The sequence below is a fragment of the Micromonospora sp. MH99 genome (assembly GCF_021442385.1).
Taxonomy (GTDB): Bacteria; Actinomycetota; Actinomycetes; order Mycobacteriales; family Micromonosporaceae; genus Micromonospora.
In genome coordinates, this window is sequence record NZ_MUZA01000003.1 from 115344 (window position 1) to 173014 (window position 57671).

General features: G+C 71.3%; 43 protein-coding genes (1 of these 43 only partly in view). 26 read left to right on the forward strand and 17 right to left on the reverse strand.

Going from position 1 to position 57671, the window contains the following annotated elements; genetic code table 11:
* Positions 1 to 163: 163 nt before the first annotated feature.
* Positions 164 to 1126 carry a sporulation protein gene (locus B0E54_RS02790; RefSeq protein ID WP_234581641.1) on the forward strand — a complete coding sequence of 321 codons (963 nt, stop codon included), beginning with the start codon at positions 164 to 166 and terminating at the stop codon, positions 1124 to 1126.
* Between the two features lie 70 nt (positions 1127 to 1196).
* Here B0E54_RS02790 and B0E54_RS02795 read toward each other — a convergent pair whose 3' ends face one another.
* Positions 1197 to 1481: a hypothetical protein gene (locus tag B0E54_RS02795; protein ID WP_374109237.1), complete on the reverse strand. Its 285-nt coding sequence runs from the start codon at positions 1479 to 1481 to the stop codon at positions 1197 to 1199.
* 406 nt (positions 1482 to 1887) lie between these two features.
* Between B0E54_RS02795 and B0E54_RS02800 the strand changes: the two genes are divergently transcribed.
* Complete coding sequence (locus B0E54_RS02800) at positions 1888 to 2307, forward strand: hypothetical protein (protein WP_234581643.1); 420 nt, start codon at positions 1888 to 1890, stop codon at positions 2305 to 2307.
* Between the two features lie 55 nt (positions 2308 to 2362).
* Here the strand turns inward: B0E54_RS02800 and B0E54_RS02805 are convergent, their stop codons facing one another.
* Together B0E54_RS02805 and B0E54_RS02810 are read right to left on the reverse strand one after the other, a co-directional pair.
* On the reverse strand, positions 2363 to 4582 hold the full coding sequence (locus B0E54_RS02805) for an ATP-binding domain-containing protein (protein ID WP_234581713.1): 2220 nt from the start codon (positions 4580 to 4582) through the stop codon (positions 2363 to 2365).
* Between the two features lie 254 nt (positions 4583 to 4836).
* On the reverse strand, positions 4837 to 5952 hold the full coding sequence (locus B0E54_RS02810) for a sigma-E factor regulatory protein RseB domain-containing protein (RefSeq protein ID WP_234581644.1): 1116 nt from the start codon (positions 5950 to 5952) through the stop codon (positions 4837 to 4839).
* A gap of 95 nt (positions 5953 to 6047) precedes the next feature.
* Between B0E54_RS02810 and B0E54_RS02815 the strand changes: the two genes are divergently transcribed.
* Together B0E54_RS02815 and B0E54_RS02820 are read left to right on the forward strand one after the other, a co-directional pair.
* Positions 6048 to 6704 carry a response regulator transcription factor gene (locus B0E54_RS02815; protein WP_234581645.1) on the forward strand — a complete coding sequence of 219 codons (657 nt, stop codon included), beginning with the start codon at positions 6048 to 6050 and terminating at the stop codon, positions 6702 to 6704.
* Positions 6705 to 6727: 23 nt separating this feature from the next.
* Entirely contained in the window at positions 6728 to 8134 is a 1407-nt protein-coding gene (locus B0E54_RS02820; protein ID WP_374109238.1) for an ATP-binding protein, read from the forward strand.
* 25 nt (positions 8135 to 8159) lie between these two features.
* On the opposite strand, the gene B0E54_RS02825 is transcribed toward B0E54_RS02820, so the two are convergent.
* Together B0E54_RS02825 and B0E54_RS02830 are read right to left on the reverse strand one after the other, a co-directional pair.
* On the reverse strand, positions 8160 to 9806 hold the full coding sequence (locus tag B0E54_RS02825) for a tetratricopeptide repeat protein (RefSeq protein ID WP_234581646.1): 1647 nt from the start codon (positions 9804 to 9806) through the stop codon (positions 8160 to 8162).
* Positions 9807 to 9863: 57 nt separating this feature from the next.
* Positions 9864 to 10325 carry a MarR family winged helix-turn-helix transcriptional regulator gene (locus B0E54_RS02830; protein WP_234581715.1) on the reverse strand — a complete coding sequence of 154 codons (462 nt, stop codon included), beginning with the start codon at positions 10323 to 10325 and terminating at the stop codon, positions 9864 to 9866.
* Between the two features lie 49 nt (positions 10326 to 10374).
* Here B0E54_RS02830 and B0E54_RS02835 point away from each other — a divergent pair, with 49 nt between their 5' ends.
* Both B0E54_RS02835 and B0E54_RS02840 read left to right on the forward strand, forming a co-directional pair.
* Positions 10375 to 10896, forward strand: a complete 522-nt coding sequence (locus B0E54_RS02835; RefSeq protein WP_234581647.1) for a VOC family protein — start codon at positions 10375 to 10377, stop codon at positions 10894 to 10896.
* A gap of 25 nt (positions 10897 to 10921) precedes the next feature.
* Entirely contained in the window at positions 10922 to 11872 is a 951-nt protein-coding gene (locus B0E54_RS02840; RefSeq protein WP_234581648.1) for a hypothetical protein, read from the forward strand.
* Between the two features lie 205 nt (positions 11873 to 12077).
* Here the strand turns inward: B0E54_RS02840 and B0E54_RS02845 are convergent, their stop codons facing one another.
* Positions 12078 to 12257: a DUF4236 domain-containing protein gene (locus B0E54_RS02845; protein WP_030333600.1), complete on the reverse strand. Its 180-nt coding sequence runs from the start codon at positions 12255 to 12257 to the stop codon at positions 12078 to 12080.
* A gap of 461 nt (positions 12258 to 12718) precedes the next feature.
* Between B0E54_RS02845 and B0E54_RS02850 the strand changes: the two genes are divergently transcribed.
* Genes B0E54_RS02850 through B0E54_RS02875 form a run of 6 tightly spaced genes read left to right on the forward strand, consistent with a single transcriptional unit; the run spans position 12719 to position 18044 of the window.
* Complete coding sequence (locus tag B0E54_RS02850; RefSeq protein ID WP_234581649.1) at positions 12719 to 13744, forward strand: ABC transporter substrate-binding protein; 1026 nt, start codon at positions 12719 to 12721, stop codon at positions 13742 to 13744.
* Positions 13741 to 14670, forward strand: a complete 930-nt coding sequence (locus B0E54_RS02855; protein ID WP_234581650.1) for an ABC transporter ATP-binding protein — start codon at positions 13741 to 13743, stop codon at positions 14668 to 14670. Before B0E54_RS02850 ends, B0E54_RS02855 begins: the two co-directional genes overlap by 4 nt.
* Entirely contained in the window at positions 14663 to 15529 is an 867-nt protein-coding gene (locus B0E54_RS02860; RefSeq protein WP_234581651.1) for an ABC transporter permease, read from the forward strand. Before B0E54_RS02855 ends, B0E54_RS02860 begins: the two co-directional genes overlap by 8 nt.
* Before the next feature lie 9 nt (positions 15530 to 15538).
* The gene (locus tag B0E54_RS02865) at positions 15539 to 16873 is read left to right on the forward strand and encodes an LLM class flavin-dependent oxidoreductase (RefSeq protein WP_234581652.1); all 1335 of its coding nucleotides are present in this window, start codon (positions 15539 to 15541) and stop codon (positions 16871 to 16873) included.
* Entirely contained in the window at positions 16870 to 17430 is a 561-nt protein-coding gene (locus tag B0E54_RS02870) for a flavin reductase family protein (protein WP_234581653.1), read from the forward strand. The genes B0E54_RS02865 and B0E54_RS02870 overlap by 4 nt, the downstream gene beginning before the upstream one ends.
* The gene (locus B0E54_RS02875; RefSeq protein WP_234581654.1) at positions 17427 to 18044 is read left to right on the forward strand and encodes a malonic semialdehyde reductase; all 618 of its coding nucleotides are present in this window, start codon (positions 17427 to 17429) and stop codon (positions 18042 to 18044) included. The genes B0E54_RS02870 and B0E54_RS02875 overlap by 4 nt, the downstream gene beginning before the upstream one ends.
* 64 nt (positions 18045 to 18108) lie before the next feature.
* Here B0E54_RS02875 and B0E54_RS02880 read toward each other — a convergent pair whose 3' ends face one another.
* Positions 18109 to 19833 carry an exo-alpha-sialidase gene (locus tag B0E54_RS02880; protein WP_234581655.1) on the reverse strand — a complete coding sequence of 575 codons (1725 nt, stop codon included), beginning with the start codon at positions 19831 to 19833 and terminating at the stop codon, positions 18109 to 18111.
* Positions 19834 to 20170: 337 nt separating this feature from the next.
* Between B0E54_RS02880 and B0E54_RS02885 the strand changes: the two genes are divergently transcribed.
* From B0E54_RS02885 to B0E54_RS02895, 3 genes are all read left to right on the forward strand, one after another.
* Entirely contained in the window at positions 20171 to 22513 is a 2343-nt protein-coding gene (locus B0E54_RS02885) for a beta-galactosidase (RefSeq protein ID WP_234581656.1), read from the forward strand.
* A gap of 215 nt (positions 22514 to 22728) precedes the next feature.
* On the forward strand, positions 22729 to 23508 hold the full coding sequence (locus tag B0E54_RS02890; RefSeq protein ID WP_234581657.1) for a DeoR/GlpR family DNA-binding transcription regulator: 780 nt from the start codon (positions 22729 to 22731) through the stop codon (positions 23506 to 23508).
* A 172-nt stretch (positions 23509 to 23680) separates the two neighbouring features.
* Positions 23681 to 26461, forward strand: a complete 2781-nt coding sequence (locus B0E54_RS02895) for a discoidin domain-containing protein (RefSeq protein WP_234581658.1) — start codon at positions 23681 to 23683, stop codon at positions 26459 to 26461.
* A gap of 68 nt (positions 26462 to 26529) precedes the next feature.
* On the opposite strand, the gene B0E54_RS02900 is transcribed toward B0E54_RS02895, so the two are convergent.
* The 3 genes from B0E54_RS02900 to B0E54_RS02910 are packed head-to-tail and all read right to left on the reverse strand — an operon-like array spanning position 26530 to position 32166.
* A complete protein-coding gene (locus B0E54_RS02900) occupies positions 26530 to 28722 on the reverse strand; it encodes an RICIN domain-containing protein (RefSeq protein ID WP_234581659.1) in 2193 nt (730 codons plus the stop codon).
* On the reverse strand, positions 28719 to 31073 hold the full coding sequence (locus tag B0E54_RS02905; RefSeq protein WP_234581660.1) for a family 20 glycosylhydrolase: 2355 nt from the start codon (positions 31071 to 31073) through the stop codon (positions 28719 to 28721). The genes B0E54_RS02900 and B0E54_RS02905 overlap by 4 nt, the downstream gene beginning before the upstream one ends.
* A gap of 19 nt (positions 31074 to 31092) precedes the next feature.
* Positions 31093 to 32166, reverse strand: coding sequence for a right-handed parallel beta-helix repeat-containing protein (locus B0E54_RS02910; RefSeq protein ID WP_234581661.1), 1074 nt, complete (start codon positions 32164 to 32166; stop codon positions 31093 to 31095).
* Between the two features lie 377 nt (positions 32167 to 32543).
* Between B0E54_RS02910 and B0E54_RS02915 the strand changes: the two genes are divergently transcribed.
* The 3 genes from B0E54_RS02915 to B0E54_RS02925 are packed head-to-tail and all read left to right on the forward strand — an operon-like array spanning position 32544 to position 35299.
* Positions 32544 to 33572 carry a 1-phosphofructokinase family hexose kinase gene (locus tag B0E54_RS02915; protein ID WP_234581662.1) on the forward strand — a complete coding sequence of 343 codons (1029 nt, stop codon included), beginning with the start codon at positions 32544 to 32546 and terminating at the stop codon, positions 33570 to 33572.
* The gene (locus B0E54_RS02920; protein ID WP_234581663.1) at positions 33548 to 34444 is read left to right on the forward strand and encodes an SIS domain-containing protein; all 897 of its coding nucleotides are present in this window, start codon (positions 33548 to 33550) and stop codon (positions 34442 to 34444) included. The genes B0E54_RS02915 and B0E54_RS02920 overlap by 25 nt, the downstream gene beginning before the upstream one ends.
* A gap of 9 nt (positions 34445 to 34453) precedes the next feature.
* Positions 34454 to 35299 carry a class II fructose-bisphosphate aldolase gene (locus tag B0E54_RS02925; RefSeq protein ID WP_234581664.1) on the forward strand — a complete coding sequence of 282 codons (846 nt, stop codon included), beginning with the start codon at positions 34454 to 34456 and terminating at the stop codon, positions 35297 to 35299.
* Here the strand turns inward: B0E54_RS02925 and B0E54_RS02930 are convergent.
* Positions 35296 to 36483 carry an ROK family transcriptional regulator gene (locus tag B0E54_RS02930; RefSeq protein ID WP_234581665.1) on the reverse strand — a complete coding sequence of 396 codons (1188 nt, stop codon included), beginning with the start codon at positions 36481 to 36483 and terminating at the stop codon, positions 35296 to 35298. The genes B0E54_RS02925 and B0E54_RS02930 overlap by 4 nt on opposite strands.
* A 101-nt stretch (positions 36484 to 36584) precedes the next feature.
* Entirely contained in the window at positions 36585 to 39011 is a 2427-nt protein-coding gene (locus tag B0E54_RS02935; RefSeq protein WP_234581666.1) for a family 20 glycosylhydrolase, read from the reverse strand.
* Between the two features lie 314 nt (positions 39012 to 39325).
* On the opposite strand from B0E54_RS02935, the gene B0E54_RS02940 reads away from it, so the two are divergent.
* Genes B0E54_RS02940 through B0E54_RS02965 form a run of 6 tightly spaced genes read left to right on the forward strand, consistent with a single transcriptional unit; the run spans position 39326 to position 44055 of the window.
* Complete coding sequence (locus tag B0E54_RS02940; RefSeq protein WP_234581667.1) at positions 39326 to 40138, forward strand: ABC transporter permease; 813 nt, start codon at positions 39326 to 39328, stop codon at positions 40136 to 40138.
* Complete coding sequence (locus B0E54_RS02945; RefSeq protein WP_234581668.1) at positions 40135 to 40917, forward strand: ABC transporter ATP-binding protein; 783 nt, start codon at positions 40135 to 40137, stop codon at positions 40915 to 40917. The genes B0E54_RS02940 and B0E54_RS02945 overlap by 4 nt, the downstream gene beginning before the upstream one ends.
* The gene (locus B0E54_RS02950) at positions 40914 to 41915 is read left to right on the forward strand and encodes an aliphatic sulfonate ABC transporter substrate-binding protein (protein WP_234581669.1); all 1002 of its coding nucleotides are present in this window, start codon (positions 40914 to 40916) and stop codon (positions 41913 to 41915) included. The genes B0E54_RS02945 and B0E54_RS02950 overlap by 4 nt, the downstream gene beginning before the upstream one ends.
* A 23-nt stretch (positions 41916 to 41938) precedes the next feature.
* The gene (locus tag B0E54_RS02955; RefSeq protein WP_234581670.1) at positions 41939 to 43351 is read left to right on the forward strand and encodes a sulfatase; all 1413 of its coding nucleotides are present in this window, start codon (positions 41939 to 41941) and stop codon (positions 43349 to 43351) included.
* Positions 43348 to 43716: a DUF202 domain-containing protein gene (locus B0E54_RS02960; protein WP_234581671.1), complete on the forward strand. Its 369-nt coding sequence runs from the start codon at positions 43348 to 43350 to the stop codon at positions 43714 to 43716. Before B0E54_RS02955 ends, B0E54_RS02960 begins: the two co-directional genes overlap by 4 nt.
* Before the next feature lie 15 nt (positions 43717 to 43731).
* A complete protein-coding gene (locus B0E54_RS02965) occupies positions 43732 to 44055 on the forward strand; it encodes a DUF202 domain-containing protein (RefSeq protein ID WP_234581672.1) in 324 nt (107 codons plus the stop codon).
* A 61-nt stretch (positions 44056 to 44116) separates the two neighbouring features.
* Here the strand turns inward: B0E54_RS02965 and B0E54_RS32680 are convergent, their stop codons facing one another.
* From B0E54_RS32680 to B0E54_RS02985, 4 genes are all read right to left on the reverse strand, one after another.
* Positions 44117 to 46750: a discoidin domain-containing protein gene (locus B0E54_RS32680; protein WP_234581673.1), complete on the reverse strand. Its 2634-nt coding sequence runs from the start codon at positions 46748 to 46750 to the stop codon at positions 44117 to 44119.
* A gap of 74 nt (positions 46751 to 46824) precedes the next feature.
* Positions 46825 to 49095, reverse strand: coding sequence for a family 20 glycosylhydrolase (locus B0E54_RS02975; protein ID WP_234581674.1), 2271 nt, complete (start codon positions 49093 to 49095; stop codon positions 46825 to 46827).
* 31 nt (positions 49096 to 49126) lie between these two features.
* Positions 49127 to 51913 carry an alpha-L-fucosidase gene (locus B0E54_RS02980; protein ID WP_234581675.1) on the reverse strand — a complete coding sequence of 929 codons (2787 nt, stop codon included), beginning with the start codon at positions 51911 to 51913 and terminating at the stop codon, positions 49127 to 49129.
* A gap of 55 nt (positions 51914 to 51968) precedes the next feature.
* Complete coding sequence (locus B0E54_RS02985; protein WP_234581676.1) at positions 51969 to 54758, reverse strand: glycoside hydrolase N-terminal domain-containing protein; 2790 nt, start codon at positions 54756 to 54758, stop codon at positions 51969 to 51971.
* Positions 54759 to 55184: 426 nt separating this feature from the next.
* Between B0E54_RS02985 and B0E54_RS02990 the strand changes: the two genes are divergently transcribed.
* Positions 55185 to 55856 carry a FadR/GntR family transcriptional regulator gene (locus B0E54_RS02990; protein ID WP_234581677.1) on the forward strand — a complete coding sequence of 224 codons (672 nt, stop codon included), beginning with the start codon at positions 55185 to 55187 and terminating at the stop codon, positions 55854 to 55856.
* A 123-nt stretch (positions 55857 to 55979) separates the two neighbouring features.
* Here B0E54_RS02990 and B0E54_RS02995 read toward each other — a convergent pair whose 3' ends face one another.
* Positions 55980 to 56711, reverse strand: a complete 732-nt coding sequence (locus B0E54_RS02995; RefSeq protein WP_234581678.1) for a FadR/GntR family transcriptional regulator — start codon at positions 56709 to 56711, stop codon at positions 55980 to 55982.
* A gap of 137 nt (positions 56712 to 56848) precedes the next feature.
* Between B0E54_RS02995 and B0E54_RS03000 the strand changes: the two genes are divergently transcribed.
* On the forward strand, positions 56849 to 57671 hold the 5' portion of the coding sequence (locus tag B0E54_RS03000; RefSeq protein WP_234581679.1) for an ABC transporter substrate-binding protein. The gene runs 806 nt beyond the window's last position; the window shows 823 of its 1629 coding nt (coding positions 1–823); it begins with the start codon at positions 56849 to 56851; its stop codon lies beyond the right edge, outside the window.

Below are 57671 nucleotides of genomic sequence, written 5' to 3' on the forward strand. Positions count from 1 at the left end.
GTGGCGGTGTCCTGGGCGGCGGTTACCGCCACATCGGCGATGTGGATCCGATCAAAGCCGGCCGGCGCACGCGCGGACGGGTCGCGCGCTCACAGCCACCTCACAGGGGTGCTGGATAGGGTGCCCTTCGAGTCAACGTCCGACTCCAACACAGGAGTTTTCGATGGTCTTCAAGAAGATGTTGAGCGCGTTCGGTGTGGGTGGTCCCAGTGTGGACACCGTGCTGACCAACCCCAACACCCGGCCCGGCCTGACCCTCGACGGTCAGGTCAACCTCGTCGGCGGTGACAGCCCGGCGGCCATCGAACAGGTGGTGATCGGCCTCGTCACCCGGGTCGAGGTCGAGGGCCACGACACGGAGTACGCCGGCACCATGGAGTTCCACCGGATGGCCGTGAGCGGCGCGTTCCAGCTCGCGCCCAAGCAGGAGCTGTCGATCCCGTTCCAGCTCCCGGTGCCGTGGGAAACCCCGATCACCGACGTGTACGGCCAGCGCCTGCACGGCATGACGATGGGCCTGCGCACGGAGCTGTCGGTGGCCCGCGCCGTCGACAAGACCGACCTGGACCACGTGGCGGTGCACCCGCTGCCGGTGCACGAGCGGATCCTGGAGGCGTTCCAGCGGCTCGGTTTCCGGTTCAAGCACGCCGACCTGGAGCGCGGTCACATTCGCGGCGTGCAGCAGACGCTGCCGTTCTACCAGGAGATCGAGTTCTTCGCGTCCCCGCAGTACGCGCGCACCATCAACGAGGTCGAGCTGACCTTCGTGACGAGCCAGCGCGGCGTCGAGGTGATCCTGGAGTGTGACAAGCGCGGCGGCTTCCTCAGCGCCGGGCACGACGCCTTCGGCCGCTACCAGGTGTCCCACGCCGACGTCGACCGCGTCGACTGGGCGCAGGTCGTCGACGGTTGGCTGCGCGAGACCACGTCCCGCTACGGCAGCCTGCGCTCGCAGTACGGCCACGGTCACGGCTACGGTCCGGGCCACGGTCACGGCCGTGGCGGCATGGGCGTGGGCGGCATGGTCGCCGGCGCGGCGCTCGGCGTCGCCGGCGGCATGATCGCCGGAGAGATGATCGAGGACGCCTTCGAGGGCGACTTCGGCGACTTCGGCGGCGACGAGTAACGACTCCACAGACGACGGTGGCCTCCGGGAGATTCTCCCGGAGGCCACCGTGCGCTGTGCTGTCACCCGGTCAGTGCCGGGTCTTACGCTCCTCACCGCTGCGCCAGGCGCTGCCGGCCTTGGCCAGGCCGCGGCTACCGAGGTAGCCCAGCGTCAGCAGGGTGATCAGGAACCAGGCGTTGTCGGCCCGGAAGATGTCCACCCCAGCCGAGTTCCGTCCGACGACCTGCGATGCGCCCAGTACGGCGGCCACCGCGATCAGGTAGATCCAGAACTCGGTGGTCTTGAATGCCTGCTTGGTCTCCGTACCGGGTGCCCGCATGTCGTTGCGACGCCCGTCGTGCATGACCGGCATCTGCTGCGTCTCCCGCATCGCGGCGGGGTTCTGCGGGTCGTTCATGGGCCGGTTCATCGGCCGGGTGGAAGCAGCCTGCGTGCTCATCTGGTCCTCCTCAGGATGCGATGAGTCGTACCTGCGTTCCCTCGCCCCGCTACCGCGTTTCGGTCACGGCACGGTTCGCTTTCACGGCGGGGACACCCCCCGACTACCCGAGGCCCGGGACCAGGTAACACTTCCCTCGGCCGAAAAAGAATCGACAGCGGCCGGGCCGATGACGGCGCCGGCGCGACCCGCACGGCGCGGGCGGTTCACGACCGGTCGGGGCGGATGTCCGTTTCCCCCTCGGCACGCGGCGCTGCGGGTTTGGCCGACCGACGACCGGGCACGCCGTCAGTTCCACCGCTTCTGCGAGGTGATGAACGTGCGTGAGGACGACATGCGGCAGGAGGCCGCCCGGCGGGCCGAGGACCGGATCACCGACAGTGTGTACGGCAAGGGTGCCGTCGACGAGGTGACACTGCCCCGTACCGACATCGAGAGCGAGATCCAGCGGGTGGACCCCATGGACCCGGCGCACGAGCGGATCGATCCGCAGGTGCTGCGCGACGGTGGCCCCGTCGGCGGACAGGGCGCGGTGACCACCACAGGTGGCACGGCCGGCCCGGCGAGCGTGCGACGGGTGGCCCGCCAGCCGGAGCGGCACCCCGGCAAGGTGGCCCCGACGACGACCGGGGACGCCACCACCGGCGGTCTGAGCACCCCGATGGGTGGCGGCACCAGCGACCAGTCCACGTCCGCCACCGGGCCGAGCAAGTCCATCCGGGACCGCTCAACCGATTGACCGACGGTGAGCCCGCCCCCGCCGACCAGCCGGTCGGCGGGGGCGCGACCGTCGGTCAGCGGCAGGGGCGCAGGACGCCCAGGCGCTGGGTGGCCCGGGTGAGCGCGACGTACAGGTCGCTGCGCCCGCGCGGCGACTCCGCCACCATCCGGTCCGGGTCGACCACCAACACCGAGTCGAACTCCAACCCCTTGGCCTGCGCGACCGTCAGCACGACCACCCGGCTCTCCAGCTCCGGGTGCTCGCCCACGGTGGCCTCCGGCAGCGCGGCGGTCAACGCCGCGCCGAGCGCGTCCACCCGGCTGGCCGGCACGATGACGCCGAGCCGCCCGTCGGTCAGCGCGGCAGCCTCGCGCGTCGCCGCCGACACCAGCTCCGCGGGCAGCTGCTCGTCGGGCACCGCCCGGTCCCACGGTGGTACGCCGCTCTCGCGCACCGAGCGCGGCGGCCGCAGCGCCGGGTCGATCTCGGCCAGCACGTCGGCGGCGACCGCCATGATCTCGGCCGGCGTGCGGTAGCTGACCGTCAGCTCGGTCAGCCGCCAGCGCCGTGCCACGTAGGGGGCGAGGGCATCGGCCCAGGAGGGCGTGCCGGCGAGCGCGCCGGTCTGCGCCACGTCCCCGACGATCGTCATCGACCGGCTCGGGCAGCGGCGCATCAGCAGCCGCCACGCCATCGGGGACAACTCCTGCGCCTCGTCCACGATCACGTGCCCGAACGCCCAGGTCCGGTCGGCGGCGGCGCGCTGGGCGGTGGTCAGCCGGTCGGCCTCCTCCTGCCGCTGCAGCAGGCGGTCGGCGTCGATGAGGTCGGTCACGCCGAGGATCTCACCGCCCTCGGCCTCGTCCTCGACGTCGATCGAGCGGGAACCCCGGGCGATCTCCAGAACGCCCTCGGCGTACTCCCGTTCCATCATGCGGATGCGGTCCCGGCGGGCGGCGGCGGCCCGCTCGTCCTCACCGAGCAGTTCGGCGGCCTCGTCCAGCAGCGGCACCTCGGCGGGCGTCCAACCGCCCGGTTCGCGATGCAGCCGGGCCCGCTCGTCGTCGGTGAGCATCGGCGCGGCGGCGGCGATCCGGTCCTGGTCCGCGTACAGGTCGGCGAGCAGGCGCTGGGGGGTGAGCACCGGCCAGAGCCGGTCGAGGGCGGCCTGAATCTCCGTCTCCTCGCGCAGCTCGCGGCGGATTTCGGCGCGGTCGGCCTCGTCGAGCAGGTTGTCCCCGCCCAGCGGGTCGGCGCCGATCCGCTCGGCCACCTGGTCGGCGAGCGCGTGCACGATCTCCACGTCGAACAGCGCCCGGGCCAGGTTGTGCGGCCGGTCGGTGCGGCGCACCCGGTCCCGGGCGGCGCGCACCGTCTCCGGGTCGAGGGTCAGCACCTCGCGCTCCACCTCGATCTCCAGCGGCTCGTCCGGCACCCACTGCCGGTCCCGGACGGCCAGCGCCAGCACCTCGGCGAGCACCTCCCGGCCCTTGAGCGCCGCGGTCTCGGCCGGCTCGACGCGCTGGGCGCTCACCCCGGGAAACAGATCACCCTGGGTACGCAGCAGCACGCCCGTCTCGGCCAGTGTGGGCAACACCTGGGAGATGTAGCGCAGGAACGTCGCGTTCGGGCCGACCAGCAGCACACCCCGGCTGGACAGCTCCCGCCGGTGTGTGTAGAGCAGGTACGCCGCCCGGTGCAGCGCGACAGCCGTCTTGCCGGTGCCGGGGCCGCCCTGGACCACCATGACGCCGGGCAGGTCGGCGCGGATGATCTGGTCCTGCTCGGCCTGGATGGTCTCCACGATGTCGCGCATCCGGCCGCTGCGACCGGCGTTGAGGGCGGCGAGCAGCGACGCCTCGCCGGTCAGTTCCTCGTGCCCGCCGGGCGAGGCGCTGTCGATGTCGAGCACCTCGTCGTTGAGCCCGGTCACCTTGCGCTGGCGGGTGCGCAGGTGCCGCCGCCGGCGTACGCCCTGCGGGTTGGCGGCGGTGGCGAGGTAGAAGGGACGTGCGGCGGGGGCCCGCCAGTCCATCAGCAGCGGGTCGTAGTCACCGCTGGTGTCGAAGATCCCGATTCGGCCGATGTATCGGCGGGAGTCGTCGTCGCCGTCGAGCCGGCCGAAGCAGAGACCATTCTCCACTGCGGAGAACTGCTCCACCTGGTCGGCGTACATCGCCACGGAGCTGTCGCGCTGGGAGCGGTCCTGCAGGGTGCCGCCGGTGTTGCGCAGCTCGGCGGTGAGCCGGTGGGCGGCCTGCTCACGCAGCCCGTCCAGCCGGTCGTAGAGCATCGAGACGTACTCCTGCTCGCGGCCGATCTCGTCGTCGAGCGGCAATTCACCGGTACCGCCGGAGTGCCTTGACAAGCCGTCTCCCTAAAGATTAGAATGCTCTGCAGGAACGGCTTTTATGCCGTTCTTTTTTGTGCCCTCGAATTGTTGAAGATAGCGCGGCCCGGCGGCTGTCACCAAGCCGACCGGGCCGATTCGAGTCACACAACGCCGGGCCGACCAACAGGTCGACCCGGCGTGAGAGCTTCGGGAAATCAGCCGCGGGCCACCTGGTAGAGGCGCTCGGGGGTGACCGCTCCGGCGAGCACCCGACCGTCGTCGGTGAGCAGCACGCTGAACAGCTTGCCGGTGAGCAGTCGGCCACTGCCCCAGTCCCCACTGACGGCCGGCAGCCCGCCGAGCAGCTTCGACACGTCCGCGTCCGGCGTCGCACCGGCCGGCTTGCCGGCGGCCGCCTTGCCCGGGGCCCCGTCCAGGCGCGCGACCAGGACTGTGGTCCAGCCGTCGCCCGCGGTACGCACCTGCGGGTCGCCGCCCCGTGCCGCCTGCGCGGGCCGGCCCGCCGACGGCCGCTCGGCGGTCTCCTCGGTGACGGACACCCCCGGTGGCGGGTTGAAGGCGAACTGGTCGGCGTCGGGACGCCGGTAGTCGACCTGGGTGAAGGCCATCTCGAATGCCGGCTGGTCGCTGCCCTTGGCGAGCACCTCGAAGCGCAGCGGCACGTGCTGCGTGGCGTCGATGGCGATCCGCAGCTGGTGCACCAGCGAGTCGCTGTCGCGCGGCTGGAGCACCAGCTCGTAGGCGTCCCGACCGGCGACGGTGGCCGAGCGGCCGACGCTGACCTCGGTGCTCGGATCGATCGCGCCCAACGCCAGGTCGGCGGCCTCCTGCGGGGTGGCGGGGAGGCTCGGCGTCGCCGCGGGACCCGGCTTTCCGGTCGTTCCCGCGCCGCCCAACGTGCGGTGGCGCGCGGTGTTGCCCCGGCTCTCCCAGGTCCACACGTCCCGGCCGTTGCGGATCACGTCCTGCTCGCCGAGGGTGTCCACCAGCGCGACGCGCTGCCGCTCCGGACCGGAATACCAGACCCGCAGGGTGTGCGTACCGGTCAGCAGGGCGCTCAGATCGTTGCCGGGGATCAGCCCGACCAGCGGCGGCAGACCGAGGTCGGCGCGCTGCACCACCGTCCCGGACAGCCCCTCCAGCCGGGACGTCTGAAGATCCACCAGGAGTTGGGCTGCGGTACGCGGCGGCAGGCTCGGCTCCGCCTCGGCGGCGAACGTGCCGATCGCGGCGCCTCCACCGATGACGACGACGCCAGCGGCCGCCGGGACCAGCCAGCGCAGGACGGGACGGCTTCTCAGGATCGACATGGTGCACCTCCTGCCAGACATCCTGCCCGGTCCGCGCTGTGAAGGCGCTGAGGACGCCGAACCTTCGACTTTGACCCAGGTGGCACCCTTGGACCGTGCGGTTGTTGGTGGTGGAGGACGAGGCCCGGCTGGCGGCTGCCCTGCAACGCGGCCTGCAGGCGGAGGGGTTCGCGGTCGACGTGGCGGCGACCGGCCCCGCCGGCCTGGACGCGGCCCGGCACGGTGGGTACGACGCGATGATCCTCGACGTGATGCTGCCCGGGCTGTCCGGCTACGAGCTGGTCCGCCGACTGCGCGCCGAGCAGCACTGGCTGCCGGTCCTGATGCTCTCGGCCAAGGACGGCGAGTACGACCAGGCCGACGGCCTGGACTGCGGCGCCGACGACTACCTGACCAAGCCCTTCTCGTACGTGGTGCTGCTGGCCCGCCTGCGGGCCCTGCTGCGTCGGGGAGCGCCGGAACGCCCCACCGTGCTGACGGTCGGCGACCTGCGGTTGGATCCGGCCCGCCGACGGGTGACCCGCGCCGACGCCGAGGTGACGTTGACCGCGCGGGAGTTCGCGTTGCTGGACTATCTGATGCGTCGTCCCGGCCAGGTGATTTCCAAGATCGAGCTGCTGGACCACGTGTGGGACGCCAGCCTGGAGACGGCGCCCAACGCCGTCGAGGTGTACGTCGGCTACCTGCGCCGCAAGCTCGGCCGCGACCGGCTGGAGACCGTCCGGGGCGCCGGCTACCGGCTGGCGACGTGACACCTGCCGGTCCGGCCCGCCGGCTGCCCGGGTGGGGCCTGCGCGGGTTGGGCCTGCGCGGGCGGCTCACGGCGCTCGGCGTGCTCGGTCTCACCGTCGGGCTGGCCCTCGGCGGGGCGGTGCTGCTGGGCGCGCTCGGCTTCGTGCTCCAGCGCACCGTGGACACCGAGGCGTTCCGGACCGCCGACGCGGTAGTCCTGCTCGCCGCCGAGGACGCGTTGCCCGACCCGCTGCCGGTGGCGGGCGGGCAGGTCCGGGTCCAGGTGATCGACGCGCAGGGTCGGATCCGGGCCGCCTCGATCGACGCGGACCGGCTGGTCCCGATGGTCCGCCCCGAGCGGCTGGACACCGGTCACCGTCAGCGCCTGGTGGTGCCGGCCGAGCGCGTCGGGCTCGCCGGCCCGGTGCGGGTGGTCGCCGTACCGGCCGGCACCGACGCGGATCCGCTCACCGTCCTGGTCGCCCGGTCGATGGCCGACGTCCGGCACAGCACGCACGTCGTACGCGTCATCCTGCTGGTGGCGTTCCCCCTGTTGGTGGCGATCCTGGCCGGGGTGGCGTGGCGGGTGATCGGTGCGACGTTGCGTCCCGTCGAGGCGCTGCGCCGGGGCGCCGAGGAGATCACCGGCCGCGCGGGCGGCGGTCGCCTGCCGGTGCCCGCCTCCGCCGACGAGATCCATCGGCTGGCGGTCACCCTCAACGGGATGCTGGACCGGATGGAGTCGGCCCGGATCCGGCAGCGGGCCTTCGTCTCCGACGCGGCCCACGAGCTGCGCAGCCCGCTCACCAACATCCGCACCGAGCTGGAGGTGGCCCAGCGCCTCGCCGACCGCACGGACTGGACGGCGGTGACCGTCAACCTGCTCACCGACACCGAGCGGTTGAGTCGTCTGGTCGACGACCTGCTGCTGCTGGCCCGCCTGGACGAGATGCCAGCGGCGCGCGGGACCGGCCCGGTCGACCTGACCGCCCTGCTGACCGAGGTCGCCGCCCGGTACCCGTCGCCACCGGTGCTCCTCGTGCCGCCGCCGGACCCGCTGTGGACGACCGGAAACGCGGCCGAGCTGCGGCGGGTGCTGTCGAACCTCGTCGACAACGCGGTCCGGCACGCGCGCGGCAGCGTGGTCCTCGCCGCCGAGCCGCACGACGACGCCGCGTACCACCTGGTGACGGTGACCGACGACGGCCCGGGGATTCCGGCGGCCGACCGGCGGCGGGTCTTCGACCGTTTCACCAGGTTGGACGACGGCCGGGGCCGCGACGACGGTGGCGCCGGCCTGGGCCTCGCCATCGTGTGGGAGCTGGTCCGCCGCGCGGGCGGCACCATCACCCTGACCGACGCCGACGGCCCGCAGGGGCTGCGGGTGCGTCTGCTGCTGCCGAGGACGCCGATCGGGGACGCGCAGGAAGCGGCGGTCGACACACCATGACGGCGGCGGTGCGTCGGGCGGGTCGTCAGCGGCGCTGGGTGCAGACCTGGTTGGCGCTCGCGACGGTGTCGGTGGACCAGACGACAGCCACGGTGAAGCAGTAGTCGTTGGCGCGGTTCAGCGCGTAGACGATGTAGCTGTCGGTGCCGGCGGGCAGCGTGGCGATCGCCGTCTTCTCCTGCCCGGCCCGGCCGGCCGACACGACCACCGGTCCCTCGCCGCCGGCCGGGTACGTCCAGCGCAGGGCGATGTTGTCCCGGTTGTCGCGCAGACTCACCGACCCGGGCGGGGTGCCGGGAGCGGCGACCGGCGCTGCCGTGCTGGCGGCAGCGGTGCCGGTGGCGGCCGGCGCACCCGTGCCGCTCGGGCCGGCGCTGGGGGAGCCCCTGTCCGGTCCGGGTTTCGGGTCGTCCCCGTCGCCTACCCGCGCCACCCCGGCGATCACCGCCGCCGTGCCCAGCAGCACCACGACGACGCCGGCCACCAGCACCGGCACCAGCCGGTTGCGCGGCGACGTCTTCGCCCGGTGCACGGGCACCGGCAACAGCCGGGACGGCGTGTACGGCTCCAGCGGGGCGTACGGCTGCGCCGGTTGGTCCGGCTGGGCCGACGCGCCGGGGCGGTGCAGCCGGTAGACGCCGGACGTCTCCTCGGTGCCGCCCGTGAACCCGGCCACCGACGGGGGCACCGGCGGAACTGTGGAGTGCGGGACGGGGTCGTCCGTCGGATCCGGTGGCCAGCGGAAACCCGGCGACCCGTCCGGCTCGTCGGCCGGCACCCGGGGGTTCGGCACCGGGCCGCCCCCGTGCACCGGCCGGCCCTCGTCGTCGTGCTCGACCGGACCGGTCACCCCCGGGTCCACCGGGCGGGGCGGGGGCGCGGGTGGGTGGTACGCGGACTCGACCGGCCGGTCGCTGTGCGGCGCGGTACGCGCGGCGGGCACCACCGGGGCGTCCCGGTCGGCGGGCGCGTCGTCGGCGCAGACATGGTCGGGGTTGGCCGCCGCCCGGGCGAGAGCCGCCACCTGCAGCGCCAGCGGGTCGTCGGCGGCCAGGTGCTGCCGGCACAGCTCGCGGGCCAGCGCCAGGTTGTCGTGCGCCTCGGCGAACTGCCCACAGTCGCGCTGCATGGCGCCGAGCCGGGCCAGCATCTTGATCCCGCTGGGGTGACCGTCGCCGTACACCTCGCGGTGCAGCTCCCAGGCGTCCTGGAGGCGGTCGCGGGCCACCGTGCACTGGCCCCGGGCGTACTCGACGGTGGCCAGGTCGGCGTGTGCGGCCAGCACCCGCAGCGACTCGGGCCCGTCCTGCGCGGTCAGCTCGATGATGACTTCCTGGTACAGCCGGGCGGCCCGGGAGTGGCTGCCGACCCGGTGCAGCACGGCGGCCAGGGTGGCCGCGGCGGCCACCGTGCGGGGGTCGGAGCGACCGTGCAACCGGGTGGTGGCCGCGTACGCGAAGGCGGCCCAGCCTCGGGCGGAGTGCGGCTCGCCCAGGGCGACGAGCACCCGCGCCTGGAGGCTGGGCGCCTCGGCCAGCTCGGGCGTGGCGTTGGCCGGGCGGGGGTCGGCGTCGGTGAGCGCGTCGGAGAGCAGCCGTTGCGCGCCAGCCACGTCGCCAGTGGACACGAGGTGGTGCGCCTGGTCAGTCAACTCGTCGAAGCCGGAGGACACGCCCCATCGTGCTCATCCGACGACGGTAAGTACAAGACGCGCGCCGGTGCCGATCGGTCAGGATCTGGTCAGGTGCTCGGCCAACGTCTCGCTGATCCGGCGCAACTGGTCGACCTGGGCCGGGCTCAACGGGTCGAACAGGTGTCGGCGTACCCCCTCGACGTGGCCGGGGGCGGCGGCGGCGAGGGTGGCGAAACCGTCGTCGGTGAGCACCGCGATCTGCCCGCGCCGGTCGGTGGGGCAGTCCTCGCGGCGTACCCAGCCGGCCGCCTCCAGACGGGCCACCGCGTGCGAGAGCCGGCTGCGGGACGACCCCGCCGCGTCGGCCAGGTCGCTCATCCGAAGTTGCCGGCCCGGGGCCTCGGAGAGCCGGACCAGGATCTCGTAGTAGGCGTGCGGCATGCCGGCATCGCGTTGCAGCTCGCGGTCGAGCGTGTCCATCAGCGCCCGGGAGGCGGCGAGGAACGCCCGCCAGGTGCGCTGCTCATCGGGGTCCAACCAGCGGGTCATGACGACCATCATACCCGCAGTGGTTGAACGCTCAACTAAATCGCGCTAATCTGGGGCCATGGGTATCCACCGGCTCAACCACGCGGTCCTCTACGTCAGTGACCTCGCCCGCAGCGTCGCCTTCTACCGCGACGTGCTGGGCTTCCGCCCGGTGGCGATGACCCCGGACGGCTTCCGGGGCGCCACCTTCCTCCAGGCCCCCGACTCCACCAACGACCACGACCTCGGCCTGTTCGAGATCGGCGCGGGCGCCGGCCGGTCCACCGCCGGCCGGGCCACCGTCGGGCTCTACCACCTGGCGTGGGAGGTCGACACCCTCGACGAGCTGGCCGCCACCGCCGAGCGGCTCGCCGCCGCCGGGGCGCTGGTCGGCACGTCCGACCACGGCACCACCAAGAGCCTCTACGGCCAGGACCCGGACGGTCTGGAGTTCGAGGTGGTCTGGCTGATCCCGGCCGACCTGCTCGACGACACCGCCCTGGCCGCCCGCAAGCAGATCGGTCGGCTCGACCTGGACGCCGAGCGCCAGCGCTACGGCGGGCAGACCCGCGGTGGCGTGGGGATCTCCGTGCCGGCCTGAGCCGGCCATAGGGTAGAACGGACCGATGCCAACCAACCGGACCACCGACTTCCTTCGTGAGCTGCTGGTCCGCCAGGTGACGACCTGGTTGCCCGCCGCCCTGCACCGCTCCCGGCGGGCAACCATCGCGCTGGCCTGGGCCGGCGCCGACGGCGGCGCGGCCGAGGCGGTGCTGCGGGTGGTCGCCGGCCACGCCGCCCAGGTGCGGGGTCGGCAGGTGACGGTGTTGGTGCTGGCCGACGGCGCTGCCGACCTGCCGGCCCGGCTCGGGCCGATCGAGGCGGAGTTGCCTGCCGAGGTGACCGTGCACCTGCTGCCCGGCGGTCCGGACCGGTTGCCGGTCGCGGTGAAGGCGGCCGGCGCCGCCGGGTCGCCGCTGTTCTGTTTCCTGGACCTGCCCGGCGAGGTGTCCCCGCAGCTGCTCGGCGCCGCCGCCAACGGCCGCACCGGCGAGGTGCTGCTGCACGCCGGCGACGTCGCCCGTGCGGCCCTCATCGCCGCCGGATTCCCGCTGGTCGCCGAGGTGGCGCCGGTGCTCCCGACCGACGCCGCGGCAGGCGCGACAGCTCCGGCAGGCGGGACAGCTCCGGCCGGCACGACGGATGACGCGGCGGTTGGCGTGGTCGCGTTCGGCAGCCGTTCGGACCGCAGTCTGGAGGCGGTGCGTGACGCGCTCTGGACGGTCGGCGCGGACCTTGGTGTGCGCTACCGCGACCCCGCCGACCCGACGGTCCCGCCGGTGGACGTGGCCGGGGATCCGGCCCTGGAACCGCTGGCCGGAAAGCTGCTGGCCGAGTTGCGCCGGGGCGGGCCACGGCCGGTCACCGAGCTGCGCCGGCACACCCTCACCGCAACTGTCTACCGTGCCGCGGACGCCAACCGCGCGCTGGCCAACCTGGTCGAGGCGGGCGACGTACGCCGCGAGCGCGACACGGGCCGCCTGGCCGGCGACGAGATCATCACGCCCACGCGCTGAGGCCCCCGCGATCTTGCACTTTCTGTCCCGACATATCGGGGGAATGCCGCCCAAATCTAAGACCGAAACTGCAAGATCGGCGGGGCGCGGCGCGGGTGCGGGTGGGTGCGGGTGCGGGCGGGGTGGGGTGGACGCCGGGCGGGGTGGGGTGGACGCCGAGCGGGGTGCCGGTGAATCACCGGCACCCCGCTCGACTCCCGGGACGCTACGACCGGGACTTGTCCTGCTTCCAGGACAGCGGACCCGGCAGGTCGACGCGGTGCGCCCGGGCCTTCGAGTTCCAGGACCAGCGCCCGATCTTGATGCTCCACGAGGAGAAGCCGTTCTCGGTGAAGTTCAGGATGATCGGACCGTACTTCTTGCGCTTGCGAAACATGAGGCCCATCGGAGGTCTCCCCTCGTCACCGTTCCCTGCCGTGTCGAGATCGAACATTCCCGGACGGGCGAAATCCGAAACCACCTCGCCGTCCCCGGTGGACGGTGCTGCGGCACGAGGCGGCAATCTCTATTCATCAGATAGGTGTTGCGCGGCGGTAAACGCTGCTAGGGGCGCTTCGTAACATCGCTGGCGATGAAAGTCTCACCTTCTGGAAGACCGTTGACCGGTCGCTGCGACCGGCGGCAGCATGGGCTCATGTCGCAGCGGGATGAGCTCCTCCTCATCGCTTGCGTGCACGTCGACCTGGTCCGGCACGCGAGCGCGCTCTGTTGAGCTGACCGGTTCTCCCCGGCCCGGCTCCGTCGCCGCACTCTCACCGCTCGCCCGCTCACCGCGGAGCGGCGTGCCTCCACGCGCCCCACCCGGGTGCCCTGCACTTCCATCGTGGACAGATCAGGAGACCTCCCATGTCCCCACCCCGTCGTGCCCTCCTGCGTGGCCTCGCGGCCGCCGCCGCGTTGACCCTGCTCACCGGCATGGCCGGCTGCGGCGGCGACGCCGAGGCCGGGCAGGCCACCGAGCTGCGCTACCAGGGCTCGGTCGGCCAGGTCACCCTCCCCGAACTCGCCGCCGACCTCGGCTACCTCGGCGACGTGAAGCTCAACTGGATCGGCAACGTCACCGGCGGCCCGCAGGACATCCAGGCCACCGCCACCGGCCAGAGCGACTTCGGCGGCGCGTTCAACGGCGCGATCGTCAAACTCGCCGCTGCCCACGCCCCGATCACGGCCGTCGTCAGCTACTACGGCTCCGACGCGCAGACCTTCCAGGGCTACTACGTGCTCGACGACAGCCCGATCCGCAACCCTCGCGACCTGATCGGCAGGAAGGTCGGCATGAACACTCTCGGCGCCCACGCCGAGGCGGTGCTCAAGACCTGGCTGGCTCGCGGCGGGCTCACCCCCGCCGAGATCAAGCAGGTCGAGCTGGTCGCCCTGCCGCCGGTCAACGCCGAGCAGTCGCTGCGGCAGAAGCAGATCGACGTGGCGGTGCTCGGCGGGGTCATCCGCGACAAGGCGATCGCGGGCGGTGGCATCCGCACCGTCGTCACCGACTACCAGCTGCTCGGCGCGTTCAGCGCCGGCACGTACGTCTTTCGCGACGACTTCATCACGCGCAACCCGGAGACCGTCAAGGCGTTCGTGACCGGAGTCGGCAAGGCCATCGAGTGGGCCCGCACGCAGCCCCGGGAGACAGTGGTCGCCCGGATGCGCGACATCATCGCCAAGCGCGGCCGCAACGAGGACCCGTCGCTCGTCGCGTACTGGAAGAGCAGCGGCGTCGCCGGGCGCGGCGGGGTGATCAGCGAGCAGGAGTTCGGCACCTGGATCGACTGGCTCGCCGCCGAGGGCGAGCTGAGGGGCGAGCGTCCCCAGCCGTCCGACATCTTCACCAACCGGTTCAACCCCTTCGTGGACGGAGGGAACGCGTGAGCACCGACAAGATCCTCTTTGACCGGGTGAGCAAATCCTTCGGAGTCCGCGCCACCCGGCGGGGGACCGCCGGCGCGGTGACCGCGCTGGACCAGGTGACCCTCGGGGTACGCCCCGGCGAGTTCCTCGTCGTCGTCGGCCCCAGCGGTTGCGGCAAGTCCACCCTGCTCGACCTGCTCGGCGGGCTCATCGCACCGACCGGCGGTCAGGTGCTCGTCGACGGCCGGCCCGTCACCGGCCCCGGCCTGGATCGGGGCATCGTCTTTCAGCAGTACGCGCTGCTGCCCTGGCGCACCGCCGCCGGCAACGTGGCGTTCGGGCTGGAGGCCAAGGGCGTGGCCCGCGCCGAACGAGCCGAGAAGATCGCGTACCACCTGGACCTGGTGGGCCTGAGCGGGTTCGCCGACCGCTACCCGCACGAGCTGTCCGGTGGCATGAAACAGCGGGTCGCCATCGCCCGCAGCCTCGCGTACGACCCGGACGTGCTGCTCATGGACGAGCCGTTCGCCGCGTTGGACGCGCAGACCCGCGAGAAGTTGCAGGACGAGCTGGTGCGCATCTGGGCGCGCACCGGCAAGACCATCGTGTTCATCACGCACGGCATCGACGAGGCGGTGCACCTCGGCCAGCGGGTGGCGGTGCTCACCTCCCGACCGGGGCGGGTCAAGCAGGTCATCGACATCGACCTCGGCGACCGGGACGCCGTCGAGGACGTGCGCTCCACCGACGCGTTCCGCCACCACCGGCACCAGATCTGGACGCTGCTGCGCGACGAGGTGCGCGCCGCACAGGCCGCCGAAGGCGCGGCGGGCAGCCGCACCGCCCACCCCGGAGCGGTCGGTGGTCGTACCCCCGTCGTCGCCGGAGCCGACGCGCGGCGCGGGGCGCCGACGGCGGCCGACCCCGAGGAGGCCCGCGTTGGTTGACATCGTCGAACGTCCCACCCGGCTGGCGGCCCCACCGGCCTTGCCGGACGCGGTGGCCGTGCCCGCAGCCGCAGGCCGGACCGGTCGGTTGCTCGGCCTCGGCGCGAGGGCGCTGCACCGCAGCGTCGCGATCGTCGCGCTGGCCGCCGTCTGGGAGGGCGCACCCCGGCTCGGCCTGGTCGACCGGGTGTTCCTGCCGCCGCTGTCGGAGGTGCTGGCGGCCTGGTGGGAGCTGCTGCGCAGCGGGCAGCTCGCCGAGCACGTCGGCGCGAGCCTGACCCGGTCGCTGGCCGGGCTGGGTCTGGCGGTGCTCACCGCGATCCCGCTCGGGCTGCTGATCGGCTGGTACCGGCCGCTCGCCGAGCTGCTCAGTCCGCTGCTGGAGGTGTTCCGCAACACCGCCGCGCTGGCCCTGCTGCCGGTTTTCGTGCTCATCCTCGGGCTGGGGGAGACCTCCAAGATCGCCCTGGTGCTGTACGCGTGCTCCTGGCCGATCCTGCTGAACACGATCGCCGGCGTGAAGGGCGTCGACCCGCTGCTGATCCGCTCGGCCCGCTCGATGGGCCTGAATCATCTGCGGCTGTTCCAGAAGGTGATCCTGCCGGCGGCGGTGCCGACCATCTTCACCGGCGTACGGCTGGCCGGGGCGTACTCGATCCTGGTGCTCGTCGCGGCCGAGATGGTCGGCGCGAAGGCCGGCCTCGGCTACCTCGTCAACTACGCGCAGTACAACTTCGCGATCCCCGACATGTACTCCGGGATCATCACGATCTCCGCCATCGGTCTGGTCGTCAACCAGCTCCTCGTCGCCCTCGAACGCCGCTTCTCCACATGGCGCGTCGACGTCTCCGCCGGATAGGACACTGTCATGCCTCGAACCCTGCACCTCAACGCGTTCCTGATGGGCGTCGGCCACCACGAGGCCGCCTGGCGGCACCCGCGCACCGACCCGCGTCGGGTCACCGACGTGCGGCACTTCCAGGAGCTGGCCCGGATCGCCGAACGCGGCACCCTCGACTCGCTGTTCCTCGCCGACGGGCTGTCGGTCGGGCCGAACCCCCGGCACAACATCCAGGCCGTCTTCGAGCCGCTGACCCTGCTCGCGTCGCTCGCCGCCGTGACCGAGCACATCGGTCTCATCGCGACCGTCTCCACCACCTACAACGAGCCGTTCCACGTCGCCCGCAAGTTCGCGTCCCTGGACCATCTCAGCGGTGGCCGCGCCGGCTGGAACATCGTCACCTCCGCCCAGGAGCGGGAGGCGGTCAACTTCAACCGCGACAGCCACCCCGCGCACGCCGACCGCTACCGGCGGGCCGCCGAGTTCGTCGACGTGGCGATCAAGCTCTGGGACAGCTGGGAGGACGACGCGCTGGTCTTCGACACCTCCGGCGGGATCTTCGCCGACACCGACCGGGTGCACGAGGTGGCCCACCGCGGGCCGGAGTTCCAGGTTCGCGGCCCGCTCAACATTCCCCGACCGCCGCAGGGCCGGCCGCTGCTCGTGCAGGCCGGCTCGTCGCCGGACGGGATCGCCTTCGCCGCCCGGTTCGCCGAGGCCGTCTTCACCGCCCAGCAGACCCTCGCCGACGGGCAGCGCTTCTACGCCGAGCTGCGCCGTCAGGTCACCGCCGCCGGCCGGAACCCCGACCTGGTGAAGGTGCTGCCCGGCATCGCGCCCGTGATCGGCGGCACCGAGGCCGAGGCGCGCACGCTCGCCGCCGAGCTGGAGGAGCTGATCGTCCCCGAGTACGCCCTCGCGCAGCTCTCCGGGATGCTCGGCATCGACCTCACCGGCCTGCCGCTGGACTCCCCGCTGCCCGAGCTGCCGGACTCCGGCACCGTGCAGGCCCACCAGAGCCGCTACCAGCTCGTCACCGACCTGGCCCGCCGGGAGAAGCTCACCGTCCGGCAGCTCATCGGCCGGCTCGGTGGCGGCCGGGGTCACCGCGTGGTCGCCGGCACCCCGGAGCAGGTCGCCGACCAGATCGAGCTGTGGTTCACCCAGGGCGCCGCCGACGGGTTCAACATCATGCCGCCGCACCTGCCCGGCGGGCTCGCCGACTTCGTCGACCACGTGGTGCCGGTGCTGCGAGCGCGAGGGTTGTTCCGCACCGGATACACGGGCGCGACCCTGCGCGAGCACTACGGCCTGCCCCGACCGGCCAGCTCGTACGCCGCGCCGACGCTGGTGCCGGCGTGACCACCGTGGAGCGTCCGACAACGGACGCGACCGAGCTGCGACCGGTGGACCGGGACCTGTTCCGCGCGCTGCTGCGCCGGCAGGCCACCAGCGTCACGGTGGTCACCGCCGTGGCCCGGTCCACCGACCCGGCCTGCCTTGGTGGGATCGGCGCACCCCTCCGGGCCGGGTTCACCGCCACCTCGTTCACCTCGGTCTCGTTGGATCCGCCGCTCGTCTCGTTCTGCCTCGGTACGGCGTCGTCGAGCTGGCCGGTGCTGGCCCGCGCCGAGCACGTCGCGGTGCATCTGCTGGCCGCGCGGCAGCGGGAAGCCGCGACGGTCTTCGCCACCAGCGGCATCGACCGGTTCGCCGCCTACCCGGACTGGACACCCGGCCCGTTCGGGGTGCCGCTGCTGAGCGGGGTGCTGGCCCGGCTGCTCTGCCGGGTGGTGCACCGCGTCCCGGCCGGCGACCACACGCTGGTGATCGCCGAACCGCTCGCCCTGAGCGACGGCGGCGACGGTGCCCCGCTGGTGCACCACAGGGGTGGGTACACCACGGCAGCGCCGGCATGACCGCACCGACCACGTCCGACCTGCTCGCGCTGGACCGGGCCGCCCAGGACCTGCTGTTCCGGGCGGCCCGAACGGCCGAGGCGTTCACCGACGAACCGGTCACCGACGCGCAGGTAGCGGCGATCCACGACCTGATCCGGTACGGGCCGACCGCGTACAACGGCCAGCCGCTGCGGGTGCTGCTGCTGCGCTCGCCGGAGTCCCGGGCCCGGCTGCTGCCGCACCTGTCCAGCGCCAACCGGGCCAGGACGGCCAGCGCCCCGCTGACCGCGATCCTCGCCGCCGACGTCGACTTTCACGAGCGGCTGCCCGAGCTGTATCCGCACCGACCACAGGCCCGGGAGTGGCTGACGGACCGGGCGGCGCGCGTCGAGCAGGCCCGGTTCAGCGCGACTCTGCAGATCGGCTACCTGATCGTCGGTGTCCGCGCCGCCGGTCTCGCCGCCGGCCCGATGGCCGGTTTCGACGTCGCGGGCGTCCAGCGGGAGTTCCTCCCCGACGGTCGGCACGAGGTGCTGCTCCTGCTGAACCTCGGGCACCCGGCCGCGCACACCGGGCCGGCACGTCTGCCCCGGCTGGACGCCGGGGACGTGATCCGCACCCTCGATTGCTGACCGGGAAGACGGGACCGTCCCCGGTGCCGGAGGGACGCCGGCACCGGGGACGGAAGGTCGCGGGTCAGGCCCCCTTGACCCAGTCCACAGTGAAGCGGGCGAAGAAGATCCCGCCGGTGTTGCCCACCTCGTACAGGTTGCCGACCGTCCCGTCGTTCAGCACGGCCATCGTCGAGTAGCCCGCGCCGCCCGGCTTGACCAGCGCACGGGCCGGCCAGCTGGCGCCGTCGTCGGTGGAGAGCCGGACCGTGAGGTCGTTGCGCGCGGCCGGGGCGGCGTTGTTGCTGAACAGGGCGGTGCGGGTGCGCACCGGAGCGCCGTTCGTGCCCACCTCGGACGGGCGCAGGTAGGAGATCTCGTCGGCGTTGCACAGCGGATCGGTCAGCACGGCGCTGGCCGTGGCCGGGCCGAACGTCACGCCACCGTCGGTGGACGTGGAGTAGAACCGGCTGCGGGTGCTGTTGTGCCGCATGTTCTGCACGATCGCCCCGGTGCCGCGCTCGATCGCCTTGCTCTCGTTGATGTTCCCGCCCGCCGGTCCGCCGCGCCGCCACGTCACGCCGTGGTCGTCGCTGTAGATGTTGCCGGTCTGGGTCAGGCCCGCCGCGTCCCGGTAGACGAACGGCTGGATCAGGCGTCCGGTGCTGCTCTGGATGCCGTGCCCGGAGGAGAAGAACGCCTGCTGCCAGGTCGCCACCTTGATGGTCGGGTTCAGCTCCACCGGGGCGCTCCAGGTGGCGCCGTTGTCCCGGCTGGTGATGTATTGCAGGTGCAGGCTGTTCGGGTCGTCGGCGGTGTTCAGACCCGAGGAGCCGGACCAGAAGCTGATGCCCGGCTTGGGGGAGCGGGTGTAGAAGCAGTAGACGACACCTGTGGTGCGGTCCACCAGCAGGCTCGGGTCGCCCGCTCCCTCACTGATGGTGGCCGGCGCGTGGATGACGCGCGGCTGGTCGAAGGTACGTCCACCGTCGGTGCTGCGGGTCATGGCGATCTGGATGTTGTTGGTGCCGCCACCCAGGTCGTACGAGCCGTTGACCCGGGCGTCTGCGACGGCGATGACGGTGCCGTTGTTGGTGACGGCCATGCCCGGGATCCGGACCGAGGCCGCCGTTCCGTCGTACCGGCCGTTGGCGCCGTTGAGGTTGCGGATGACGCTCTGGGTGGTCAGCACCGCCGTGCTGTTCATCTGCGGGGTGCCGGCGGCCAGGCCGCACCCGGCGGTGCCGCGCACCGTGGTGTCGAAACCGGAAGCGGTGACCCGCAGGGTGTACGCGGTGCCGGCGCCGACGGTCCAGTAGTGCAGGTAGTTGCCGCCGGCCGCGATGCTGCGGGTCCACGGGGAACCGGTGCGCCCGGGCCACGCGACGGTGAAGTCGCGGGCGGTGGTGGTGCGGTTCTCCAGGGCGAGCTGGAGCCGGCCGGCCGTGCAGTCGTAACTGGCGAGCGCGGACATGCCGGTGCCGCAGTGGAAGATGCCGGCGGAGGTGTCGTCCAGCCCGGTCGGGGTGGTCGTCCGCAGGGTGTACGCGGTGCCCGCAGGGAGGGTCCAGTACAGCTCGTTGCTGCTGCTGCCGGCTGCGACCGTCCGGGTCCAGGGCGAGTTGGTGCGGCCCGGCCAGGTGACGGTGAAGGTCTGCGCGGTGGTGCTGCCGTTGGTGAGCCGCAGGTTGAGCCGGCCGGTCGTGCAGTCGGCGCTGGCGGTGGCGCTCACGCCGGCGGGGGCGGCGTGAGCTGGCGTGGCGGGCAGGATCGCGGCCACGCCGAGGACGGCGACCACGACAGCTGTCACTCGGCGCGACAGTGCTCGGACAGGAGACACAGGATTCCTTCCGGGGGACGGGGGTGCGAACGGGGGAAGCAAGGCGTAAGACGTCGGATATCTGATGTCGGGACGCTAACCGGACGCCGGCCGGTCGTCAATAGATCGATGCGGGAGGGTGCGCGGGGGCGCGGGCATCCAGGGTGGACGGCCGCTCTGATCGAAGATGCCGGATAGGGCGCACATATTTACATCATGTTGCGTCGTCTGGCAGGCTCAATCGCATCGACCACCTTCGTCATTCCGGCGGTCGGGCCGGTCCCCGGCCCGCGACCGCCGCCGGCGACGCCTGTCCGAAGGAGACCCCATGGAACGGCGCCAACTCCTCACCCTCGGCGTGCTCAGTCCGTTCGCGGCGATGCTGACCTCGGGCGGCCCGGCCAACGCCGCGGCGGCGGCGCAGACCTTCGGGTTCTCCGCCGACGGCAGCGACTTCCTGCTCGACGGCCAGCCGTTCCAGATCCGCAGCGGCGAGATGCACCCGGCCCGCATCCCGGTGCAGTACTGGCGGCACCGGATCCAGATGGCCAAGGCGATGGGCATGAACACGATCGCCATCTACGTGATGTGGAACCACATCGAGGAACGACAGGGCGTCTTCGACTTCACCACCGATCGGCGGGACATCGCCGGCTTCATCCGCCTGTGCCAGGCCGAGGGCATGTACGTGCTGCTGCGTCCCGGCCCGTACGTCTGCGGCGAGTGGGACCTGGGTGGTCTACCGCCGTACCTACTGCGCAACCCGAGCATCAGGCTGCGCGTCCGCACCGCCGCCGACCCCAACTACATGGCCGCCGTCACGCGCTACATCACCGCTCTCGCCGCGGTGGTCAAGCCGCTGATGGTGGCCAACGGCGGGCCGATCCTGATGGTCCAGATCGAGAACGAGTACGGCTCGTACGGCAACGACGCCGTCTACCTGGAGGAGTTGCGACAACTGTGGCTGCGGGCCGGGATCACCGGACCGTTCTACACCGAGGACGGCCTCGGCCAGGTGCAGGGCAACCGGACTGTCGTCACCGGTGGCGCGATCGCGCTCAGCGGTGGTGACGCCGCCGCCATCGCCGCCGCGCGGCAGTCCTTCCCGACCGTCCCGGCCATGTCCGGCGAGCTCTACCCGGGCTGGTTGACCCACTGGGGCGACGGTGGCTTCGCCGGCTCGAACACCGACATCTCCAGCCAGCTGCGGGGCCTGATGGCCGGCCGGCTGTCGTTCAACATCTACATGATCCACGGTGGAACGAACTTCGGGTACTCCGCGGGTGCGAACGCCGCCGACAACGGCTCCGGCTACCAGGCGGACATCACCACCTACGACTACGGTGCGCCGATCACCGAGCAGGGCGGCCCGTCGCGGCTGTATCCGACCTACCGCGAGATCATCGGCACGGCCCTCGGGGTGACGCTGCCGGCCGTGCCCGCGCCGATCCCCACCATCGTGCGTACCGGCGGCCAGGCGGTGCTGCCCACGCCGTACGCCTCGCTGTGGGACAACCTGCCGGCCGCGCTGCCGACCCAGACGAATCCACAACCGATGGAGATGTACGGCCAGAACTCCGGCTTCATGCTCTACCGCCGGGTCCTGCCCGGCTACACCCGGGCGACGCTGGACGTCAGGTCGGTACGCGACTATGCGACGGTGTTCCTCGACGGCGTCTACCAGGGCGGAATGTCCCGGAGCAACCTTCCGGCGGCCTACACGACGCCGCTCGGCGTGACGGTGCAGGACGCGCCGCTGGCGTTGAAGACCTCGGCGAGCGGCAGCCCCACGCTCGACATCCTGGTCGAGGGCATGGGCCGGAACAACTACGGTCAGGCGCTCGTCGACCGCAAGGGCATCACCGAACGCGTGTCCCTCGTCGACGCGGGCACCCTGACCGGCACGTTGACCAACTGGCAGACCCACCTGCTGCCGGTCGACGAGGCGTTCGTGGCCGGCCTCCGTCCGGTGCTCAGCAACAGCTCGCGGCCCGGCATCTTCTTCAAGGCCACGGTGAACCTCACCCAGACCGGCGACACGTACCTCGACATGTCCCGCTGGACCAAGGGCGTGGTCTGGGTCAACGGCCGCAACCTGGGCCGCTACTGGAAGGTGGGGCCCCAGCAGCGGCTCTACTGCCCGGCGCCGTGGCTGCGGGTCGGCGCGAACGAGATCGTCGTCTTCGACCTGCACCAGGTGCAGGCCCAGCCGATCTCCTTCGAAGCCACCCTGAGCGGCCAGTCGGGCGCCGTCCGCCACACGGTGGTCAACCGGGCCAGCGGCAAGGCCCTCGACGTGCCGGACCTGTCCCGGGTCACCGGCGTGCAGCTGATCCAGTGGACCCCCAACGGCGGTGCCAACCAGGCGTGGCTGATGGCCGGCGCGGTGGGTGCCGTCACCACGATGACCAGCGTCAGCTCGGGTCTGCTCGCGGACGTCGAGGCGAGTTCCACGGCGGACGGGGCGCGGGTCATCCAGTGGACCGCTACCGGCGGCGGCAACCAGCAGTGGCGGGTCGTGACGGCGTCCGGCGAGTTCGTGAAGCTCGTCAACGTGCAGACCGGCAAGGTCCTGGCCGTGGCCGGCGGCGCGACCACCAACGGGGCCACGATCGTGCAGCAGACCGACACCGGCAGCGCCTCCCAGCACTGGCGGCTCACGCCGTCCTGACGCCGCCCGGGCGGCCGGTCACCGGCGGCGACCACCAGGTCGGCCCGGGTTGGTGGGGGTCGGTGTGCGACCTGTTGCGGTGCGGCGGCCGCGCAGGTCGCCCACCGGCCCCGCGTCGTTCCCGTGAACTGACCACGCAGTCGTTCCCGTGAACTGCCCACGCACCGGAGATGCGAAGATGGCCGCATGGGCAGGCGGAGCGACCGGAGTGGGACGTGAACCAGCGCGAGCGGTGGCACCGGCTCCTGGAGATGGTCGCGGTCGAGGGTCAGCTCGACATCGAGTCCACCGCCCGTGAGCTGGGCGTGAGCACGGCGACCATCCGCCGTGACTTCGACGAGCTGGCCACCCAGCAGTTGGTGACGCGCACCCGGGGCGGCGTGGTCGTCACCAACGTCTCCTACGACCTGCCGCTGCGCTACAAGGCGGTGCGGCAGGCATCGGAGAAGCAGCGGATCGCCGCTGCCGCCCTCGCGTTGATCCCGCCGGGCAGCACGGTCGGGCTCAACGGCGGCACCACGACGACCGAGGTCGCCCGGGCGCTCGCGCTGCGCACCGACCCCGACGGGCAGTTGTCGGCGGCCACGGTGGTGACCAACGCGCTGAACATCGCCCACGAACTCATCGTGCGTCCGCACATCCGGGTGGTGCTCACCGGCGGGACGGCCCGGACCCAGTCGTACGAGCTGGTCGGCCGGATCGCGGAGACGATGCTCGCGTCCGTGGCGCTGGACGTCGTCGTGCTCGGGGTGGACGCGATCGACCACCAGCACGGCGCGAGCGCCCACAACGACGGCGAGGCGGCGGTCAACCACGTCATGGTGACCAGCGCGGCGCGGACGATAGTCGTCGCGGACGCCTCGAAGCTGGGCCGCCGCAGCTTCAACCGGATCTGCCCGCTGGGCGACATCGACACCCTGATCACCGACCGGTCGGCCGACCCGCGGCAGGTGAGCCTCGTCGAGCAGGCCGGGGTCACCGTCCTCCAGGTCTGACGGTCGGCTGCCTGGATCGTCGGCCGGCGCACTCGTGTGAACACGGGCACCGGGCAAAGATGTAACTCGATGCAAAATCGCGGGCTACTTATTGCATCTTGAGTCAAGCGGGTGCAGCATTCCATTTCATCGGTCCCTGTGAATGTCATCCTCACCACACCGGGAGAAAACGATGATCTGGTCATCGCTGCCCGCGCCCACCCGCCGTACGTCCGCCCGGGCCGCCGTCGTGGTCCTCATCCTGCTCGCCGCGATGCTGCACGCCGTACCCGCCCGGGCGAGCACACCGGGCAGCGCGACCGGCCTCACCCGCGCCGGGAACACGTACACCATCACCACCAGCACTGCCGCCCGCATCCGGCTCACCCTGGCCCGCGCGGACATCTTCCGCGTCTGGGTCGCGCCCAACGGCACCTTCACCGAACCGGCGGCGAACGAGATCACCGTACGGACCGACTTCGGTACGGTCGCCAGCACGGCGACCGACGAGGGCAGCGCCTTCCGCATCGCCACCGCGGCGGTGGTCATCCGGATCACCAAGAGCCCCCTGACGATGCAGGTCCAGCGCCCGGACGGGAGGCTGATCTGGCGGGAGTCGCAACCCCTCGACTGGGGCTCGGGCCGCACCACGCAACGGCTGGCCCGCGCCGCGGACGAGCAGTTCTACGGCACCGGCCTGCGCCTCGGGGAGTGGGCGTTGCGCGACAAGACGGTGCCGATCGCCGTGGACAACCAGTGGCGGGAGAACACCAACGCCAGTCCGGCGCCCTTCTACCTGTCCACCAACGGCTACGGCGTCCTGCGCAACACGTGGGCGTCCGGCTCGTACGGCTTCACCGCGCCGGTGACCACCACCCACAACGAGGAACGGTTCGACGCGTACTACTTCGTGGGTGACTCGCTCAAGGGCGTGCTCGGCGCGTACACCGACGTGACCGGCAAACCGTTCCTGAGCCCGATGTGGGGCCTCGAACTCGGCAACGCCGACTGCTTCAACGCGTCCAACCCGGCCTACCAGGGCGACCACAACCGGGCCGGGCACCAGCGGACCCCCGACGTGCTGTCGTACGCGCGGGAGGCCCGCGCCAAGGACATGCCGTCGGGCTGGTTCCTGCCCAACGACGGGTACGGCTGCGGCTACACCGACCTGCCCGCGACCGTCGCCGGCGCCAAGGCGCTCGGTTTCCAGACCGGCCTGTGGACCTCCACCGGCCTGTCGTCCATCGACTACGAGGTGGGCACCGCCGGTACGCGGGGCGTCAAGACCGACGTCGCGTGGGTCGGTGGCGGCTACCAGAACGCGTTCCGTGGCGTCCAGCAGGCGGTGGACGGCATCGAGCGCAACTCCGACGCCCGCCGGTACGTGTGGACCGTCGACGGTTGGGCCGGCACCCAGCGCAACGCCGTCGTCTGGACCGGTGACACGTACGGGCGGTGGGACGACATGCGGTGGACCGTGCCGGCCGTGGCCGGCGCCGGGCTGTCCGGCCTCAACTACGCCACCGGCGACGTCGACGGGATCTTCGGGGGCAGCCCGAACACCTACGTGCGGGACCTGCAGTGGAAGTCGTTCACGCCGGCGTTCATGACGATGTCCGGCTGGGGCGCGACCAACCCGGCGGCCGGCTACCAGGACAAGCAGCCCTGGCGGTACGCCGAGCCGTACCTGTCGATCAACCGCCGGTACCTCCAGCTCAAGATGCGGCTGATGCCGTACCACTACACGATGAGCCGCGTGGCCAGCGTGACAGGCGTGCCGGCGACCCGGGCCCTGGTGCTGGAGTACCCCAACGACCCGGTAGCCCGGGGCAACGCCACGTCCGGGGAGTTCATGGCGGGCGACGCGTTCCTGGTGGCGCCGGTGGTCTCCGACACCGAGCTGCGCGACGGCATCTACCTGCCGGCCGGCACCTGGACCGACTACTGGACCGGGCGGGTGTACCAGGGCCCGCTCACCCTGAACGGGTACGCCGCGCCGCTCGACCGGCTGCCCCTGTTCGTCAAGGGCGGCTCGATCGTGCCGATGTGGCCGCAGATGAATCACACAGGCGAGAAGCCGGTCTCCACGCTCACCTACGACCTGTATCCGCGCGGCTCGTCGAGCTTCACGCTCTACGAGGACGACGGCGTCACCCGCGCCTACCAGGGCGGGGCGTACGCAACCCAGCAGGTCGGCATGACGGCACCGACGTCCGGCACCGGGACGGTCACCGTGGACGTGGGCGCCTCCGTCGGCACGTACGCGGGCAAGCCGTCGTCACGCTCCTACGAGTTCACCGCGCACCTCGCGGCAGCTCCCCGCGCGGTAACGGTCGCCGGGCAGACCCTGCCGTCGCTGGCCACCCGGGCCGCGTACGACTCGGGGAGCAGCGGTTGGTTCTACGCCGACGGGGTTCTGCGGATCAAGGCCGGGTCGCGGAGCGCCGCGTTCCAGACCCGGATCGACGGCGCGGTGCTGCCCGTCGCCGGCACGAGCACGACGCCGCCGCCGATCCCGCGCGACAACTGGCGACTCGTGTACGCCGACAGCGAGGAGACCAGCGCGGAGAACGGCGCGGCCACCAACGCCTTCGACGGGAGTACGGCCACCTTCTGGCACACCGCCTGGTCGTCCACCGCCGCGCCCCTGCCGCACGAGATCCAGCTCGATCTGGGTGCCACGTACCAGGTCGACGGGCTGCGGTACCTGCCCCGGCAGGACGGGGGAGTGAACGGCCGGGTCGGCGGTTACGAGGTGTACGTTTCCGACAGCCCGAGCAACTGGGGCACACCGGTGGCGTCGGGGACCTTCGCCGACACGTCGACGCAGAAGGTGGTGCCGTTTACCGCCGCCCGCAGCGGGCGGTACGTGCGCCTGCGGGCACTGAGCGAGGCCGGCGGCCGGGGGCCGTGGACCACGGTGGCCGACCTGACGGTCACCGGCAGAGCTGTGGCGTCAGCGTCGGGGAGCTGACCCCGTACCCCTGTGCAAGCGACGCCGCGGGCTGCTGGAGCAGCCCGCGGCGTCCTGCGACGGCGGTCCTAGGAGAGGGACCACTGCTGGCGGGTCGCGCCGGTGGCGGTGCGCTGGACGACGTCCGCGCCGTTGTCGGTGATCGTCCCGTCGAGGTCGAGCACCCGGCCGCTGTTGCGGTTCGTGATGGTGACGTGGGTGCCGACGCGCGTGATCCGCCACTGCTGATTGGCCGCACCCGAGTAGGTCCACTGGATCACGTCCGCGCCGTCCGCCGTCGAGCTGCCGGCCACGTCGAGGGCGCGTCCGCTGCGGCGGTTGACGATGCGGTGGTAGCCGTTGCCGAGGGGAACTATCGACCACTTCTGGTGCAGGCCACCGTTGTCGGCCCACTGGACGGCGTCGCCGCCGTCAGCCGGTGCGGCGACCGCGACCTCCATGACCTTCCCGCTGGCGCGGTTCGTGAGCGTGTAGCTCGCGTTCGGGTCGAACGAACCGTTCAGGGCGTCGAGTTCCTTCAGGCTGAACCGGACGGTCATGATGTACGGGTAGCTCGTGTCCGCCGGGTCGAAGTATCCGTACGACGTCAGCACGAACGTCCCGTCGGGGAGCACCACGTTGCCGGCGTAGCCGGTGTCGCCGCTCTTGACCGAGGGCGTGAAGTCCTCCAGCAACCGCACCCGGTACTGGCCCTCCCGCGAGTTGACCAGGTCGTCGTACGTGCCGACCCAGGCCACCCAGTCGCCGGCCACCCACGCGCCGGTGTTGCTCACGCTGTTGCGGATGATGTCGCGGAAGGTGATGACGAGTCGACCGGTGGCCGGGTCGTACGTGGCGGCATGCCGCTCGCCCATCAGCGCGCCCTGCATCTCGCGCGGCTCGGTCCAGGTGTTCCCCTCGTCGTTGGAGAAGGCGACCATGGCGTTGGTGCGCTTGTTCTGCGCCCGGGCGAGCAGCGCGAGCTGGCGGCCGTCCGGCGAGCGGATGATCTCGATCTCGCACAGGCCGGCGTACTTCTCGATGGCGTTGTGCGCGGCGAGCAGCCGGGTGGGGGTGCTCCAGACGGCGTTGCCGGCGGCGTCGAAGCTCAGGTAGGTCTTCCAGTTGTTGTAGCCGCCGTCGTGGAAGATGCCCAGATACCGAAAGTCCCAGGATCCGTCGGCCTTCTTGAGGCGCACCAGTGTGGCGTGGGCGACGTAGCCGGCGAAGCCGGCGTCCGCGAAGTGGTGGGTGAACTCCGACCAGGACCGGCCGCTGTCGTCGGAGTACGCGGTCTTGAAGCCGCCCGGGCTCGCCGGGAGGCCGCTGACCAGCAGCAGCCGGGTCGTCCCGTTCGGCTTCACCACCTTGTAGAGGGTCGGCGTCTCCTTGCTGGTGGCCCAGCTCGCCGGCGTGGGGAGCCGGCCGGTCCAGGTGCGGCCACCGTCGTCGCTGCGCTTCAGGATGATCTGGCCGGTGCCGTGGCCCATGGGGTAGACCGCGAACATCGTGCGCCCGTCGTCGAGCAGGACGGTGTCGGGGTGCCCGAGGTACTGCCCGGCCTGACGGTCGGTGAGCACCTGGCGGCGCGTGTCGTCCTTCAGGTCCAGGAACGGGATCGTGTAGTCGATGCGCATGCTGAGGTCGCTGATCTCGCCCGCCGTCAGCGGTGTGCCGTAGACGCGCACGTAGTCGAGGTCGCCGCCGTAGTGCCACTGAGGTCCCTGGGCATCGACGTTGCGGCCGACCCACATGCCGTTGAGGTCCCGGACGTTGGCAAAAAACCTGGTGGAGGGGTTGGTGGCGCGTACCGTCCCGTCGACGTAGAGGCGGGTGCCCTCGCTGCCGACGGTCAGGATCGCCGTGTGCCAGACCCCGTCGTTGTAGGGGCCGCCGGTGGACGTCACCTGCGTGGCGTACGCCCCGTTCTCCCGGTTCTCGAAGTACACCGCGCCGCCGTTGAGGGAGAACGACAGGTTGCTGGAGTCGTCGGCGGTGTGCGAGGCGCTGAAGAAGCTCTTCGCGACGGCGGTGCTCGTGGACCGGAACCGGACCGCGATCGCTCCCTGGGTCAGGTTCGCGACGGCGGGCAGGTCTGCCGACCTGTCGAGGAAGGTACTGCTGCCGTTGAAGGTCTGGTTGACCGCGTAGTTCAGCGTCGCCGTGGCCGCCTGAGCGGCGGACACCGGCATCAGCAGGCTCAGCAGGAGGACGAGCGCGGCGGTGGCGGCGGTACCGGTCCGGGCCAGCGCGCCCCGGGGCAGCCTCGATCGGCAGTTCATCGGGTGATGGTCCATTGCTGTTCGGTACCTCCGCGGTAGGTCGACTGGACGACTGCGGCGCCGTCGGTGGTCGCGGCGTTGGCGACGGTGAGCGCCTTGCCGGAGTTCCGGTTGATGATCTTGAAGTACGTGCCGACCGGGATGACGCTCCACAGTTGGTTCGCGCCGCCGTGGGACGTCCACTGCACGACGCTCGCCCCGTCGGCGGTGGACGAGCCCGAGACGTCCAGCACCTTGCCGCTGCTGCGGTTGACGATGCGGTGGTAGCCGCCGCCGGCCTCGACGAGCGTCCAGCGTTGGTGCGCCCCGCCGTTGCCCGACCACTGGACGGCACCGCCGCCGTCCCCGCTGCCCGCCGGCACCTCCAGCACCTTGGCGCTGTTGCGGTTGACCACGCGGTACTCGGTCGACGGGTCGAAGGCGGCCACCGGGATCGGCGCCGTGGACGCCTCGACCTTGTCCGCCGTGACCGCCGTACCGGATGAGTTCGCGTTCTTGCTGTTCAGCACCCGCACCTTCAGGACGTGCGAGCCCTGCGCGAGCGGTCCGCTGGTGAAGACCATCGCCTGGTCCACCCGGGTGGGGGAGTACAGGTCGACGACAGTCTCCGGGCCGCCGTCGATCGAGACGCCCGCCCGGCCGTGGTTCGGCGCCCGGGCCACGAAGAGCTTGATCTTGTTGCCGGTGAACCGCACCTGGTAGGCGCTGTCGAGCGTGCTGCTGTAGTGGTCGTCGCGCTGGAACTGCTGGGTGCCGCCGGCCCCGTAAGACCACGTGCCCGAGTAGCTGAACTGGTTGTCGCCGGTCCCCACGGTGTTGTCGTTGACCTGGACCACGCTCGGCACGCCCGGGGCGTCCCCGATCGCGTCCACGCGGGCGAAGAACGCCTCCACAGTGCTCGACCGCGGCCCGCCCCACAGGCGCTCGGCCAGGACCTCGGCCGGCCGCTTCGCGTACTGGTCGAACCACTCGTCGCTCTGGTACTCCACGGCGTCCGACCAGCGGGCCATCTGATAACCGTTGACCTTGGCGTTGGTGTCCGGCGTCCAGCTCTCGTAGACGTTCTTCGTGTTGACGTAGAGGTTCAGGCCGGGAGTCACGTACAAGGTGCTCTCCGGCACGCCGACCACCGTGTAGCCCAGGTTGTAGAAGTAGTTGAGCGACCCGGTGTACGGGGTGAGGACGATGCTGGTCGCCGGCTTGATGCTGGTCTGCTGACCGTTCGTCTCCCACCAGTTCCACAGCTGGGCCGTCTTGCCGTACGAGCGCACCTTGTCGTTCATCAGGTTCATGAACTCGGTGAAGACGTCACCGGGGTACGCGAAGCCCCGCGCCTGCGCGTAGCTGACCAGCTCGGGGCACGCGTTCTTGGCGCTGTCGGTCTGGTACTCGTCGCCGCCGATGTGGAAGTACGGACCGTCGAACAGCGGCACGAACTCCGACAGCAGGTTCATGACGAACGTGCGGGCGTTCTCCTTGGTCAGGTTCAGCGTCCAGCCGCCGTTCGACCCGCCCGGCCAGGGCGCGTAGTCCATCGACGCGCAGGAGAACCGCATCGTCGGGTCGTACCTCGTCATCGCCGTCGCGTGACCCGGCAGGTCGATCTCGGGAACGATGGTGATGTGGTAGCGCTTGGCGACGTCCTGCAACCGGCGCAGGTCGGCCTTGCTGTAGGACTGCGCCGACGCCAGACCCGGGTACCTGTCGCTACGCAGCCGGAAGCCGTTCCACTCGGTGAGGTGCAGGCGCAACGTGTTCAGGCGTAGCCACGCCATCCGGCGGAGAAGGTTCTCCAGGTAGTCCATCTCGTAGAAGTGCCGGCCGACGTCGAGCATCACCCCCCGGTCCCGGTACTGCGGATAGTCCCGGATGGTCCCCGCCGGCATCGTCGTCCTCGTCGCGCTCTGCTTGATCATTTGCAGCAGGGTCTGGGTGCCGTAGTAGACGCCGGCCGCCGCGTTCGCGCGGACCACGACTGTCGGGCCGGCGGTCAGCAGATAGCCCTGGTCGCCGATGCCGGCGTCGGTGCTCGCCAGGGTGAGCAGGATGTCGCCGGTCCCGGGCGTCGCCGACGAGACGACAGGTACGTCCACGCCGCTCACCGCGCCGAGGTCGACGCGCAGCGACGTCGCGGCCGACGACAACTGGGCGGCGGACACGGGGTCCACCAGGATCCGGGACGACGGGGTCAGCGTGTACGTGCCGGTGCCGCCGGTCCACTCCCGGACGCTCGGCGCGACCTGGGGTGCCGGGTTGGCCGCCGCCTGCGCCGGCGTCGGGACTCCGAGCCCCACGCCGGCCAGCAGGGAGGCGAGTACGAGAGAAGGAAGCCGCTTGCGGGATGAGATCACTGTGGCGTACCCCGATCGGTCAGAGCGGTAGGAGGTCCTTGACGTTGCCCTGCAACAGGGGCGCGGTGCCGCTGTTGGACTGCGTGCCGACCAGGTGCACCGGCGCGGTGCCGGCGCAGGTGACGGCGAGGTTGGAGAGCGTGCACCCGGACAGCAGCCAGCGGGTGCCGAGCAGGTTCGTGGCGCGGATGTCGCTGTACCAGAGGGTGTTGCCGGTGAAGGTCGGTGGCAGGACACCGTCGACGACCACACCGGTGCCCGGGTCGCGGACCGTCGCGCCGATCGGGAACGACAGGGCGGTGCTCCAGCGCACGGGGACGCCGCCGTTGCAGTGGTTGAAGGTGTTGCCGGTCAGGCTGCCGTGCCCCCAGTTGTCACCGGCGAGCGCGCCGTACGGGCTGGTCTGGGCGAACGAGTAGTAGGCGCCGTAGCAGCCGACGGCGATGTTGCCGTTGATCGTCCAGTTTCCCGACGAGTTCCAGATGGCGAGTCGGCACGAGGTGAAGCTGTTCGCGGTCAACTGCGAGTACTCACTGCGGTCGGCCAGCGAGACGCCGAAGTAGCACCGGTGAAATGCGTTGCCGCTGACCTTGAGCCGGTAGCCGAAGTAGTCGTCGGCGGTCGAGCCGGTGATCGCCAGGCCGGCGCCGCGCCAGTTCGTGAAGTCGCAGTCCAGGATGCGTACGCCGGTGCTGCGGCTGATCCGGACGGCGACGTGCGCGAACTGTGGCGCGGTGCCGACCGGGCTGGCCTGGCGTCCGAGGAAGTGGACGCCGCTGATGGTGACACCGCTGCGGCCCACGATGGACAGTGCGCCGGTCTGGTCGTTGGCAACGGTCACCGTCGCGCCGTTGCCGACGATGAGACACCGGTCGGGCAGGGTGACCGGCGCGGTGAGGGTGTAGGTGGCGCCGGGTGCGAGCTGCACCTGAGGCGTACGGGCGAGGACGGCGTTCCAGTCGTCGGAGACGCCGAGCACCGGGAGGGACGTCGAGGCGATCGCGGCATCGGCGCGTCCGGGCGGAACGACTGCGGCGAGGGCACCGGCGGCACCCGCCAGTGCGACCGCGCGGCGGGGGAGTCGTGTGGTCATGGGTGGTCCTTCGGACAGCGGGGGGATTGTCCTACGTCTGATGTCGGACGAACTTACGAGTGATATCGACGCCCGTCAAGGGAGGGGTTTCCGGCTCGCGGCAGCCCGTCACGTGCCGGCGCTCCAGCCTCCGGCTTCACGCCGCCGTGCAAGTTGGTGCAATTTCCGGCCGGGGTTCGAGCGCGGCACGCGGACCTGCGCGGCTTCCTCAATGTGGGTGTCAACGGAGGCCGTGAGCGCGTGTGAGCGCTCAGGACCGACCTTGACGCCGCCGATGCCAGATCCTAGTGTCTGCAACATCGTGAGTGATTCAGGCGCTTGGACGTCATGACAGATCATGCGCGCTCGTGTTGCCGGCATCGTCGGAAGAGGCGGACATGAAACGAGACCTGGACGGCGGTCCGCCGGAGTCCGGGACGCCCGGCGAGCTGATCATCTCGGTGGCTCTCAATCCGGCCCTGGACGTCACCTACACCGTCCCCGACCTGGTGCCGGACACCTCCCACCGGGTGACGGACGTGGTCTCCCGCGCCGGCGGCAAGGGCCTGAACGTGGCCCGGGTGCTGCGGCAGTTGGGTGCCGAGACGATGGTCCTCGGCCTGGCCGGTGGCGCCGCCGGCGAGCAGATCGAGGCCGAGTTGGCGACCGCAGGCGTACCGGCGCAGTTCACCCGCCTCGACGCGGAGACCCGCCGCACGGTCACCGTCCTCGGGCGGGACACGGCGACAGTCCTCAACGAACCAGGTCCGTACGTCACCGCCGCCCAGTGGGTGGCGTTCCGGGACGTGTTCGCCCAGCGGGTCCGGGCGGCCCGGGTGGTGGTGCTGTCCGGCAGCCGGCCACCCGGCGTCCCCGAGACCGCGTACCGCGATCTCGTCAGCATCGCGCGGGCCGGCGGGGTCCAGACCATCGTGGACACCGAGGGTGCCGCGCTCCGCCACGCGCTCACCGCCACCCCGACGCTGGTGAAACCCAACGCCCACGAGGCTGCGGATCTGCTCGGCCGCCCGGTGCGCACCCGCGACGACGCCGTCGAGGTGGCGCACCGGCTCGTCCGGCTCGGCGCCGACGCCGGCGTCGTGTCCCGCGGCGCGGACGGGTTCGTGGCGGTCAACGGCGGGGCCGCCTACGACGCCCGCGCGCCCGAACGGGTGGCCGGCAACCCGACCGGCGCCGGCGACGCCCTCGCGGCAGTGCTCGCGCACGGGCTCCTCACCCGCGCGCCCTGGCGGGACGTCCTCGCCCGAGGCGCGGCCGTCTCGGCGGCCGCCGTCGCCTGCCCGTGGGCGGGCGAGTACGACGACGCCGTGGCTTCCCGGCTGCTGCCCGGAACCACGGTCGACGAACTGGACGAGCACCGCACCGACAGAGAGCAGGAACCGTGTCGCACGTCGCCTCCGAGATAACCTCCCAGCCCGAGACGTGGCGTCGCGCCGTGGATCTGGTCGCCCGACCGGCCGTGGCGCGGGCCCTGCCCCAACCGGGCGAACGGGTCGCCGTCGTGGGCTGCGGCACGTCGTACTTCATGGCGCAGAGTTTCGCGGCGCTGCGGGAGTCGGCCGGCCAGGGTGAGACCGACGCCTTCGCCGCGTCGGAGTTCCCCACCGGGCGACGGTACGACCGCGTGGTCGCCATCACCCGTTCCGGCACCACCACCGAGGTGATCCGGCTCCTTGAGCAGGTGCCGCCCGGCAGCCGCTCGACAGTGCTCACCACCGACGCCGACCGGCCGGTGACCCGGCTCGTGAGCGACTGCGTCGTCCTCGACTTCGCCGACGAGCAGTCGGTGGTGCAGACCCGCTTCGCCACTACCGCGCTCGCCCTCTGGCGTGCCGGTCTCGGCGAGGACCTCACCCAGGCCATCGACCAGGCGCGCACCCAGCTGGCAACCCCACTCGACCCGGCAGTGGTCGGTAGGGACCAGTTCACCTTCCTCGGCACCGGCTGGACGGTGGGCGTGGCGCACGAGGCGGCCCTCAAGCTGCGGGAAGCGGCACAGATGTGGGCGGAGTCGTACCCGGCGATGGAGTTCCGGCACGGTCCGATCAGCGTGGTGGACCACCGGTCGGTGGTCTGGATCTTCGGGCCGGTGGTGCCGGGCCTCCTCGACGATCTGGCCGCCACCGGGGCGATCGTGGTGCACGAGGACATCGACGCCATGGCGCACCTCACGACCGCGCAGCGCCTCGCCGTCGAACTCGCCGTGCGTCGCGGCCTGCATCCGGACCAGCCCCGGCTGCTCACCCGGTCCGTCGTCCTGACCGCGCCGGTCGCCTGAGGACCGTCGATGACCCTCGTTCCCACCGCCGACCTGGTAGCGGCGGCCCGGGCCGCCGGTACCGGCGTGCTCGCGTTCAACGTGATCACGATCGAGTACGCCCAGGCGATCGCCGCCGCGGCGGAGCGTGCCGGTCGTCCCGCGATCCTGCAGATCAGTCAGAACGCCGCGCGCTACCACTCCGGCGTGTCCGCCATCGCGGCGGCGACGGCCGAGGTCGCCTGGCGCTCCAGCGCCACCCTGTCGCTGCACCTGGACCACGTCGAGGACACCACCCTGCTGGAGCAGGCGGCCGACGCCGGATTCAGCTCCGTGATGGTCGACGCGTCCACGCTGCCGTACGCCGCGAACGTGGCCGCCACCCGCAAGGCGACCGAGTGGGCGCACGACCACCGGCTGTGGGTGGAGGCGGAACTCGGCTACGTCGGCGGTAAACCGGACGCCCCGGCGAGCGCCCACACCGCCGGGGTCCGCACCGACCCGGCCGAGGCCGCCCGCTACGTCGCCGAGACCGGCGTCGACGCGCTGGCGGTAGCGGTGGGCAGCTCCCACGCGATGGCCGACCGGACCGCCTCGCTGGATCTCGACCTGGTGACCGCGATCCGCGACGCCGTACCGGTGCCCCTGGTCCTGCACGGCTCCTCCGGGGTGCCGCTGGAGCAGATCCGCGCCGCGGTCACCCGTGGCATGGTGAAGATCAACGTCGGTACGGCCCTCAACGTGGCGTTCACCGACGCGGTCCGGGCCGCCGTGCCGCACTCCCGCGACCCGCGCCGATACCTCGCTGCCGGCCGGGACGCGGTGACCGACAACGTCGCGCGCCTGCTCACGCTCCTTCCCGCGGCCCGCTTCTAGGCGGGGAAGGCGGGTGCCGGCTCGGACAGGTTGAGCCGCAGGGCGGCCGCGACGGCGCCGAGGGCACCGCCCTCGTCGCCGAACTGGGCCGGCACGACGTCCGGGTGGCGGGTGTGTCGGGGCATCGCCAGTTCGGCGATCGCCGCGCGGACCGGCCCGAGCACCACCTCGCCGGCGTGGGCCAGGGTGCCGCCGATGGCCACCGTGCCCGGATCCACCTGCACCACCATGCCCGCCAGCACGCGACCGAGCAGCGTCGCGGCCTGCCGCACCACGTCCTCGACTGTCGGCTCGCCGGCGCGGGCCCGCGCCACCAGGTCGGCCGGGTCGCTGACGGTCACGCCCCGGGCGGCGCAGCGCTCGATGAGCGCCGACGGACGAATCAGCAGTTCCAGGCACCCGCGGCCACCGCACGGGCACGGGTCCCCGTCGGGATCCACGCTGACGTGGCCGATCTCGCCGGCCGCGCCGTTCGCCCCGCGGGCGAGCCGGCCATCGACGATGAGGCCGCCACCGACGCCGTCACTCCACCGGACGTAGATGGCGTCCCGCACGTCGCGGGCCGCTCCCCAGGTGCCCTCGGCGAGCGCGGCCAGCCGCGAGTTGTTGTCGGTGACGACGGCGACGCCGTACCGGTCCTGGATCCGCGCGCGGACCTGCTTGGCGGCCGCCGACGGGCTGGCGCCGCCCGCCGGACGAGCCGGGCCGGCCACCAGACCGGGCAGGCCGAGGCCGATCGCCTCCAGCGCCCGCAGATCGATGTCGTGCTCCTGCACGAGGTCGTCGATCAGCTTGATCGCGGCGTTGGCCCGCCGGGCCGGCCCCGCCGCCAGCGTGATGGGCCGGCTGCCCCGGGCCAGGATGTCGTGCCCCAGGGTGGCGACGATGACGGTGATCGTCGCCCGGCCGAGGTCGATGCCGACGATGCGGCCGGCGGACGGGTTGAGGCTGACTGTCGTGGACGGCCGTCCCCGGCCCCGGTGGCCGGACAGCGCGGGCTCCCGCTCGACGACCACACCGCGGGCGATGAGGTCGGCGATGATGTCGAAGAGGGTGGTGCGCGACAGCCCGGTCAGCCGGATGAGGTCGGCCCGACTGAGCGGGCCGGCGCTGCGGAGCTGGGCCAGCAGGGCCTCCGTGTGCGCCAGCCGCACGCGTTGCATGGCATCCGGGCGTTCGATCACGGCACCATCATGACCGACGCCTGCCTCCGGGTGTCGTCGTGGCAACGTACGGCGCGGTGGCCGGCGCCGCCACGTGGCGAGGTGACGGCGCCGGCCGGCGGTCAGCTGGCGCGGACGGTGACGCTCAGCGCCGCCTGGACCGGGGCCAGCCCGGCCGAGCGCACGGACAACGTCCCGGTGTACGTCCCCGCCGCGCCGAACGTGCGCCGGGACACCACGGTGAACGCGCTGTTGATCTGCATCGCCGGGATGCTCGGCTCGCGCGTCGCGGCGGGTGTCAGCGCCTCCACCCGGCCGTCGCTCCAGGTGATCGTGGCGGCCAGATCGGTGCTGCGGAGCCCGGGGGCGGTGACCGTCCAGGTGGCGCCGGCCGGTGCGCCGACGACGACGGCGGTGGGCCGGCCGATTGCCTGGTGGCGCCACGGCACGTCGGCGGTGGGGAAGAAGTTGACGCCCTCGACGGTCAACCGTCCCCCGGCCACGGACAGTCGGGTGGTGAAGTCGGCGTAGTCGCGCTGCGCCTGCGGGGTCCACCCCACCTCGGCGGTGGCGATGAGGCGCGGGAAGCTGTAGTACTGCGCCTGGCCGACGCGGCGGATGAACTCACCCCACAGGGCCGACTCGACCCCGAGCACGCTGGTCTCGGCGATGTTCGGGATGAAGGTGCCCGGGTCCCAGTTGTAGTGCCGGTCCAGCCCGCACGGTCCGCCGCACGCCCAGGTGCCGCCGAGCGGCTGGCGGGAATCCTGCTTCTGCGGCACGTACGTGTGGGCGGCGGGGGAGAGGACGACCCGGGCGCCGCGGCCGTTCACCGCGTTGGCCACCGCCGTGCGGTCGCCGTTCCAGTACTGCACCACCGCGTTGCCCTGCGGCAGCGCCGTGCCGGCGTACTCGTTCCAGCCGACCACTGTCTTGCCGAGTGACGCGACAGTCGCGGTGAAGGCGTCGACCATCGTGGTGTAGTTCGCGTGGCTGGTCACGTGCGCCTCGTCGCCGCCGATGTGCAGGTAGGGCCCCGGCGTCATGGCGGCGATCTGGGTCAGGACCTGCGTGGCGAACTCGTACGTCGTCGCGCTGGCGGAGTCGAGCGTCGAGTAGCCGACGTTGCCGGTGCCGTTGGCCGGCGCGGTCTGCTGGCCGGACGCCGGCTTGGGCTGGGCGCCGGCGGTGTTCAGCTGGGGGATGGCGTGCAGCGCCGCGTTGGTGTGCCCCGGCATGTCGATCTCCGGGATGACCGTCATGCCGTTCACGCCGGCGTAGCGCACGATCTCGGCGTAGTCGGCCCGGGTGTAGAAGCCGGTGACACCCAGCTCGGTGCCCATCAGTTGACCGCTGTCGTTGTAGGTCATGGCGGTGCGTCCGCTGACCGAGGTGAGCCGGCCGTAGTCGATGCCCGCCGGGTTGCTCGCCGGGTTGTCGATGGCGATCCGCCAGCCCTGGTCGTCGGTCAGGTGCAGGTGCAGACGATTGATCTTGTATTGCGCGGCGCTGTCGATGTACGCCTTGATCTCGTTCATCGGGTAGAAGCTGCGGGCGACGTCGAGCATCATCGCGCGGTGGGCGAAGCGCGGGTAGTCGGTGATGGTCACCGCCGGCACCGTCCACGCGGTGCTCACGACGGTGTCGGACTCCACCCACTGGGGCAGGAGTTGCCGCAGCGTCTGCACCCCGTTGAGCGCGCCGTTCGCCGTGTCGGCGCTGATCCGGACCGTGCCGCTGGTGACGACCAACCGGTACCCCTCGGCGGCGTGGCCGGCCGGACCCTTGCCGGCCCCCACCTCCACGACGATGGGCGCGGGCGCGGTGCTCTGGGTGACGACCGGCAGGGCGTACCCGGTGGCGGGGCGGAGCAGCCCGGCGAGGTAGGTGGCGGGTGCTGTCGCCGGCGATCCGACCGCGACGATCGGTGTGCTCGGGCTCAGGGTGTACGGCGTGCCACCGTTCTCCGCGAGCGACACCGGCTTGGGCAGCAGGCCCAGCGAGGGTGCCGGTGCCGGCTCGGTGCCGTCCCAGATCTCGAACTCGGAGATCGAATAGCCGTAACCCGCCCACCGCTGGTGGCCCTGCATCCGTACGTAGGACACCGGCTGGGACGAGTTGACCGCGATGACGTCGGTGCGGGGGCAGGTGTCGCGCTGGAGGCGGGTCACCGTGGTCCACGCGACGCCGTCGGTCGACGTCTGCAGGGAGAAGTCACGGGCGCACGCGTTGGGCCAGGTCAGCGTCACGTGGTCGACCCTGGCGGCACTGGCCAGCCGTACCTGGATCCAGTTGTCGTCCTGGTACTTCGACGACCACCTGGTGCTGCGGTCGCCATCGTTGACGTGTGCGGCGACGAAGTCGGCGCGGTCGAGTTCGACGCTCGACGCGGTGGCGGTGCCGGTGCGGGCCAGGTTCACCGGCGCGGCCATGGCCGGCGTGCCGGCCGGAAGCGGCGCGAGCAGCGACGCGGTGACCACCACGGCGAGCTTCGCCGCGCTCAGGCGGCGTCGGGATCCAGGGGTGTGGCGGGAGCGCGGAATCGACATGGGACTCCTTCGTCCGTCGCCCGGCTCGCCGGGAGACTGGTGGCTCGGGTAGCCGCAGTCTGGTCAAGCCGTTCAATTTAGTCAATGGGTCGGACAATAAACGGGCATGCCGGCCGGGCGTTGTCACGTGGCGCGGCCAGCCCTAGGCTGCGGGCCAGAGGTCTGACATCTTATGAACCGCCGCAGCGCTCCCAGCTCGGGCTTTTTAGTCCGAAGGGTTGACATGATTCGTCGAGTCACCAAAGATTCGCTTACCTTCAGCGCCGCCGACCGGAAAGGGGCCCCATGTCCGAGCTGGGCTACGGAGCACCACCGTGGCGATAGACGTTCAACCGTCCCCACCCCGAGGGTCAGAGACCACCGCGGCGTCGCCGCAGCGCCGCGCCGTACCGCTGCTGGTGTGGAACGTGATCGCCGTCGTGCTGGGCATCGGCATCTGGACCGTGCTGGCACAGATCGGGGTCTCGGGCCTCCCCGGGCCGCAGGAGGTCGCCGTCCGCGCCGGTGAGCTGGCCATGGACGGCACCCTCCTCGACGACAGCCTCGCCAGCCTGCGTCGGGTGCTCATCGGTTTCGCGCTCGGCAGTGCCCTCGCGATCCCGGTCGGCTTCCTCATGGGCTGGTACGGGACGGCACGCGGGCTGATCGAGCCCTACGTGCAGTTCTTCCGCACGATCCCGCCCCTGGCCGTCATCCCGCTGGCCATCCTGCTCATGGGCATCGGGGAGACCCCGAAGATCTTCGTCATCTTCCTCGCCGCGTTCCTGTCCTGCGTCGTGTCGACGTTCCAGGGCGTGGTGAACGTCGACAAAACCATGATCAACGCTGCCCGGGTGCTCGGCGCCAACGACGCGGTGGTGTTCCGCCGGGTGGTGGTCCCCGCGTCCACCCCGTTCATCCTGGTCGGCATGCGCGTCGGCCTCGGCGCGGCCTGGGCGACGCTTGTCGCCGCCGAGTTGATCGCCGCGCAGGAGGGCCTCGGCTACCGGATGCAGCAGGCGCAGATCTACTACGACCTGCCGAGCATCTTCGTCGGCCTGATCACCATCGGTGTGCTCGGCCTGGTCATGGATCGGCTCCTGCTCGCCGCCGAGAAGCGCCTCACCGGATGGCAGGAACGCCGATGACCGAGAAGATCTCCTTCCGCTCCACCAGCCGCACGTTCGAGGTGGGCGGCAAGCCGTTCCACGCGTTGCGCGACGTCGACCTGGACATCGCCGACCGGGAGTTCGTCACAGTGGTCGGGCCGTCCGGCTGCGGCAAGTCGACGCTGATGAACATCGCCGCCGGCCTCGTCGAACCCACCGGCGGCGAGGTGCTCGTCGACGCACGACAGGTGCGGGGGCCCGGCCCGGAACGCGGCGTCATCTTCCAGCAGTACGCGCTGTTCCCCTGGCTGACCGTGCGCGAGAACGTCGAGTTCGGTCTCCGGATCGCCAAGGTGGGGCGGGCCGAACGGCGCCGACGGGCGCAGCACTTCATCGACCTCGTGGGCCTCACCGACTTCGCCGACGCGCTGCCCCGCATGCTGTCCGGTGGGATGCGGCAGCGGTGCGCCATCGCCCGCGCGTACGCCGTCGACCCGGGCGTCCTGCTCATGGACGAACCCTTCGGCGCCCTCGACGCCCTCACCCGGGTGCAGATGCAGGATCAGCTGCTGGCCACCTGGGGCTCCGAGCGACGGACCGTCATGTTCATTACCCACGACGTCGACGAGGCCGTCTACCTCGCCAACCGGGTCGTCGTCATGGCGGCCCGGCCGGGCCGGGTGCACGAGGTCATCGACGTCGACCTGCCCTACCCGCGGACCGAAGCGGTCCGCCTCTCCCCGGAATTCTCCCGGATCCGCAATCGGGTCTGGCGCGCTGTCTACCACCAGACCCCTCAGGAAGGTGCATCCCGATGAGCACTCTCTCCCGTCGCGCCCTGCTCGCCGGCATCGCCGGCCTCGGTGCCGCCGCGGCCCTCGCCGCCTGCGGCGACGACGACAAGTCCGGTTCGGGCGGCTCGGCCACCGAACCGGTGAAGCTGGGCTACATCGCCGACTTCACCGGCGCGAGCCTGATGGCGATCGCCGAGGACAGGAAGCTCTGGGCGCAGCACGGCCTGAAGCCGGACCTCAAGGTCTTCACCAACGGGCCGCTCCAGGTGCAGGCCCTCGGCGCGGGCGACCTCGACTTCGGCTACCTGGGTCCGGGCGCGCTGTGGCTGCCGGCGTCCGGCAAGGCCCGGGTCATCGCCATCAATTCGCTCGGCTTCGCCGACCGGGTCATCGCCCAGCCGGGCATCACCTCCATGGCCGCGCTCAAGGGCAAGAAGGTGGGCGTACCCGAGGGCACCTCCGGCGACATGATGGTGCGGCTGGCCCTGCGACGCGCCGGACTCTCCATCGACGACGTCAGGAAGGTCACGATGGATCCCAGCACCGTCGTCACCGCGTTCGGGTCCGGCCAGATCGACGCCGCCGGCATCTGGTACCCGCTCATCGGCACGATCAAGAAGCGGGTCCCGAACCTCGCCGAGCTGGCCAAGAACGACGACTTCTACCCGGACATCAGCTTCCCGTCCGCCTATGTCGGTCGCAACGACGTGGTGACCGGCAAGCCGGAGCTGGTCAGGAAGGTGCTCGCGGTGCTGCGCGCCGCCAACGACGAGCGGGCGGCCAACGTGGACGGCGCCGTCGAGGTCACCGCGAAGTTCCTCAAGTCGGCGCCGGTCGAGCAACTCCGCGCCGAGGCCAGCAACGCCCGGTTCCTGCCGTCGGCCGAACTCGCCGCCAAGTCCACCGACGGCACCGTCGCGGGCTGGCTCACCGGCCTCAACGGCCTGTTCAAGGACCTCGGCAAGCTGCCGGACGTCGTGGACCCGAGCACCTACTACGACGCCGCCGCGTACGCGTCCTGAGTCCGGTGAGAAGGGATCAACCCGTGCGGCCCAACATCGTCTTCATCATGGCCGACGACCACGCCGCGCACGCGGTGGGCGCCTACGGAAGCAAGATCAACGAGACGCCGCACATCGACCGCATCGCGACCGGTGGCGCCCTGCTGGAGAACTGCTTCTGCACCAACTCCCTGTGCGCGCCCAGCCGGGCCACCATCCTCACGGGCACCTACAACCACGTCAACGGCGTGCAGACGTTGTCGACCGAGTTCGACAACCGGCAGCTCGTCTTCCCGGAGCTGCTGCGCCGGGCCGGCTACCAGACCGCGCTTGTCGGCAAGTGGCACCTCGGGCACGGCCCGGAGCACGACCCCCGGGGGTTCGACTACTGGGAGGTCGTGCCCGGTCAGGGCCGCTACCGCGACCCCGTGTTCATCGGCATGGACGGCACCGAACAGGTCCGCACCGGCTACTGCACGAACATCATCACCGACCTGGCCGTCGACTGGCTCGACCGGCGCGACCAGCAGCGGCCCTTCTGCCTGCTGGTGCACCACAAGGCGCCGCACCGCAACTGGGAGCCCGACGACAAACACCGCGACATGTACGTCGACGACGTGGCCGTACCGGGCTCGTTCGACGACGACCACTCCGGGCACGCCGCTGCCGCCCGGGCCGCCCGGATGCGGGTGGACCGGGACCTGACCGCCAACGACATCAAGGAGATGCTGCCGCCGCACCTCGACCCGGACGAGGCAGCGCTCTGGACCTACCAGCGGTACATCAAGGACTACCTGCGCTGCGTCGCCAGCGTCGACGACAACGTGGGCCGCCTGCTCGACTACCTCGACGAGCACGGGCTGACCGACGACACGATCGTCGTCTACACGTCCGACCAGGGCTTCTTCCTCGGCGACCACGGCTGGTACGACAAGCGGTTCATGTACGAGGAATCGCTGCGCATGCCGTTCCTCATCCGCTACCCGGCGGAGATCCCGGCCGGCTCCACCACCGGCGCGCTCGCCATGAACGTCGACTTCGCCCAGACGTTCCTCGACTACGCCGGCGTGCCGGCCGACAGCCGCATGCAGGGGCGCTCACTGCGCCCGCTGCTGCGCGGCGAGGACGTCGACGACTGGCGGCAGTCGGTGTACTACCGCTACTGGGAGCACGACGACGACGAGCACCACGTGTGGGCGCACTACGGCGTCCGCACCCACGACCACAAGCTGGTCTACTACTACGCCGACGGGCTGGGTCTGCCCGGCACCTCCGCGACGGCGCAGGAGCCGGAGTGGGAGCTGTTCGACCTGCGGGCCGATCCGTGGGAGATGCGCAGCGTCTACGACGACCCGGCGTACGCGCCGATCCGGGCGGCCCTCACCGCCGAGCTCGCCCGCGTCCAGCAGGAGTGTGGTGACACGCCCTGGCAGCCGCCGACAGCGGTCACCGGGTGACCGACGAGTCGGCGGGACGAGCCGACCGCCGCTGGCCACGCCGGGTCTACGGGGTGGGCACCGAGCCGGACCCGAGGTTCACCCTCGCCAACGAGCGCACGTTCCTCGCGTGGCTGCGGACCGCGCTGGGTCTCATGGTGGCCGCCGCGGCGGTCAAGGCCTTCGGTACGGACGGCTCGCAGTGGGCGGCGGTCGTGCTCGCGGTGCTCGCCGTCGGGGTGGCCGCCGAGGCGTTCCCCCGCTGGAGCCGCAACGAACGGGCGTTGCGGCTCCAGCTGCCGCTGCCGTCCACACCTGTCGTGGCCGTGTCGGCGGTGGGGGTGGTCGCGGCCGGCGTGACGATCGCCGTCGTGGTGCTGATCTGATGTCGTGGTGCTGAGGTGACGGATCCACCGTGTCCCGCCGACCGGGGGGCGCAGGCCGAACGCACCCTGCTGGCGTGGCTACGCACGGCGCTGGCGACGGCCGCCGTGCTGGTGGCCGTCGGCCGGGAGCTGCTGCCGACTCGTCCGTTCGCCGCGGGGATCGTGCTGGCCTGCGCGCCGCTGGCCGTCGCGGTGGTGACGGTGGCCCGACGCCGGTACCGCACCGTGCGACTGCCCACCGGGCTCGGGCGTCCCGACGGCGCGGCACCGTTGGCTGCTGCCGGAGCGTTGGTGGCGGTCGGCGGCATGGCGATCCTCGCCCACGTCCTCGCCCGCTGAGGGCGACAGGTGCTGCCGTCCCGGGGCGTCGACAGGGGGCGCCCCGGGACGGCGAATTCGTTTAGGCCGTCGATCCGTACAGGTTGATCTCGGCGGCGGAGGCGTACCCGGCCCCGTTCGCGGCGCGGGTGGTGCGCAGGCGCACGTACCGGGCCGTGGTGGGGGCGAAGACCGCTGTCTTCAGGGTGCTGCCGGCGCCGAAGGTGCCGGCGGTGACCTGCGTCCAGGTGGTGCCGTCGACGCTGGTCAGGATCTGGTAGTCGGCGATGGTGCCGTTGGTGCCTCCGTCCTGACGGGGCAGGTAGTCGAGCCTGTCGACGCGGAAACTGCCGCCGAGGTCGATGGTGAGCTGGTGCGGCATGGGGGCTACCCCGCCGACGTAGCGGGTGTGCCAGATGGTGCCCGGGTTGCCGTCGATGGCGTTGGCGGCGACGCCGTTCTCGCCGACGGTCTCGATGCTGTCCGCAGTCGCGGTCCACCGGCTGCGGGGCAGCTGCGGGCTGTCCCCGCCACCGATCGGCTCGTCGGTCGGTGCGGCCTGGAAGACGGCCACCTCGAACGGTGCGAGGGTGATGTTCACCGGTGCGGCCGGACCCGACACGAAGCCGGTACGCCGCCCGTCGCGCTCGGTGAACCGGTACCGCTGGTGGGTCCCGCTGGGCAGCTCGAAGACCGTCTGCGGGTTGACGGTGAAACTCTGCGCGGACGCCGCCGGGTTACGCAGCATGAGCATCCCCTTCGACGCGCCGGCCGAGGAGTTCCAGGCGGCGGTGCCGTAGACCGCTCCGGCGGCCGGGTCACCGCCGACCCAGTGCACGTCGCTGAGCAACCCCTGGTTGGCCCGCGCCCACCGGGCGTTGGCCGCCACGGTGTCCCAGAACCAGGCCGCGCCCGGCCGACTCGCGTCGACGAGTGTGTTGCGGACGTACAGCTCCTGAAGGCTCAGCCCGAGCGCGAAGTAGGCACGGATGTCCTGCGACACCTCGGCCTGGACACTGGGCTTGGTCAGGTCGTAGTCGGCGGTGAACTGCGGGGTGCGGTCGGAGAAGATGATCCCGTGGTTCATCAGGCTCGGGATCGGGAACAGCGGGTTCTGCGTGGCGTTGTTGCGGAACGTCTCCGAGTCGCGGTAGTTGACGTAGCGCTGCTGCGCGCTGCCCGCGCCGACCAGGCTGGCGTCGTGCCCGTCGCGCCAGATCGAGTCGGTGAACCACAACCAGTACGGTGAGCCCCAGGTGCCGACCGTGGCGTTGACGAACACGTCCTTCTGATGCGCGCGCAGGTCGCCGGTCAGCCCGAGCAGGGCCTCGTAGTCGGCGATGTAGTTGGCGTTCGGGCCGGACTGGTAGAGCCCGCCGCCGATGCCGTCGAGCTTGAAGCCGCGTACCCCCTGGTTGTCCATCATGTCGAAGGCGACCGACCGGAACCGGTCGTAGTAGCGGGCGCCGCCGAGTTTGAACTGGCCGCCGCTGTGCGTCTCCAACCGCTGCTCGGCGGGTTTGCTGGCGTTGATGGCCTGGCGGGTGGCGGCGCTGGTGCCGTACCCGCCGAACGGTGACATCCACACCGACATCGAGGCCCCGTACTGCGCGGCGGCGGCCTTCTGTGGGGCGAAGCCGGTGGGGAACTGGGTCGGGTCGAACGACCAGACGTTCAGGTTCGTCTCGTCGACCTGGGGCGTACGCAGATAGTCCCAGCCGTCGTCGACCCAGAAGCTGTCGATCGTGGCCCCCCGGTTACGCAACTGGGTGCCGAACAGGTTGATGGCCCGGGTCAGCTCGGCGCTGTTGATGACCTCGCCGGGTGGCTTGAGGTCCAGCCAGCTCTGGTAGTGCAGGAACGTCCGCCGGTCGTGGGCCCGTTCGCGTTGCAGGTAGTACTGGAACGAGCGGCGCAGCTGCCCGGCGGGTGCGACCCCGGTGGAGGCGGTGTAGACCCACGAGGCGCCGGTGGTGAGGTCACCGGCGCGCGGCACCGCGATGTCGACGGCGGACCCGTTCACTGTCGCCTTCGCCATCGGGTTCTCGATGCCGACGAACACCGTCTCGCTGCCGGCCGCGCCGTGCACCACCGGGCTGCCGTCGTCGCTGCCGAGGACCCGCGCGTTGGTGAGGCCGAGTTCCACCAGGCGCAGGGAGGTCACGTCGAACGTGCCGGCCACCGAACGCACGGTGAAGCTGTGCTGTACGGAGTTGGCCCCGCCGCGCAGCCGCACCTGCCACTGCACGTCGAGTGTCCGGGTGCCGCCGCCGTACCGGAAGGTGGTGGTGACCGCCTTGCCGGCGAAGCGTTCCGCGAGCCGTGCCGACCCGGCGTTCGCCGCCAGGTCGCTGACCACCGGACCGGCCGAGACGCTCGTGTTCGCCGTCGTGATGGTGCTGCCGTCGGCCAGGGTGAGGGTGAAGAGCCCGCGCAGGCTCATCGGCACTGTCGCGTTCGCCGCCCGGTTGTCGAACCGGGTCAGCGACACCGTGCTGCCCTGGACGCTCCAGGTGGACGAGAGCGCCGCGTTGGCCAGGGTGAAGCTGCCGCCGGAGAGCGACGCCGTCGCGGCGCCCGGTTGAACGCCGGGGAAGACCAGGCCGGCGGCGTCGGTGTAGGTCGGGTCCGCCGGGACCGCCGCGCCGGCCGGGGCCGGATGGCCCCCGACCGTCGCGACGGCTCCGGCGATCAGACCCAGGACGATGGTGTGCACGACGAACCGCCGTGGCCGCGTTGTCGATGAGGATGGCAGGGGCATGGCGTGCTGCATCGTGCCTCCATCGGTGGTCAGACGGTGGGGGTGCTCCAGCGCTGGTTGGCGCCGTTGGTGCAGGGCCAGAGGATGAGGCGGGTGCCGTTGGCGGTCGCCCCGCCGTTGGCGTCGAGGCACTTGCCGCCGGTGCGGTAGCTGCCCGAGGTGGCGTCGTAGGTCCAGCGCTGGGTCGTGGCGCTGGTGCAGGCGTTGATCACGATCGTGGTGCCGTCGGCGACGCTTCCGTTCGCCGGTTCCAGGCACTTGCCGAGGGCGGTGAGGGTGCCGTCGTTGCGGTGGGTCCAGGTCTGGTTGGGTCCGCTGTTGCAGTCCCAGAGGTTGACCGCGGTGCCGTTCGTGGTGTTGCTGCCGGGGATGTCGATGCAGCGGCTGCTGGCGGCGCCGGTGATGATGCCCTTCTTCGGCCCGTAGACCTCGAACTCCCAGAGGGAGTAGCCGAAGGTGGTGGCCCGTGCGGTGCCCTGCATGCGCACGTACCGGGCGGTGGTGTTGAGGGCGTGCTCGTCGAGGCCGCCGTCCCCGGCGGTGACGGTCACCGCGGTGGTCCAGGTGGTGCCGTCGGTCGAGGTCTGAATCTGGTACGCCCTCGCGTAGGCGGCCTCCCAGCGCAGTGCGACGCGGGAGAGTTCCTGGCTGCTGCCGAGGTCGACCTGGATCCAGCTCGGGTCGGTGTAGGCCGACGACCAGCGGGTGCTGAGGTCACCGTCCACCGCCGCCGAGGCCGGGAAGCTGGGAGTCTCGGTCGACGACGCGGTCACCGGGCGGTTGAGCGACAGGCTGCCGGTCGTCGCCGCCGGGCCGCCGGGAGCCCGACCGATGCGGTCCATGATGGCGCTGAAGGCGGTGTACGTGGCAGCCGGCTTCGGCGACCCCCAGGTCTGCTGGGCCACCACCCGCAGGATCGTCCGGATGCCCGCGGTGACCTGCTCCTCGGTCTCGGCGTTCGGGTTGTCGCACCAGACGTGCACGACAGTGCCGAGATTGCGCGAGGGGGTGTTGATGGTGTTGTTGCCCTGGAACAGATCCGGGTTCCAGGTCTCGTAGCCCCACGTCACGTTCGGCTTGCCGACGCCGAGGATGTAGTAGGTGGGGTTCCACGCCTGGTTGGAGATGGTGTGCCCGCGGTCCAGCAGGGCCTGCGGGGAGATGCCGTAGTTGTACCAGACCTCGACGTGGATGTTCGACGCCGGACGGATGGTGCCGTCGGTGCCGATGCCGTCGTTCCACATCCGGGTCGTCTTGCCACCGGCACGGACGATGTCGTTGGCCCAGTTGATGAAGCCGTAGTAGGCGTCCTTGGCGGTGGCGTTCGGCCCGTACGTCGCTCGGGCGTACGTCAACAGCTGCGGGTAGGCGGCGTAGTTGCCGATGTACTCGTCCGCGCCGATGTGCCAGTACCGGCCGGGGAACAGCGGCAGGAACTCGGTGATGAGGTCGCGGGCCAGGGTGTACGCGCCCGGCTTGGACAGGTCGAGGTAGTAGGGATTGCGGTTGCCCGCCGTGTCGGCGAGTTGCAGGTCCGGGTGGTCTTCCAGGATGGCGTTCATGTGGCCGGGCATGTCGATCTCGGGCACGACCTCGATGTGGTACTGGGTGGCCAGGGCGATGAGGTCGCGGATCTGCTGCTTGGTGTAGTACTGCTCCGACATCGCCTCCGGGTGGGTGGTGCTCTCCAGCCGGAACCCCTGCGAGTCGGACAGGTGCAGGTGCAACCGGTTCATCTTCAGGTAGGCGAGCTCCTTGACGTGCCGGCGGAGCCAGTCGACTGTGAAGTACTTGCGGCCCACGTCGACCATCAGACCGCGTTCGGACTTGGTCGGGGAGTCGGTTGTCGTCCCCGCCGGGACCGTTGTCGACTGCTTGAGCAGTTGCAGCACCGTTCGGGTGCCGTAGAAGGCGCCCGCGTCGGTCGAGCCCTGGATGGCGATGCTCGACCCGACAGTCATGGTGTAGCCCTCGGCGGGCTGGCTGCCGCCCAGGGTCAGCCGGATGTCGCCGGTGGCGGCGGCTCCGGTGGCGACCGGCACGGTGCGTCCGGTCAGGTCCCGCAGGTCTGCGGCGAAGGTGGCCGCGTCGTCGTTGAGCTGGGCGGTGTAGGCGGGGTCCACCACGATCCGGGTCGCGGCGCCGAAGGTGTAGCTGCCGGTGCCCGCCGTCCACTGCTTCAGCGCCGGGATCACCTGTAGGTCACCCGGTACGGCCGAGGCCGGCGTCGCCGGCACGGTCAGCAGTGCGGTGGCGAGGACCCCCACTGCTCCGGTGACACTGATACGTCGAAGACGCATGAACCGTTCCTCTCGGGATAGGGCGGGGAAATCAGCAGGACGCCGGGTTGGCGGTGCTGTCGGTCGCGTACGCGGTGAGCGTCGCGACCTGCGCTACGCCGCGCGCGGCGGTGACCCGCAGCCGCAGCCGGTCGCTGGTCACGGCGGTGGACAGCGGCACGATCCGCTTGTAGCCGACCGTCCCGGCGGCGGCGACCTGCTGCCAGCCGCCGTTGATCCAGGCGTCCACGGCGAACGCCTCGATGCGCTGGCCGCTGCCGACCGATTCCTGCAGCAGCAGCCGGTCGAACGTGCGGGCCCGGCAGGCGGTCAGCTCGACCGCGCCGGTGGTGGCACCCCCCGAAGGCGACCAGTACGTGTTCAGGGCCGTGTCGGTGAGGGCGGCGGGGGTGCCGGTCGCGCCTGCCCTGGCGAACAGCTCCCGGCCGTACCGGGCGCGCTGGGCGGTGCCGAACCCGTCGAGGGCTGTGACGTCCGGCGCGTCGATCACACCGGCCCGGTTCGGCGGGACGTTGAGCAGCAGGTTGGCGTTGCGGCCCACCGCGTTCTCGTAGAGCTGCATCAGCGCGGCCGGCTGCTTCACCGAGGCGTTCTGCCCGGAGTGCCAGAACCAGCCGGGCCGGATCGACACGTCCGCCTCGGCCGGATACCACGACAGGTACGTGACCGTCCCCAGGTTGCGGCCGATCAGCGCGCTGGAACCCAGGTCGCTCGACGAGGCGCCGGCGAGCAGGTCGTCGTCGCGGTTCAGCGCGCCGGGATCGGTGCCCCGGAACGGAAGCGCGCTCCACTCGTCGGCCCGGAACGCTCCGGACTCCGAGCCGACCCAGCGCACGTCCGGGCCGTTGATCGCGATCGTGGCGTTCGGTTGCAGCGCCCGGATCAGCCGGTACCAGTCACCGACCTGGTACGGCTGCGGGTACGCGGTGTACGGGTTGGCGCCGTCGAACCACACCTCGGCCATCGGCCCGTACTCGGTGAGCAGTTCGTAGAGCTGGTTGAGGAAGTAGGCGTTGTAGTCGTCGGCCTGGTAGGCGTACGTCTGTGTCGGGGTGCGGGTGTCGCCGGCGACGAGCGTCGGGATGCTCACCGCCCGCTTGGCGCTGCCGTTGCCGAACCGGTCGCCACCGCGTCGGCCGGGGATCTCCGCGCCGTCGGCGGGGGAGAGGTAGAAGCCGACGGCCAGACCTGCCGAGCGGGCGGCGTCGACCGTCGCCCGCAGGATGTCGCTCTGGCCGGTACGACCCCACCAGGGGCTGCTGCGTACCGAGTGGGTGCTGTACCGCGACGGGTAGAGCAGGAAGCCGTCGTGGTGCTTGACGGTGAGGATGACCTGCTTGAACCCGTTGCGTTTGAGGACGTCCATCCACTGTGCCGGGTTGACCGCCGTCGGGTTGAACAGGGCCGGGTCCTCGTTGCCGCTGCCCCACTCGACGTCGGTGAAGGTGTTCATGCCGTAGTGCAGGAACGCCGTCAGCTCCCGTTGTTGCCAGGCCAGCTGGGCGGCCGACGGGACGACCTGGGCGGCCTTCTGCCGGATCCGGTCGAGCGTGTCGCACCTGTCGACGGCGATGACGGTGGCCGGGGTGACCGGACCGCTGCTGCCGGGGTTGCCGGCGCAGCCGGGTGGCGGCGGGGTGCCGCCGCAGACCGGCGCGTCGAGCTGGAAGTCGACCGGGCCGGCGGCGCCGGTCATCGTCGCCAGCGCGATGGCGTCCACGGTGCCGTGCCAGCCGCGGTTACGGGTTCCGGCGTCGTTGCCGAAGGTCAGCAGGCCCTGCGACGCGTTGGCCGCGGCGACCGGAGTGGTGACGGTGCCGCCCACCTGGCAGCCGTTGACGTACGCGACGAGCCGGGCCGCGGTGTCGCTCACGTACTCGTAGGCCAACGCCACGTGGGTGTCCTGGGTGTCGGACAGGTTGGGCCCGCTCTGCCGGGTGTCGTGGTACGGCGCGTCCGGGCCGTACATGCCGAACTCCGTGGTGGTCTGCGAGCCGCTGGCGTACCGGAAGTAGCCCCCGCCGGCGAGGCTGAGCACCGTGTCGAAGGTCAGGGTGGCGCCGCTCTGGCGGCGTACCACCGCCTCGGCGAGCAGGCTCCGGTTGACGTACTTCGTGCTGGTCACCGGGATCCGTGGGGAGAACCCGATGCCGGTGCCCCCGCCAGTGAGCGTGACCGACGTTCCGCTGATCGCCTCACTGCCGGCCAGCCGGGTGAGCTGCCCGTCGACCAGCTCCCCGGTCGAGGGGGTGTAGCCGGTTGCGGAGGTGAAGGTGCCGCTGAAGCCGACGTCGAGCAGCGGTTGGTAGTCGGCGGCGGCCACCCGCCACTGCTGGTTGGTGGCGGTGCCGCAGGGCCAGAGGATGACTGCGGTGTTGTTGGTGGTGCCGCCGCCGTTGGCGTCGAGGCAGGTGCCGGTGGCCTGGTTGCGCAGGGTTTTCGCTGTGGTGTCGTAGGTCCAGCGTTGGTTGGTGGCGGTGCCGCAGGTGGTGATGGTCGCTGCGGCGCCGTTGGTGGTGCTCGCGGTGGCGAGGCACTTGCCGCGGTTGCGGATGGTGTTGTCGGCCTGCCGGGTCCAGATCTGGTTGGCCGCGCCGGTGCAGTCCCAGAGGATGACCGCGGTGCCGTCGGCGGTGGCGCCGCCGGGCACGTCGACGCAGCGACCGCTGGCCACGCCCGTGATCGTGCCGTCCCCCGGGGCCGCGGCGGCCGGCGCTGCCGGTGGGGTGAGCTGGATCAGACAGGTGGCGAGCAGGACCAGGGCGGCCAGGACGGCACCGCTCGCGTGCGGACGATGACGGCGCAGGGTACGGGTCATGGGGCGTCCTTCCCGGGAACGGGCAGGCAGGGGCGGTACGGGTGGGTGGCGGGTGCTACATCAGCCACTGCTGGTTGGTGGCTGTGGTGCAGGTCCAGAGGATGACTGCGGTGTTGTTGGTGGTGCCGCCGCCGTTGGCGTCGAGGCAGGTGCCGGTGGCCTGGTTGCGCAGGGTTTTCGCTGTGGTGTCGTAGGTCCAGCGTTGGTTGGTGGCGGTGCCGCAGGTGGTGATGGTCGCTGCGGCGCCGTTGGTGGTGCTCGCGGCGGCAAGGCATTTGCCGCGGTTGCGGATGGTGTTGTCGGCCTCGCGGGTCCAGATCTGGTTGGCCGCTCCGGAGCAGTCCCAGAGGATGAGGGCGGTCCCGTCGGCGGTGGCCGCACCCGGCACGTCGACGCAACGGCCACTCGCCACACCGGCGATCGTGCCGGTCGCGGCCGTGGAGACGGCCTGGTAGCGGTGTCCGGCCACGGCCGTGAACGTCACCCGGTCACCGGTGCGGGTCACCGGCACGGTCTGGTTGGTGTTCAGGTCCACCAGCGATGCGGTGGCCAGCATCGGGTTGCGGACGGTGAGGGCGCCGCCGCTGCCGGCGGTGAGCGTGATCCGGCTGGCCAGGCGGTTGCGCCATTCGGCGTCCACTGTCACGTTGCCGCGTGCCCTGAGGCCGTTGACCGAGCCGGTGGGCCACGCCGCCGGCACGGCGGGCAGCACGTCGACCACGCCGTTCTGGCTCTGCAGCAGCATCTCCGCGATGCCGGCGGTGGCCCCGAAGTTGCCGTCGATCTGGAACGGCGGGTGGGTGTCGAACAGGTTGGCGAGCGTACTGCTCTTGAGCTGTTCGGCGAGCATCTTGTGGGCGTGGTCGCCGTCGAGCAGCCGAGCCCAAAAGTTGATCTTCCACGCCTTGCTCCAGCCGGTGCCACCGTCGCCGCGCGCCGTGAGGGACACCCGGGCGGCGTCGGCGAGCGCCGGGGTGGTCAGCGGCGAGATCTGCCGGCCCGGGTGCAGGGCGAACAGGTGCGAGACGTGCCGGTGGTCGTTGGTCGGGCTGTCCCAGTCGGCCTTCCACTCCTGCAACTGGCCCCAGGAGCCGACCCGCAGGCCGGGGTCGAGCTTGCTCAGCGTGCTCTGCCACTGCGCGCGCAGGGTGGCGTCGACGCCGAGAGTGCTGCTCGCCTCGATGGTGTTGGTGAGCAGGTCCCAGACGATCTGCTCGCTCATCGACGCGCCGGCCGAGAAGTCACCCTGCTCCGGCGAGTAGCTGGGCGTCACGACCAGCCTGCCGTCGCGCGGGTCGACGCGCAGGTTGGCCCGCCAGAACTCGGCGGCCTCCTTCATCGCCGGGTACGCCTGGTCGCGCAGGAACGCGGTGTCGCGGGTGAAGCGGTAGTGCTCGTAGAGGTGCTGGCACAGCCAGGCCGCGGCCTCCGGGAACCAGAATGCGGTGGCCCAGTCCTGGACGCCGGTGAAGCCGTACGGGTTGGTGCTGAGGTGGGTGACCCAGCCGGTCGTGCCGTAGATGGTCTGCGCGGTGGTCCGGCCCGGCGCCCGCAGGGCGTCGATGAAGTCGAACAGCGGTGCGGCGGTCTCGGTGAGGTTCGTGGTCTCCGCCGGCCAGTAGTTCATCTGCACGTTGACGTTCGTGTGGTAGTCGGCCTGCCAGGGCGGGTTGTTGGAGTTGTTCCAGATGCCCTGGAGGTTGGCCGGCAGGGAGCCGCCGCGCGACGACGCGATGAGCAGGTACCTGCCGAAGGAGAAGTACAGCGACTCCAGCGCCCGGTCCTGGGCCCGTCCGGCGGCGCCGGTGTAGGCCGACCGCAGCTTGTCGGTGGGAACGTTGGGCATCTGCCCGCCCACGTTGAGCCGGACGCGGTCGAAGAGCCGCTGGTAGTCGGCGAGATGAGCCGCGCGCAGCGCCGCCCACGTCGAGGTCGCCGCGGCGTCGACCGCCTGGGTGACCCGGGTGTGCGGGTCCGCGCCGCGATAGGTGGGGTACGTGTCGGCGTACGACGTGCCGGCCGACAGCACGACGAACGCCGAGTCCGCGCCGGTGACGGTGACCCGGTCGCCGCCGTCGGTCCGGGTGCCGCCGGTGGTCACGACCCGGTACTGCGCCTCGTGGATCAACCCGTTGCCGGGCAGGGTGCCCCGCACGGTGATCCGGCCGTTCGCCACCGTGACGGTGCTGCCGGGCTGGGCCGGGACGGTCCGCAGGACGAAGGAGACCTTCGCGGCCTGGCTCGCCGACAGCCGGGCGACGATCACGTTGCCGGGGTAACTGGCGACGTACTCGCGCTGGTAGGTGACCCCGCCGTGGGAGTACGCGACGCGGGCGGTCGCCTCGGCGAGGTCCAGCTCGCGCCGGTAGCCGCTCACAGTCGTCGGGGTGCCGGTCATGTCGAGGTACATGTCGGCGAGGTTCTGGTACGAGCCGAACGCGGTGGCCGGTTGCCCGAGCGCGGTCGCCACCGGGCCGGGCGCCATCCGTCCGTCCCGGTCGATCTGGGCCTGTACGCCGGCCAGGGCACCGGGCCGTGGTGACGCCCAGTTGCCGTGGTTGTAGCCAGTGGCGCCCGGTCCACCCGTCCAGAGGCTCTTCTCGTTGAGTTGGAGGTGTTCGGTCTGGACGCCGCCGAAGACCATGGCGCCGAGCGCGCCGTTGCCCAGCGGCAGCGCGTTGCTCTCCCAGGTGGCGGCGGGCTCGTCGTACCAGAGCGCCAGGCTCGGGTCGGCGGCGGCGCGGGCGGGAGGCGTGCCGACGGACACGGAGGTCAGGCACGCGGCTACGAGAAGGGGCACGGCTGCGGCCCGCAGGATCGTCCGGAAACTGTCGGTACTGAACATAGGACCTCCTCTATGTAGAGGGCAGTTAACGTGGGATGTTTATTTTTGTCAATGGCCCGGATCCTTCGGTCTGATCCGCTCATCCGTCCGGAAGATCGCGACCATGTGGGCGATTCGTCAGGCCATTCCGACCTGTTGCCGGAGGGGCTGACACCTGATAGACATCAGATGTCAGAGCTCGTACGCTCGGAAACACCCGATGTTTGCGGGGTGGTGTGGTGCAGCTTCGACGATCAGGGCGCGTCGCGGCCAAGCTGTCCGGGCTGGTGACGGAGGCGGACCGGGGTCCGTGGAGGGCCACCGACCCGCGTCCGTTCGTCCACGGGGTGTTCCGGGCGGTCTTCGGGGCGCCGCCGCGCGCGTCTACCGGGTCAGGGTGTAATCCTCGCGGTCACGGCAACGGCTCACACCGACGCGGAGGCAGCGATGGCGCTCACCGACGAGGCGATCGGCAAGATCAAAAGCATGATCACCTCGGGCGAACTCGGCCCTGGCGATCGACTGCCCAAGGAGGCGGACCTGGCCCGGCGGCTCGGCCTGTCCCGCAACTCCCTGCGGGAGGCCGTGAAGGCGCTGTCCATCATCCGCGTCCTGGACGTCCGCCAGGGCGACGGCACCTACGTCACGAGCCTCGCCCCGCAGTTGCTGCTCGACACGCTCGGCTTCGTCGTGGACTTCCACCGCGACGACACCGTGCTGGAGTTCCTTGAGGTCCGGCGCATCCTCGAGCCCGCCGCCACGGCGTTGGCCGCGCAACGGATGGGCGCCGAGGACATCGCCGGCCTCCAGGCCGTCCTCGACAACGTCGGCGACACCAGCGACGTCGAGGTGCTGGTCGCCAACGACCTGGAATTCCACCGCAGGATCGCGGTCGGCGCCGGGAACGCGGTGCTGTGCTCGCTGCTCGACGGGCTCTCCGGCCCCACCACCCGGGCCCGCATCTGGCGCGGTGTCACTCAGGAGGGCGCCGTCACCCGGACCCGCGAGCAGCACCAGGCGATCGTCGACGCGATCACGGCCGGGCAGCCCGATCTGGCGCGTTCCTGGGCCACCGTGCACGTCGCCGGTGTCGAGGAGTGGCTGCGCCGGGCGCTGTGATCGGGGGCCCCGGAACCCACATCACGACGGGCCGTGGGGCGTCCGGGCCCTCTCATCCGGGCGCGATTCCGGCCCGGAACGTATCGGTGCGGTCACGAATCCGGCGGCGTTGGCGGAGTCGCTTCAGGCCTGTACGACGCGGGCGATGCTTGCCCGGATGGGTGCGTAGTGATCGGCGATGGCGGCGCGTAGCTCCGACGCGTCGCCGGCCGCGACCGCGTTCACGATTGCCCGATGCCGCTGGGCGGTGATCACCCGGTCCTCCGGCTCGGTGCGCAGCGTGGGGGCGACGATGGCCTGCACCTGCCAGAACGCCTCGGTCAGTTGGAGGATCAGGTCGTTGCCGAGGGGCTCCAGCAACTTGACGTGAAAGGCGCGGTCGACGTCGAGGAAGTCCTTCCCCCCAGCGGCGAGGCTCTCCATCTCGTCGACGAGCGTGGAGAGTTCCGCCCGGTGCCCGCTGTCGAGAACGGCGATCACCTGGGCTGCCAGCCCCTGTTCGAGGGTCTGCCGGACGTCGACGACCTGGCTCAGGACGTGGTGGTCCTCCTCGCCGCTGAGCAGGCCGCGGAAGGTCAGGCTCTCCACGAGCGCGGCGAGGCTCATGCGGCCGACGAAGGTGCCGTGACCGTGCCGAACCTCGACGATGTCGAGGGCCGAGAGGATCTTGACGGCCTCGCGGACGCTGGAGCGGCTCGCGCCCACCGCCTCGCACAGCTCCGCCTCGGTGGGCAGGATGTCTCCCGGCTTGAGGCGATTGCGCAGGATGTAATCCTTGATCTTGGTCGCCACCTCCTGCCGACGGGGACCCGGGCGCTCCGCACCGCGTAGCGGGGACGCGTCAATGGTCGTCATCTGCCACTTGCCCTTCGTTCACGGATCTGACACGCTCACCCTATCGGCATCAGATGTCTGACGTCAGACCCCATTACCTTCGAATCCCTCAGCGCGAGCGGTACGCGAGCGCATGAAGAGCCTATGGAGGCAGCTACGTGAGCACCACCGTTGAGCCAAAGGAGAGTCGGCGCTTCCCCCCGCGCCGGTTCCGCTCGTTGGCCGTCGCATCCACCGCGGCAACCCTCGCACTCGGGCTGGTCGCGTGCAGTGGCGGCCCCGCCTCGACAAACGCCGTCGAAGGCGGTAACGGGGGTGCGACCTCGATCGAGACCACTCTGGCGTTCACCCTTTCCAGCGGGTTCGACCCCGGGAACGCCTCGTCGGCGGTGGCGACCGCGGTCAACCAGCACATCTTCGAGGGTCTGATCGATCTCGACCCGGTCACGCGGGAACCTTACCGTGCCCTGGCCAAGGAAGACCCGGTGGCCAGCCCGGACGGGCTCACCTACACCGTGGCTGTTCGGGACGGCGCGAAGTTCTCCGACGGCACGCCAGTCACCGCCGAGGACGTCGCCTGGTCCTTCCAGCGCGTGCTGAAGCCGGCGGACCCCAAGGCCCCGCCGCTGATGCAGGGATTCGTGTCGTTCATCGACTCGGTCACCGCCAAGGACGCGACGACCGCCGAGTTCAAGCTGAAGTACCCGTTCGCCCTGTTCGCCCAGCGGATCTCCGTCATCAAGGTCGTGCCGAAGTCGAAGACCGCGGACCCGGCCGCGTCGAAGGCCTTCGACACCGCGCCGATCGGCTCCGGCCCGTTCATGCTGGACAGCGCGTCCAAGGAGTCGGGCGTCAAGCTCAGCAAGAACCCGAACTACAGCGGCCCGCGTCCGGCCAAGGTCGAGACGATGACCTGGAACACCACCTCCGAGGCCTCGGCCCGGGTGTCGGACCTGCAGGGCGGCCGGGTGCAGGCCATCG

Coding starts and splice junctions, on each gene's coding strand:
- B0E54_RS02875 (WP_234581654.1), top strand. CDS start 17,427: ATGACCGCACCGACCACGTCCGACCTGCTCGCGCTGGACCGGGCCGCC.
- B0E54_RS02935 (WP_234581666.1), bottom strand. CDS start 39,011: ATGTCGATTCCGCGCTCCCGCCACACCCCTGGATCCCGACGCCGCCTG.
- B0E54_RS02975 (WP_234581674.1), bottom strand. CDS start 49,095: ATGCGTCTTCGACGTATCAGTGTCACCGGAGCAGTGGGGGTCCTCGCC.
- B0E54_RS02985 (WP_234581676.1), bottom strand. CDS start 54,758: ATGTTCAGTACCGACAGTTTCCGGACGATCCTGCGGGCCGCAGCCGTG.
- B0E54_RS02915 (WP_234581662.1), top strand. CDS start 32,544: ATGAAACGAGACCTGGACGGCGGTCCGCCGGAGTCCGGGACGCCCGGC.
- B0E54_RS02795 (WP_374109237.1), bottom strand. CDS start 1,481: ATGCCGGTCATGCACGACGGGCGTCGCAACGACATGCGGGCACCCGGT.
- B0E54_RS02945 (WP_234581668.1), top strand. CDS start 40,135: ATGACCGAGAAGATCTCCTTCCGCTCCACCAGCCGCACGTTCGAGGTG.
- B0E54_RS02885 (WP_234581656.1), top strand. CDS start 20,171: ATGGAACGGCGCCAACTCCTCACCCTCGGCGTGCTCAGTCCGTTCGCG.
- B0E54_RS02895 (WP_234581658.1), top strand. CDS start 23,681: ATGATCTGGTCATCGCTGCCCGCGCCCACCCGCCGTACGTCCGCCCGG.
- B0E54_RS02805 (WP_234581713.1), bottom strand. CDS start 4,582: ATGCTCTACGACCGGCTGGACGGGCTGCGTGAGCAGGCCGCCCACCGG.
- B0E54_RS02995 (WP_234581678.1), bottom strand. CDS start 56,711: ATGACGACCATTGACGCGTCCCCGCTACGCGGTGCGGAGCGCCCGGGT.
- B0E54_RS02925 (WP_234581664.1), top strand. CDS start 34,454: ATGACCCTCGTTCCCACCGCCGACCTGGTAGCGGCGGCCCGGGCCGCC.
- B0E54_RS02865 (WP_234581652.1), top strand. CDS start 15,539: ATGCCTCGAACCCTGCACCTCAACGCGTTCCTGATGGGCGTCGGCCAC.
- B0E54_RS02810 (WP_234581644.1), bottom strand. CDS start 5,952: ATGTCGATCCTGAGAAGCCGTCCCGTCCTGCGCTGGCTGGTCCCGGCG.
- B0E54_RS02850 (WP_234581649.1), top strand. CDS start 12,719: ATGTCCCCACCCCGTCGTGCCCTCCTGCGTGGCCTCGCGGCCGCCGCC.
- B0E54_RS02900 (WP_234581659.1), bottom strand. CDS start 28,722: ATGAACTGCCGATCGAGGCTGCCCCGGGGCGCGCTGGCCCGGACCGGT.
- B0E54_RS02910 (WP_234581661.1), bottom strand. CDS start 32,166: ATGACCACACGACTCCCCCGCCGCGCGGTCGCACTGGCGGGTGCCGCC.
- B0E54_RS02980 (WP_234581675.1), bottom strand. CDS start 51,913: ATGACCCGTACCCTGCGCCGTCATCGTCCGCACGCGAGCGGTGCCGTC.
- B0E54_RS02830 (WP_234581715.1), bottom strand. CDS start 10,325: ATGGTCGTCATGACCCGCTGGTTGGACCCCGATGAGCAGCGCACCTGG.
- B0E54_RS02950 (WP_234581669.1), top strand. CDS start 40,914: ATGAGCACTCTCTCCCGTCGCGCCCTGCTCGCCGGCATCGCCGGCCTC.
- B0E54_RS02840 (WP_234581648.1), top strand. CDS start 10,922: ATGCCAACCAACCGGACCACCGACTTCCTTCGTGAGCTGCTGGTCCGC.
- B0E54_RS02835 (WP_234581647.1), top strand. CDS start 10,375: ATGGGTATCCACCGGCTCAACCACGCGGTCCTCTACGTCAGTGACCTC.
- B0E54_RS02845 (WP_030333600.1), bottom strand. CDS start 12,257: ATGGGCCTCATGTTTCGCAAGCGCAAGAAGTACGGTCCGATCATCCTG.
- B0E54_RS02990 (WP_234581677.1), top strand. CDS start 55,185: ATGGCGCTCACCGACGAGGCGATCGGCAAGATCAAAAGCATGATCACC.
- B0E54_RS02790 (WP_234581641.1), top strand. CDS start 164: ATGGTCTTCAAGAAGATGTTGAGCGCGTTCGGTGTGGGTGGTCCCAGT.